38 protein-coding genes are annotated in these 43,440 nt (G+C 63.6%); 19 read left to right on the top strand and 19 right to left on the bottom strand.

What is annotated here, in order from left to right:
• Positions 1-207: 207 nt before the first annotated feature.
• Positions 208-1,794: a DUF927 domain-containing protein gene (locus FPV16_RS20920; RefSeq protein ID WP_227440289.1), complete on the top strand. Its 1,587-nt coding sequence runs from the start codon at positions 208-210 to the stop codon at positions 1,792-1,794.
• Between the two features lie 35 nt (positions 1,795-1,829).
• On the opposite strand, the gene FPV16_RS20925 is transcribed toward FPV16_RS20920, so the two are convergent.
• Both FPV16_RS20925 and FPV16_RS20930 read right to left on the bottom strand, forming a co-directional pair.
• Positions 1,830-3,110 (bottom strand): Y-family DNA polymerase, encoded by a 1,281-nt coding sequence (locus FPV16_RS20925; protein ID WP_227440290.1) that lies wholly within the window; start codon positions 3,108-3,110, stop codon positions 1,830-1,832.
• Positions 3,107-3,541, bottom strand: coding sequence for a LexA family protein (locus tag FPV16_RS20930; protein ID WP_227440291.1), 435 nt, complete (start codon positions 3,539-3,541; stop codon positions 3,107-3,109). The genes FPV16_RS20925 and FPV16_RS20930 overlap by 4 nt, the downstream gene beginning before the upstream one ends.
• 272 nt (positions 3,542-3,813) lie before the next feature.
• Here FPV16_RS20930 and FPV16_RS20935 point away from each other — a divergent pair, with 272 nt between their 5' ends.
• Positions 3,814-4,674, top strand: a complete 861-nt coding sequence (locus FPV16_RS20935) for a transglutaminase family protein (protein ID WP_227440292.1) — start codon at positions 3,814-3,816, stop codon at positions 4,672-4,674.
• A 187-nt stretch (positions 4,675-4,861) separates the two neighbouring features.
• On the opposite strand, the gene FPV16_RS20940 is transcribed toward FPV16_RS20935, so the two are convergent.
• Complete coding sequence (locus tag FPV16_RS20940) at positions 4,862-5,761, bottom strand: AraC family transcriptional regulator (protein WP_227440293.1); 900 nt, start codon at positions 5,759-5,761, stop codon at positions 4,862-4,864.
• 130 nt (positions 5,762-5,891) lie between these two features.
• Here FPV16_RS20940 and FPV16_RS20945 point away from each other — a divergent pair, with 130 nt between their 5' ends.
• The 3 genes from FPV16_RS20945 (at position 5,892) to FPV16_RS20955 (ending at position 8,116) form a co-directional block, all read left to right on the top strand.
• Entirely contained in the window at positions 5,892-6,638 is a 747-nt protein-coding gene (locus FPV16_RS20945; RefSeq protein WP_227440294.1) for an SDR family NAD(P)-dependent oxidoreductase, read from the top strand.
• Between the two features lie 22 nt (positions 6,639-6,660).
• Positions 6,661-7,065: a VOC family protein gene (locus tag FPV16_RS20950; RefSeq protein ID WP_227440295.1), complete on the top strand. Its 405-nt coding sequence runs from the start codon at positions 6,661-6,663 to the stop codon at positions 7,063-7,065.
• Positions 7,066-7,132: 67 nt separating this feature from the next.
• Positions 7,133-8,116, top strand: a complete 984-nt coding sequence (locus tag FPV16_RS20955) for a saccharopine dehydrogenase family protein (protein ID WP_227440296.1) — start codon at positions 7,133-7,135, stop codon at positions 8,114-8,116.
• Between the two features lie 17 nt (positions 8,117-8,133).
• Here FPV16_RS20955 and FPV16_RS20960 read toward each other — a convergent pair whose 3' ends face one another.
• A complete protein-coding gene (locus FPV16_RS20960; protein WP_227440297.1) occupies positions 8,134-8,733 on the bottom strand; it encodes a TetR/AcrR family transcriptional regulator in 600 nt (199 codons plus the stop codon).
• Between the two features lie 164 nt (positions 8,734-8,897).
• Between FPV16_RS20960 and FPV16_RS20965 the strand changes: the two genes are divergently transcribed.
• The 7 genes from FPV16_RS20965 to FPV16_RS20990 all read left to right on the top strand — a co-directional run bounded on the left by FPV16_RS20965 (position 8,898) and on the right by FPV16_RS20990 (position 14,702).
• Positions 8,898-9,644: an SDR family NAD(P)-dependent oxidoreductase gene (locus tag FPV16_RS20965; RefSeq protein WP_227440298.1), complete on the top strand. Its 747-nt coding sequence runs from the start codon at positions 8,898-8,900 to the stop codon at positions 9,642-9,644.
• 166 nt (positions 9,645-9,810) lie between these two features.
• Positions 9,811-10,293 (top strand): nuclear transport factor 2 family protein, encoded by a 483-nt coding sequence (locus tag FPV16_RS20970; RefSeq protein ID WP_227440299.1) that lies wholly within the window; start codon positions 9,811-9,813, stop codon positions 10,291-10,293.
• 7 nt (positions 10,294-10,300) lie between these two features.
• Complete coding sequence (locus FPV16_RS20975) at positions 10,301-11,029, top strand: SDR family NAD(P)-dependent oxidoreductase (RefSeq protein WP_227440300.1); 729 nt, start codon at positions 10,301-10,303, stop codon at positions 11,027-11,029.
• 205 nt (positions 11,030-11,234) lie between these two features.
• A complete protein-coding gene (locus tag FPV16_RS20980; protein WP_264483966.1) occupies positions 11,235-11,660 on the top strand; it encodes a VOC family protein in 426 nt (141 codons plus the stop codon).
• Between the two features lie 550 nt (positions 11,661-12,210).
• Positions 12,211-12,579: a hypothetical protein gene (locus tag FPV16_RS20985; protein WP_227440301.1), complete on the top strand. Its 369-nt coding sequence runs from the start codon at positions 12,211-12,213 to the stop codon at positions 12,577-12,579.
• A 124-nt stretch (positions 12,580-12,703) separates the two neighbouring features.
• The gene (locus tag FPV16_RS26170) at positions 12,704-12,838 is read left to right on the top strand and encodes a hypothetical protein (protein WP_264483967.1); all 135 of its coding nucleotides are present in this window, start codon (positions 12,704-12,706) and stop codon (positions 12,836-12,838) included.
• Positions 12,839-13,253: 415 nt separating this feature from the next.
• Positions 13,254-14,702 carry a hypothetical protein gene (locus tag FPV16_RS20990; RefSeq protein ID WP_227440302.1) on the top strand — a complete coding sequence of 483 codons (1,449 nt, stop codon included), beginning with the start codon at positions 13,254-13,256 and terminating at the stop codon, positions 14,700-14,702.
• Here FPV16_RS20990 and FPV16_RS20995 read toward each other — a convergent pair.
• The 4 genes from FPV16_RS20995 to FPV16_RS21010 form a co-directional block, all read right to left on the bottom strand.
• A complete protein-coding gene (locus tag FPV16_RS20995; RefSeq protein WP_227440303.1) occupies positions 14,689-16,221 on the bottom strand; it encodes a hypothetical protein in 1,533 nt (510 codons plus the stop codon). The genes FPV16_RS20990 and FPV16_RS20995 overlap by 14 nt on opposite strands.
• Before the next feature lie 331 nt (positions 16,222-16,552).
• Positions 16,553-18,088 carry an HNH endonuclease gene (locus FPV16_RS21000; RefSeq protein WP_227440304.1) on the bottom strand — a complete coding sequence of 512 codons (1,536 nt, stop codon included), beginning with the start codon at positions 18,086-18,088 and terminating at the stop codon, positions 16,553-16,555.
• Positions 18,089-18,862: 774 nt separating this feature from the next.
• A complete protein-coding gene (locus FPV16_RS21005; RefSeq protein ID WP_227440305.1) occupies positions 18,863-19,408 on the bottom strand; it encodes a recombinase family protein in 546 nt (181 codons plus the stop codon).
• Between the two features lie 279 nt (positions 19,409-19,687).
• A complete protein-coding gene (locus FPV16_RS21010) occupies positions 19,688-20,986 on the bottom strand; it encodes a GIY-YIG nuclease family protein (protein ID WP_227440306.1) in 1,299 nt (432 codons plus the stop codon).
• A gap of 274 nt (positions 20,987-21,260) precedes the next feature.
• Here FPV16_RS21010 and FPV16_RS21015 point away from each other — a divergent pair, with 274 nt between their 5' ends.
• The 6 genes from FPV16_RS21015 (at position 21,261) to FPV16_RS21040 (ending at position 29,600) form a co-directional block, all read left to right on the top strand.
• Positions 21,261-22,637 carry a DNA cytosine methyltransferase gene (locus tag FPV16_RS21015; protein WP_227440325.1) on the top strand — a complete coding sequence of 459 codons (1,377 nt, stop codon included), beginning with the start codon at positions 21,261-21,263 and terminating at the stop codon, positions 22,635-22,637.
• The gene (locus tag FPV16_RS21020) at positions 22,630-24,183 is read left to right on the top strand and encodes an ATP-binding protein (protein ID WP_227440307.1); all 1,554 of its coding nucleotides are present in this window, start codon (positions 22,630-22,632) and stop codon (positions 24,181-24,183) included. The genes FPV16_RS21015 and FPV16_RS21020 overlap by 8 nt, the downstream gene beginning before the upstream one ends.
• A gap of 237 nt (positions 24,184-24,420) precedes the next feature.
• A complete protein-coding gene (locus FPV16_RS21025) occupies positions 24,421-26,526 on the top strand; it encodes a Z1 domain-containing protein (RefSeq protein ID WP_227440308.1) in 2,106 nt (701 codons plus the stop codon).
• 101 nt (positions 26,527-26,627) lie between these two features.
• Positions 26,628-27,512, top strand: coding sequence for a PD-(D/E)XK motif protein (locus tag FPV16_RS21030; RefSeq protein ID WP_227440309.1), 885 nt, complete (start codon positions 26,628-26,630; stop codon positions 27,510-27,512).
• Between the two features lie 381 nt (positions 27,513-27,893).
• Positions 27,894-28,973: a molybdopterin-dependent oxidoreductase gene (locus FPV16_RS21035; RefSeq protein WP_227440310.1), complete on the top strand. Its 1,080-nt coding sequence runs from the start codon at positions 27,894-27,896 to the stop codon at positions 28,971-28,973.
• Positions 28,974-29,186: 213 nt separating this feature from the next.
• Entirely contained in the window at positions 29,187-29,600 is a 414-nt protein-coding gene (locus FPV16_RS21040) for an ester cyclase (protein WP_092046899.1), read from the top strand.
• Positions 29,601-29,711: 111 nt separating this feature from the next.
• On the opposite strand, the gene FPV16_RS21045 is transcribed toward FPV16_RS21040, so the two are convergent.
• From FPV16_RS21045 to FPV16_RS21070, 6 genes are all read right to left on the bottom strand, one after another.
• Positions 29,712-30,281, bottom strand: a complete 570-nt coding sequence (locus tag FPV16_RS21045; RefSeq protein ID WP_227440311.1) for a type 1 glutamine amidotransferase domain-containing protein — start codon at positions 30,279-30,281, stop codon at positions 29,712-29,714.
• Between the two features lie 54 nt (positions 30,282-30,335).
• Positions 30,336-31,418 (bottom strand): catalase family protein, encoded by a 1,083-nt coding sequence (locus FPV16_RS21050; RefSeq protein WP_227440312.1) that lies wholly within the window; start codon positions 31,416-31,418, stop codon positions 30,336-30,338.
• Between the two features lie 326 nt (positions 31,419-31,744).
• Entirely contained in the window at positions 31,745-32,533 is a 789-nt protein-coding gene (locus FPV16_RS21055) for an alpha/beta fold hydrolase (RefSeq protein ID WP_227440313.1), read from the bottom strand.
• A 273-nt stretch (positions 32,534-32,806) separates the two neighbouring features.
• Complete coding sequence (locus tag FPV16_RS21060; protein ID WP_227440314.1) at positions 32,807-33,730, bottom strand: molybdopterin-dependent oxidoreductase; 924 nt, start codon at positions 33,728-33,730, stop codon at positions 32,807-32,809.
• Positions 33,727-34,545 (bottom strand): cytochrome b/b6 domain-containing protein, encoded by an 819-nt coding sequence (locus tag FPV16_RS21065; protein ID WP_227440327.1) that lies wholly within the window; start codon positions 34,543-34,545, stop codon positions 33,727-33,729. The genes FPV16_RS21060 and FPV16_RS21065 overlap by 4 nt, the downstream gene beginning before the upstream one ends.
• A 139-nt stretch (positions 34,546-34,684) precedes the next feature.
• On the bottom strand, positions 34,685-34,918 hold the full coding sequence (locus tag FPV16_RS21070) for a hypothetical protein (RefSeq protein WP_227440315.1): 234 nt from the start codon (positions 34,916-34,918) through the stop codon (positions 34,685-34,687).
• A gap of 440 nt (positions 34,919-35,358) precedes the next feature.
• Between FPV16_RS21070 and FPV16_RS21075 the strand changes: the two genes are divergently transcribed.
• Positions 35,359-35,700, top strand: a complete 342-nt coding sequence (locus FPV16_RS21075; RefSeq protein ID WP_227440316.1) for a DUF3140 domain-containing protein — start codon at positions 35,359-35,361, stop codon at positions 35,698-35,700.
• Between the two features lie 119 nt (positions 35,701-35,819).
• Here FPV16_RS21075 and FPV16_RS21080 read toward each other — a convergent pair whose 3' ends face one another.
• The 5 genes from FPV16_RS21080 to FPV16_RS21100 form a co-directional block, all read right to left on the bottom strand.
• On the bottom strand, positions 35,820-36,725 hold the full coding sequence (locus tag FPV16_RS21080) for an SDR family oxidoreductase (protein ID WP_227440317.1): 906 nt from the start codon (positions 36,723-36,725) through the stop codon (positions 35,820-35,822).
• Positions 36,726-36,985: 260 nt separating this feature from the next.
• Positions 36,986-37,480: a hypothetical protein gene (locus FPV16_RS21085; protein WP_227440318.1), complete on the bottom strand. Its 495-nt coding sequence runs from the start codon at positions 37,478-37,480 to the stop codon at positions 36,986-36,988.
• A 136-nt stretch (positions 37,481-37,616) separates the two neighbouring features.
• Complete coding sequence (locus tag FPV16_RS21090) at positions 37,617-38,909, bottom strand: flavin monoamine oxidase family protein (RefSeq protein ID WP_227440319.1); 1,293 nt, start codon at positions 38,907-38,909, stop codon at positions 37,617-37,619.
• A 306-nt stretch (positions 38,910-39,215) separates the two neighbouring features.
• Positions 39,216-41,198 carry a hypothetical protein gene (locus FPV16_RS21095; protein WP_227440320.1) on the bottom strand — a complete coding sequence of 661 codons (1,983 nt, stop codon included), beginning with the start codon at positions 41,196-41,198 and terminating at the stop codon, positions 39,216-39,218.
• Positions 41,199-41,212: 14 nt separating this feature from the next.
• Entirely contained in the window at positions 41,213-43,192 is a 1,980-nt protein-coding gene (locus FPV16_RS21100) for a hypothetical protein (RefSeq protein ID WP_227440321.1), read from the bottom strand.
• Between the last annotated feature and the right edge of the window lie 248 nt (positions 43,193-43,440).

Below are 43,440 nucleotides of genomic sequence, written 5' to 3' on the forward strand. Positions count from 1 at the left end.
GTGGGAAGGGTGGGACGGTGGGAAGCTCTCGCAGCCTGACTATCGATCCTAACGTTTCAGAAAGAGGTCACGATGTCCGCGCCAGTTCGGAAGCCCAACGCCGAATCCAACCCACCGAGGCACTCCCATGGGGGGAGTGGTGCCGCATCGGCAAGAGGGTCGATCAAGCCAAGCGTTGCCCGGGCCAAGCCGTGCATCCTCGATAGGGTGACCGACCAAGAAGACGTTAGTTGGGTCCGTTACGGGACACCCACTCGAGCGCTTTGGATCAGGGTATCAGAGTTCGCCAGAACCGACGTCTTCGCACAGCTCGCCAATATCGACCCAACTCTTATCGAGCCGGCTGCGCAGCGGGCGCTGCGTAGCGAAGTCGCAAAGGTCGAGACCTACAGGTCGGCCCTTGTCGCGGGTACTTCAGGGTGGATCGAGGGCCATTTCGTATTCGGTGACGGACGCGTTTTGCAGCCACCGAACGATACCCGCGAAGTCATCGTCACCTTTCCGCCAGTCACTAAGTTTGCGGCAAGCGGAAGCTTAGCAGAGTGGCAGGCGGGGATCGGACCGATTGTGGCCCGGCAGCCCTTGGGCCTGTTCGCCCTGTCTGTTGCTTTCGTCGGACCTCTTTTGCCGTTCGTCCCACCGGACTACCTTAGTCCTCTGTTCGAATTCGTTGGCGACCCGGGCTGCGGAAAATCGACGCTTGGCATGCTCGCGTCGTCAGTTTGGGCCGGTGACCGTGATAGCACCTGCGGTGGGGGCGAAACCTGGAATCTGACGCCAGGCCGTTTTGACGAAACGAAACTGGCGCATCGGCACATGCTGTTGTTGCTCGACGAAGCCAATCTGGCCGGAGCCTCGAAACAAGCGCGAAAGCAGCTGATACAGCAATCCGTATTCGGGCTCACGAACACAGGGCAAAGGCAGCGCAGCGGCGACCCATTGAACAAGCCCCATGCGCACTTGGCTGTGCTCAGCACGAGCAACCGACGCCTGAGCGATCTGATCGAGGGTTCCGAAGCCGAGCGCGGTGCGCTTACCGAACGCATGGTGACGATCTCGATTGCTCCCGAACGTCCCTACGGTGTGCTTGATCATGTGCCACCTGGTTACAGCGGCTCGGCGGTGGCGGTTGAGGCTTTGCGCGCCGCCATCAATGAACACTGGGGCGTTGCCGGGACTGTCTTTATCGAACGAATGCAGGAGAGGATCGCCCACTACGAACAGGATTTCAGGGGGACGCTGAAGCGCGTCCTGGATGCCCACCGCGAGGCAGTGAGCGCGACCATTGAGAAGGAGCGGGTTCGAAAGTGCTTTGCCCTTGTAGCCTTGGCAGGAATGCTTGCACGCCGGTGGGGTATTATCCCGAAACCTTGGGGGTCTCCTGCAGAAGCAGTCTACGCCGTTGCACGAGAGACTACCGACCGTCAGAATTCCCGTAGCGAAAGCGCGTCAGTCGCACCCATCCAACAGATCCAGACTTATTTTGAGAAGCATCGGACGCATGTGGTCGATGTCAGCACGTTGCAGGCTCCGCTATCAAAGGTCGCCTTCGAGGCTACCGCTGGCTTCGTGCGGCAAGTCGAGGCAGCAACCGAACTGATGATCCCCGCGCTCCGCTTTCAGGAAGCGTTTTCGCAGCATGAGGCCCTGATGCGGGCGTTACGGGAGACCGGACAAGCACGAACGGAAAGTGGCCGAAAGCCCAAGCTGACGATCAAGACTCCCAGAGCAATCTGCGGTGATGGCCGCGTCTATTGCGTTAAGCTCGATATGGCTCACCCTGAACCCTCCTGACGCATCATTTTGAGGCCATAACAGCTCTTCCTGGCCTATGCGGCCCCTACGACCGGAATGTCGGCGATCCGGGTGGTGTAGCGCGGCGAGCGCATGTCGAATCGCGTGGACCAGTTTCGCTGCGCTCCGAAACCCGCCGTGCCAGGCACCACCGCCCCTCGCCCCCAACGGCGGTTGCAGGCGTCGAGAGCAGCCATCAGTGCCGAACCCCGCTCGCGGTCGAGACCGTCAAACAGCGCCCGCTGTGAGGCTGCCAGGGGCACAAGATCGACGGTGATGACGCCGGCCTTTGAGTATCGGTAGCCCGCTTTCCAGATCCTCCGCACGCCCGCCGTCGCCGCCTTAATCAGCACTAGGGTATCGGACGTTGCCTCGGGCAGGGTCACAACGGTGGAGGCAGATCGCTGCGGGTTGCCGGTGTCATGCTCAGAGGTATGGAAAAACACCGTCACGTGGTCGGTGCCGAGCCGTTCCCGACGGAGCTTTTCACCCAGTCGGGTTGCATGCGCCGCTACCGCCTGCTCCATCGTGGCGAGGTCCTCGACCCGGTTGGAAAAGCTTCGGGTGACCGCGCAGCCCTTACGGGTCGCCGCAACCGTCTCAAGACTCAGGCAGGCCCGGCCGCGCAGCTCGTGGATGATCCGTTCGCCCACCACGGTCAGCGCCCGCCGTACGGGTCGTGGATCGAGGTCGCGAACGTCGGCCACGCTGTCACAGCCCATCGCCCGCAACTTCGCCTGCGAGGCCCGACCGATCCCCCAGACCTCTTCCAAGGCAGTGCGGCACAGCCAGTGCGCCCGCTCATCGTCATCCGACAGATCGCAGACCCCGGCCAGCGCCGGGTTGGTTTTGGCGAGGTGGTTTGCGAGCTTCGCCAGCGTCTTCGTCGGGCCGATGCCCACGCAGGTCGGGATACCAGTCCAACGGTGAACGGTTGCGCGAAGATCGCGCGCGAGCTCAAGCCGGCGGCCGGGGGCGACATCGGTGAGGTCAAGGAAGCTCTCGTCGATGCTGTAGATCTCGACCCGTGGGCTGAAGCGCCGATAAACCTCGTTGGCGCGAGCGCTCATATCGCCGTAGAGGGCATAATTGCTGCTGAACACCCGCACCCGTTCGGCCCGGCACAGTTCGCGAATCTTGAACCAGGGCTCGCCCATGCGAATGCCAAGCGCCTTCGCCTCAGCCGTGCGCGCGATGGCGCAGCCATCGTTATTGCTCAGCACGATCACCGGCACGGATCGCAGCTTGACGTCGAATACCCGTTCGCAGGAGCAGTAGAAGCTGTTGCCGTCGATCAGCGCGATGGCCTGGCTCATCCCCGTTGCGCGCGCCGCCGGGGGTTGATGCTGGCCGACACAACTCCCCAGACCTCGACCACGGCACCGGGTGACAGATCGAAAGTCGGATAGCGCGGGTTGGCAAAGGCCAAGCTGACTCGGTGCCCCAGTCGCTGCCACACCTTAAAGGATCGCTCCCCATCGACATCGACCATCACCACGTCGCCGTTCTGCGGCTCGAGCGAGCGATCTACGATGGCGAGGTCGTCGTTGAAGAGACCCTTCCCAACCATGCTATCGCCCGCAACTCGCACCAGGAAGGTAGCGGGCCGATTTACGATCAGCAGCCGCTGCAGGTCGATCTCTTCCTCAATGAAATCGTCAGCTGGACTCGGGAAGCCGGCCGCAACAGGGCGGGCTAGCAGCGGCACGGGGATGGGGTAGCCGAGGCTGATGCCGTAGACCTGCACGAATGGGTTCCTTCCCGTGGGACTCGAGAAAGAACATATCAAGAACATTCTGACCCGCCAGGTCAAGCTCCTTGGTCGCTCCCCGGCCGACCGGGGCGATCAGTGGCAGGCTGCGTATGCCTCCGCTGGAACCTCGACCCCGCAGCGATACGGCTGCAGGATGCATCCAAAATAATCGAGCAGTTGAGGCTATGCTCTGACGGCGGTTTCCCGAAATGGCTTCATAAGCCTGTCTCGGAAAACGAGCCTCTCGAGTTCCGTAGGAGGGTCCCTTGGTCGAACTGCGCATCCATCACGAGACGACATATCGTTACCGCCAGCCAGTCAGTCTGGGGCCACATCGGCTGATGCTGCGACCGCGCGAGACACGTGACCTAAGGCTCGTGTCGAGTGCCGTCACCGTGACGCCGGATGCGACGATCAAATGGGCCAACGACGTTTTCGGAAACGCTGTGGCGACTGTCACCTTCGCGACGCCTTCCGATATCCTCGTCATCGATAGTGTGTCCTGCGTCGAGCTTTCCGCGGTCGCCTATCCGATCTTCGACATGGCGGCCTCGGCCATTTCGTTTCCCTTCCGGTACTCCGACGACGAGTGGACCGACCTGGGAGCACTGACGATCAGGCAATACCCCGATGGGGACGACCTGCCATCTTGGGCACAGGGGTTCGTTGCGGACTACCCCACCGACACCTTGTCGCTGCTCAAGGACATCAACGCTGGCGTTGGAAGCACAATCGCCTACCAGGCGCGGGAGGATGAGGGCACCCAATCCCCGAGCCAAACCCTATCGCTGGGCATGGGCTCGTGTCGGGATCTTGCTACGCTCTTTGTGGAAGCGGTCCGCAGCCTCGGCTTTGGCGCCCGCGTTGTATCGGGCTATCTGCACGATGCAACACGCACCCTTTTGGGCTCTGCTGATGCTGGGTCCACCCATGCCTGGGGCGAGGTATACCTGCCGGGTGCAGGCTGGGTGACTTTCGACCCGACTAATCGCAGCGTCGGAGGCGCGAACCTGATCCCGGTTGCCGTCGCACGCGACATCCGTCAGGCCATGCCTGCGACTGGCAGCTTCATTGGGGCGCCCGACGCCTTCTTGGAGATGTGTGTCGCTGTCAGCGTTGCCTCCTAAAAGCAGCGATGAAGGACGGAAGGGTCTGGCCGAACTGACACGTACGCTGTGCCTATCATCAGGCCAGAAGCGGTTGGACGAAAGCCGATTGAACGCTGTCGCATTAAAGACCGGCTGGTCTCGACCCAACCTCGCCATTCGCGTCAGCCTACGCCGCTCCCCGAAGCGGTCGTTCGTTCCAGGGTCGTCAGGAGGCGCGGCGGACACCGCCCATCTCCTCGCGGACCCTGACGAGGTCGCGGGTAGGGGGTAGACCGAAGAAGCGCGCGTACTCCCGGTTGAACTGCGTCGCGCTTTCATACCCCACATCGAACGCTGTCGCCGTTGCGCTGTCGCCGCCTGAAACCAGGCGTGCTCGGGCCTGAAGCAGGCGGATGCGTTTCTGGAACTGGATGGGACTCAAGGCCGTCGCAGCCTTGAAGTGGCGATGGAAAGCCGATGGGCTCATCGCGGCCATGTCAGCGAGCGTCTCGACCCTGAGCGCCTCGGCGAAGTGCTCGCGTATCCATTGGATGGCGATGTTGATCCGCGCCAACGTGGTGTCAGGGGTTGCGATGTCACGCAGCATCCACCCTAAGGGTCCTTGGAGGACACGATATAGGATCTCGCGCTCGTAGGCTGGGGCCAGGGCGGGGATGTCTGCCGGTCGATCCATGAGCCGCAGCATGCGCAGCCAGACATCCAGCAGCTCCGGCCTCACCGCTGCAACCGAGAAGGCAACTTCCAGCGCAGGCCTCTGAGGCGTGCGCGCAAGGTCGGCGAGGAGGTTCGCAATGAGTTTCGGGTCGAGGGTCAGGCTGACCGCCATGTAGGGTTCGCCGGACGGGGTGGCCATAACGTTGCCGGCAGCCGGAAGGTCGACCGACATGACGAAGTACGTCGCCGGATCGTAGTGCAGCGTTCGCTTGCCGACCGTCATCGTCTTGGTTCCCTGAAGGATCAGGTTGACCATCGGGTCGTAGACGGCGGCGAGATCGTGTTCGGGGACCTTACCCCGCACCATCGCCACGCGCGGGATGCCGGTCTCCGTCCTTCGGTTCTCCGCACGGGCCACCAAGGTACGAAGTTCGTGGAGTTGCTCTTCCATCGGCATACCATCGATGGATTGCCCGTCCGCGACAACCGAAAAGCAGGAATAGGCAAGATCTCGGTAGGATCGGACGAGCCGACTGCCGAAGCCCTGGGCTAGCTTCCGCTCACACCAGGAAGCGGGACCCATGAGCAAGATCGTCATCATCACCGGAGGAAGCCGCGGCATCGGGGCGAGCGCTGCCGTCCATTGCGCACGGCGTGGCATGGGCGTGATCCTCACCTACAAGGATAATCCCGAGGCGGCCGAAGCCACCGTCAGGCGGATCGAGGCCATCGGCGGCAAGGCCGTGGCGTTGCGCCTGGACGTGGCCGAGACCAACACGTTCGACGCGTTCCACGACGCGGTTCAGGGCTCCTTGCGATCCGTATGGGGGCGGACCAATTTCGACGCACTCGTCAACAACGCGGGCTTCGGCCTGTACAGCCCGATCCCCAGCGTCACCGAGGCCGAGTTCGACAGCCTCTTCGCCGTCCATCTCAAGGGACCGTTCTTCCTCACCCAGGCACTCCTGCCCATGATCGCGCATGGCGGCCAGGTCGTGAACCTGACAAGCGCCACCACCCGCGTCGCCACGACAGGCGTGGCGCCCTATGCGGCCTTTAAGGGCGGCATGGAGGTGTTGACCCGCTACATGGCTAAGGAATTCGGCCCCAGGGGCATCCGCGCAAACGCCGTCTCTCCCGGCGCAATCCGGACCGAACTCGGCGGCGGGCTCAACGGCGAGTTCGAGGCGTTGCTGGCTTCGCAGACCGCGCTCGGCCGGGTCGGGGAGCCTGATGACGTCGGCCGGGTGATCGCCGGCCTGCTTTCTGACGACAGCGCCTGGATCAACGCGCAGTCGGTCGAGGTTGCAGGCGGCTACAGCATCTGACCGAGCACGCGAGGAGTACCCGATGCTCGATCACGTCTTCTTGTCCGTCAGTGACCTCACCCGCTCGACGGCCTTCTACCTGGCGGCACTTGCCCCTCTCGGGATCACGGATCGCGCCGATTACGACGGGCAGAACGGCCCTCCGGGGCATCCCGACCTGAGGGGGTTCGGTTGCAAGGGCCGCATGTTCCTCTGGCTGCACCCTGGCACCGTCGAGGGCCGTGCGGCGCATGTCGGCCTCATTGCCGCCTCGCAGACGCAGGTCAATGACGCCTACGCCGCTGCCATTGCGGCGGGGGCTACAGACAACGGCGCGCCGGGCGCTCGTCTCTACTACGACCCCCGCTACTATGCCGGCGGCGTGCTCGATCCGGACGGCTATAGCCTGGAGTTCGTCTACAAGAGCTGGCAGCACGCCCTGCCCTGATCACCCCTTCCGTTGTAAACACCCAGCATCGTCGAGCTACGATGCTCGTAGGGACGCGTCCAAGCACATGAACAATCTGATGATCTACGGTGCGACCGGTTACACCGGCGGGCTGGTGGCGGAGCGCGCCCAAACCGCCGGCGTCGAATTCGAGATCGCGGGCCGTGACGGCCCGAGGTTGCGCGCGGCGTCCGCGCAACTCGGCGTCGCGCACCGCACGTTTCGCCTCGATGACCCCGCAGTCGTGCGGAAGCACATCACCGGCACATCGGTCCTGTTGAACTGTGCCGGTCCCTTCGCGCGGACGGCGGAGCCACTGATGCGAGCCTGCATCGAGGCCGGGGTCCACTACCTGGACATCACGGCCGAGATCAACGTCTACCGCTTGGCCGAGGGGTTGTCCGACGCAGCCGCGGCGGCAGGGGTCATGCTCCTCCCTGGTGTCGGTTGGGACGTCGTGCCAACCGATTGCCTGGCGGCCCATGTGGCGCGTCGCGTCGAAGGCCCGCAACGGCTGCGGATCGCCCTGCAGGTGGCGGGCTCGATGTCCCGCGGTTCGGCCATCAGTGCCGGCGAGATCATCGGTGCGGGCCTGTTGGCGCGTGCCGGGGGTGCTCTGGTGGCAAAGACGGACACCCGGCCGGTCTTCTTCGACTTCGGAGGGGTAGAGGTCGCGTGCGCACCGCTCTCCTTCGGGGACCTGGTCACGGCTTGGCGTTCGACGGGGATCCCGAACATCGAGATGTTCGTGCACGTCGCCGGGGACGCATTCCCGATTGGCGACCTCTCGCTCTTGCCTGACGGTCCCAGCGTGGAAGAGCGCGACGCCAATCGAGCCCGTGCCGTAGCTGAGGTCACCGGCATCGACGGTAGCGTCCGCCGCTCGGTCATCGAGACGCTGAATGGCTACTCCTACACGCCGCTGACAGCAGTCGAGGCTGCCCGGCGGGTCCTGTCCGGAGACCATAAACCCGGCTTCCAGACACCGGCCCTGATATTCGGTCCAGGCTTTGCCGAGACCATCGCGGATACGTGCATCGTCGACCTGTGAGGCCGAGGCGTCCGATCCTACTCGAACGCGTTGGATTGCTCCTGGAACTCCACCTCCAGGGCGCGGCCCGCGATGCGTGCGGTTTCGACCAGGCGCTTTTGCGACAGGCCCATGCAGGCGAACGAGGAAAGGCCTCGCAGCGTCACGAGCACGTAATCGGTGACCTGCCTTGCGCGGGTCGGGTGCTTGGACGCGATGTAGGCATAGATTGCGTCCGAGCCGGCTCGTCCCAGTGACTCCGCCGCTCGTCGCGCGGTCTCGTCGTCGGCGCGCATGCCCTCGGTGATCATGCAGCCCCTGAGGCATGGGTCGCTGCCATACTGGCGGGCGGCGGCAACGAGCAGCGCGGCCAAGGCCTCGGCCGGCGGTCGCTCGGGCGACAAAATACGCGCCAGCGGCAGCGCGCTGTTCTCTGCATGCCGCTGCATTGTACGCTCGAACAACTCCGCCTTGCTGCCATAGGCAGCGTAGAGGCTGGGCGGGTTGATCCCGAGTTCAGAGGTCAGGTCTGCAATGCTTACGGCATCGTAGCCCCGTGCGTGGAAGAGGGCTTGGGCCTTGGCGACGCCCTCCTCGCGGTCGAAGGCTGGCCGCCGCTTTCGCTGTGACACTTCCATTCGCATGCACCTCCGAGTTCCACATATAGCGACCGCTATATATTCGCAAGGCTTCAACCTTTTGCTATGTAGTGACCGCTAAACAACACTTGCGTTCGTCCACCGGCCTATGTAGCGATCACTACACGGGCGCCGTTCCGAAGTGCCGCAAAAGGGTTTGAAGCATGTCGTTTGATGGCAAGGTCGCGATGGTGACGGGTGGCTCCTCGGGTTTGGGGCTGGCAATCGCGAAGGAACTTACGAGCTTGGGCGCTCGCGTGGTGATCACGGGGCGTCGCCAGCAGCAACTCGACGACGCCGTCGCCACGCTAGGGAGCAACGCCTCAGCGCTTCGGGCGGACGTGTCCAAGCCTGATGAGATCGAGACACTCTTCTCGCGAGTGCGCGACGAGCATGGCCGCCTTGATGTCCTCGTCGCCAACGCCGGAGGCGGTGAGATCGAGTCTCTCGGCTCAATCACTGAAGCGGCCTACGACCGCATGTTCGACACGAATGTGAAGGGCGTCCTCTTCACCGTCCAGCATGCCCTGCCGCTCATGCCCCCCGGCGGCTCGGTCGTCATCGTCGGCTCGACCGCGTCCATCCAGCCCGGCCCCGGCCTGAGCGTCTACGGGGCGACCAAGGCCGCCCTGCGCGCCCTGGTGCGAAGCTGGGTGCTCGACATCAAGGGAAGCGGCATCCGCATCAACCTCCTCAGCCCCGGGCCGGTGAACACCCCTTCGCTGAAGGGGATCTTCGCAAGCCCCGAGGAGGCGGACGCCGCCCTCTCATTCCTCGCGGAGCGCAGCACGCTCGGACGCATCGGCGAGCCGGAGGAGATCGGACGTGCGGTGGCGTTCCTCGCCAGCGACGCCGCCAGCTACGTCAACGGCACGGAGCTTTTCGCCGATGGCGGCGCCTCGCAGGTCTAATCGACCGCACTCTGTCCCATCACAATCGAGCAACCGTGATCGCGCTCGCCCCCACGCGATCATCGTGAGGCGTGCCGTCGGCCCATTCCCAACCGTGCCGGCGGCACCGATGACACCGTGCGGCCATCGCGCCCCCACCTCCCAACCACGTGAGAAAGGAAGATCCATGATCACCGATGCTGCCGTCCCAAGCGCCATCGAACGGCTCGTCGCCGAAAGCGAGGTCCGTCGCCTATTGGCCACCTATGCCCAGAACCTCGACTACGGATTGGTCGATGCGAACGCCGACCTGCTGGCACATGCCAGGTTCAAGGTCGGCGACGTCATCGTGGAAGGGCGCGACGCGATTGCCCGCTTCCTGAGGACGAACCTCCAGTATCATATCGACGACACGCCGCGCACTTGGCACTCGGTCTCGAACGTCATCGTCGAGGTCGAGTCCGAGACGGCTGCCAGCTCGATTTGCTACTTCACGGTCCATCAAGAGCTGCCGGGTCTGCCGCTGCAGCCCATCGTAACCGGACGATACATCGACCGTTTCGAGTGTCACGACGGCACATGGCGCTTCGTGTTGCGCGAGGTTGAGGGCCGCTTGTTCGGCGACGTTAGCAAGCATGTGGCTGCCCCGGCCGAAGCTTCCGCAGGGTGATGCCGTCATGACGGACAAACGACAGGCGCTGGTGACCGGCGCGAACAAGGGCTTAGGGCTGGCCATTTCCAAGGGGCTCGCCCAAGCGGGTTTCTCGGTCTGGATGGGCGCCCGCGACCGCACCCGGGGCGAGGCAGCGGTTCGCGCGCTGCGGTATGAAGATCTCGACGTCCGATTCCTGCAGATTGACGTCGCGGACGATGTGAGCGTGCGACGCGCCGCGGAGACAGTCAGAGCCGAGGTTGGCGCTTTGCACGTGCTCGTTAACAACGCGGGGATCGTGCTCGATCTTCAGACCTCGCCGAGCGGATTGAGCATGGAGGATGTGAAGGCCACCTACGAGGTAAACCTCTTCGGTCCCATCCGTGTCACGCAAACCTTCGCCGCAATGCTGAAGGCGACGGGGGACGCGCGGATCGTGATGATGGGCAGCGGTGTCGGATCGCTGACGCTCATCACCGATCCGACCTCCCTGTTCTCCACCGTCAATCTCCTCGCTTATTCGTCCTCGAAGGTTGCACTCAACGCCGTGACAGTATCGTTCGCTAAGGAGTTCGAGCCGTTCGGTGTGAAGGTCAATACGGTCGAGCCCGGGCATGTCCGGACCGACCTCAACGGAAATTCGGGCTTCCTAACGCCGGAGGAAGGAGCCCTGACGGCCATCAAGATGGCTTGTATTGGCGTGGACGGCCCCACGGGCGGCTTCTTCGGAAGCCACGGCCGGCAACCCTGGTAACGTCTCCTCAAGCTACCGAAGGCTTTGGGTTTGTCCAGGATCTGCCGATTTGAGCGGTCGGAAGGTCCCATCAATCGGCAGGGTTCGCTGTTGCCAGATACCTAACGAACGATCCGACAGGTACGTCAACGGAGGAGGGATGTTCTCCGACGGGGCGGACGGCTCGGACAGAACCCGATTTAGCTTCTGACACGGAGTAAAAGCGATGATGAATGGGGATGTCGGTTCGACCGGCGGCGCAATCCTGGATCATATCGAGTTCGCGGTTGCGGACGCGGAGCGGTCGCGTCGCTTCTATGAAGCAGCGTTGGGCCCGCTTGGCATAACCGTCGTCATCAGCGTGGGACCCGAGCGGTCACGTACAGGTGGCACGCGGTACGGAATGGAGCAGGACGGATATCCCAGGATCTGGTTCCATGATGGAGAGGCGCCGGGTACGCCCATTCACCTAGCACTCGCGACGGGCGACCGGCATATCGTGAACGCCTTCCACCGCGCTGCGCTCGCGGCTGGAGGGATTGACAATGGTGGTCCCGGCATTCGCGAACAGTACCACCCCAACTACTACGCTGCCTTCGTTCGTGACCCGGATGGGAACAGCATCGAAGCAGTTTGCCAAGTGCCTGACTGAAACCACAGCAGCTCAACATGCTGCAATACTAGAGTAAGCACTATCGGAGATGCCTCCCCGAGCAGATCGTAGTCCCCGTTCCATCCCTACTGCGCCAATGGCAATTGTCCGGTGACGAGCGACCATTCTGTTGATCTTAGGCGAGGTCCGAAGTGTCGCATGCCGGAAGGAGCGTACCGGCAATGACGCATCGACGCACGGCACTCTCTGGTTATGTAGAGAGTCCGCTGCAGCGTCCCTTCGCCATAAAACAGCCAGTCTCTTTGCCACCCGTTGCGGCCACTTTACCATTCTCACTCGAGGGTTACGGGCACAACTCAGCGATAGACGCATAAGCAACAAATCAACCTAAGCTTGACATTAGGATGATAATCTTATAATGTGAGGGTCGCTGCAAGCCTTTTCGCAGCTGACCGGATGCCCTTATGCCCCTGCTGTTGCGACGCCTGCCACCGCCCGAGCCTCACCGGCAGCACGCTGGTGCATCCTCCCCCTCACACTCAACGCAAGGCGGCCTCCGGGCCGCCTTCGTCGTTTCTGGAGCCATTTGATGACCCTGAACATCACAACGAGCACACCCACTGCCGTGCCGCCCGGCCTGATCCTGTTCGGCCGCGACGAACGACACCGCCCGCACGCCTCACGCTTTGCCGCCGGTGAAAAGGCCGAGGCCGAGCGCGCCGCCGGGCTGATGGGCATGCATGTGCTCGAGATCAGCGACGACACCCACCAGAGCCTCGCCGCCGGCTTGCCACAGGGACGCCTGTTCGGGAGCGGCAAGGCCTTTGTACCGTTCGTCAAAGCCGAGGTGTTCGACCGGCTTGTGGCGGCGGCTGGCCTGCCCGATGTTGACCCGCCTGTCAGGGCGGCAGGCAAGGCCGCCAGCGCCCCTCCGAGTTCAGGGGGGCGGTACCAGTGACGCTGCGGGCGGCGGAGGCCCTAGCGGCCGTTTCAAGGCGCCCGCGGATTGGCCGGCCATCGAACGGGGCTGCCTCGTGCTGGCTTGCGCCGGCCCGCAGGAGGGGTGGTTCGAGGCGATTATCATGTACACCAAGGCCGACGACGCCTTCGAGCTTCAGTGGCGCGACTGGCCCGGCGATCCGCTGATCACCCGGCACCGCAGCGAGTTGGGTTTGCTGCCGCCCGGTGCGGTTCAGGGCGCGAAGCAAGGTTCATGAACCGCTTGGCCCCCATCAGCGTCGAGGCGGATCCCGCCTCGACTACCATCATGCCGGCTCAGGAATACTGAGCCTCCGACACCGATAGCCGTACCCGTCGGCTGCCATCGGCAAGCTTGCCTGAACGGCGTTGCGCGTGACCCCACCTACCATGCTCCGCATCCGGACAGCTTGGCCGATTGGGACGCCCACCTCGCCTGGTACGACGCTCCGGATCTGACCGGGCTCATTTAGCCTGGCGTGCCCAACGACTGGGTGCACGACCACGTTCATCGAGACGCCGGCTACAGGGCCGAGCGCACCCGCATCGACGAGATCACCGGCTTCGTGCCTGAGTTCGACGTGAAGGTCTGAGCTGGGCGCATGGGCCACGGCCGAAGTGCTATAGTCGAAGGTCTATGGACTGGCGTGGCGCATGTTTCCGCTTATCTCGAAACGCAGAGGGCACGATATGGAAGACGAGGGTAAGGCGACGGCCGTTCTCGAATGGCTCAAGGCCGAAGGCGTGGCTCAGGTCGCTGACGCACAGTCACTCGACGAGTTCCTCGACGCAAATGGAATAGACGTCCGCTCAGTCCTAGAAAATGTGCTGATCCACAGGCTGTGGCGGACTTTCCGCTTGGACAACGAAGCGGCCGTCGAGCATCTCCTCAACCTGCACCGTCCGCCTGAATACCTAACTGACAAAGGGGTCGTCCTCTCTAAGCTGGCTAGATGGATCACTGCCATTCAGCAGGACCTCGAGCCAAATGAGAACTTGCTTGCTCATCTTTCCGCACAAGCCCGCGCGCTCGGGACCACACGGGTCCGCAACGCCATAGGTGATTCGGAAAGTCTCCTTGAGGCTGTCGAAGGGGGCGCCCTGTTGCTCGACGGTGACCAAGTCCGTGCTGAATACCTCGACCCCGTGCCCCTGAGCACATTGCTTGCCAGCTTTCGGAAAGATGGTCACCGGCTTTGGAAGTTCCGCAGCGCCTTCCGTTCGCCGGTGGATGTCCTAGATCGTGCAATCGCCATGGAGTGGCGGGGTTTTAAGGACGGCGTGCTCGATGGCCTGCTGGCGCTCTTCGAGAAGTCGGATCATTCACTCACGCCCGTGGAATACCTCAGTGTCTTTCCACAGGCGCTTGGGGAGGCTTCGCACCTCGCCCGCGTCCTACGGGAATTGACGCGACGCATCCGATGCGACGACGGCTTCCAATATGGCTCCGAACGCGATGATTGGCTCGAAGCCTTGGCCGGCTTCCGCTGCTGGGCCAGCGGCGATCTGCGCCTCCTGGCCTGCATGGAGCGTCCGCTGAGGGACCGTCCGGGCGCCTATCTGGATACGGTTCTGGCAGCCGTGCGGGACGGCTGGAACCGGGACCGCGGCGCGGCTGCGTTCGGGGCCCTTTCGCTGATACGGGGCTGCCGCCTGATGTTCGCGGAAAGCCACGCCTTAGCGGACGAGGCCCGCGAAGAGAATTGTAGGCTATCGCTGGCAACCCTGGAGGGTGGTGAGGAATTACTGCGGATCGCCGACCTCTGCGCTGACCTCCCGCTCGGTCTCCGTGACGAGAGGCACGTTTGGTCGGGGCTAACGCCTCCGATCAAAGCTCACTGGCGAAAGCGGGCGTCCGCCGCGGCCGGTGGCTCGCGCGCGCTCGGGGACGCCTTGGTGGCCTACATCCTAGCGTGGACGTCACGAGACGCCTACGCCGACGTCGAACCCATCGTCTTCGAACTGCACAAACAACACGACAGGACTGACCTTCTCGTCGCTCTGACCGCATCGGGCGGACGGCTCGCTGCGACCCGGGCGGCCTACCTGCTCGACGAATTCGATGTTCATCCGCCCGCGCAGGACCATATCAGTCCCGGATGACCCGCTGGTCGCCGGCTACGGGCACGCTGAAGGTATCCACGTCGAAGCCCTCGCCCTTAATCGCCTCAGCCAACTCGAACAGGTTCAGACTTCGGCCTGGGGTGTGGTCGTAGAAAATCGCTGCGCGTGCAAGGGGCCTCTTTCGCTTCCGGGAGAGGAGTTCAACGACTTCTTTCTGCGTGTCGTAGATACCGCCAACGCCATTGTTCTCTAAGGACGCGAGCGCAAGCCCAAGAAACCCGCCGAAGTCCCAAGCCACATCTGCGGTGCCGTTGCAAGTGTCGACCATCCTGACAGTCGTGGTCGTGAGAGCCAGCGCGTCGCGCTCTACGTCCCGTGCGGAACGCACCGTCGGCAGGAAGACCGGCCGCGCCTTTTCACCCTCACGATACCGTCTCGGATAGAACAAGTAGTATCCAATTCCGGTGGACAGGAGTTCGGCCAGCTGACCGCCGCCCTTGTGCCAGACGTCCGCCTTGCCCCGCTGATTCTCGTCTTCCCATTTTGCCTGGAACAGCGCGACGCGATACTTCACGACGCCGTCGATAACGAGCCCAGTCACAACAGCGAAGTCCGCTCCCAGCCTGTCCGAGTGGTTCGACGTCGAGGCCGTGGCCACATCGAGGAACTGACCTTCGGGCAGGTGCGCGCCCTCGCCCTCCATGGCGGGGATGAGGACGTCCCTGATCGTATTCGAGAACTCGGTGATGAGCTTGATCGTAACCTCGGGCTCATCCTGACCCTGTACGGTCGACAGCGTGTTGTGGGAAGCCATCTGCGCGGCAGCGTAGACGATGGCCTGCCCCGGCGTGGCCCAGCCTCTCGCCTGGATGGCGCGGTACTGCGCCACGACGTAGGCACGGGCGGCATAGGCACCCTGGAGGGGCCATGGTGTCCCGCTCGGCAGTCCCATCATCTCCAACCAAGTCGAGCGGTCATGGTCGACGCCTGGGGCGTCGGGATCGTCGACGATCCATCCGAATTCATCGGTCCCGCTCGGCGAGGGCGCCGCGCCTGCGGCGCCGAGTCGCTGGAGACCAGCTTCCAGCACCTTCAACTCGCCAGCGGAGGGTATTTGCGCGAGATTGCCAAACCCTCTCCGCTTTGTTTCGAGAGTTCGCTTCGCGAGGCGCGTGAAGGCCCGACGGACCTCGTGGTCCGTCGGCCATGCCGCCGACTGTCGCCAGTCTTTCGATGAGTGGTCCTTCATCAAGCCGAGGTGGTGATCGCGCACCTGCCGGTCCAGAGGCCGACAGCGTCGCTTGCGCATTTTCCCGCAGGATATCCGCCGGAGCCCATGACTATCACCAAGCCTGGCCCCGTGAGCCTGAACCACGTAGCGCTGGAGGTCTGCGATGTAGAAGAGGCGCTGCAGTTCTAAAGAAGCCTGTTCCCATTCGAGTTGCCTGGTCGGCACGGCGGTGATGACGAGGACCCTCCGAGGGCGTTCCTTGACATGGGCGACCACTTCATTGCCCTGATCGGCGAGCGCAAACACCCGCTGGTCGAAGACCGGCATGTCGGGCTGGTGGTTGACGACAGGAGCCCGTTCATGCAGTTCGCGCAGGCTGCCGGGGCCTGGATTGTCCCTTCAGCTTCTATGATCCCTGGGGCAACCACTTGGAGATCGTGGCCTACCGCGACGTGCAGTTCACCAAGGCTAAGGAAGTCCTCCGCAGCATAGGCCTGGCCTAGGAATTCCTGCAAGAGCTTCGGGGGCAAGTTGCGGCCGTAGGACGGGCATTGCGACTCCGTACGTCATGATAACACGAGATTATATCCCGCGCCGTTACGTCCAGTCGCTGCAGGGCCTCCCAAACAAAATGCGCCGTCGTCCGAATGTTGGGTGGTCAGATTCGGTCAGCTACCCACCGAGGCACCTTCCCCTGCCCGTCACAGGTTTGGCACCATTGGCCGTTCCCCTCGCACAATGGGCAGGTTACCATTTTGTAGTCGCCAAGGTCGATCCGGTCGGCTTGCTCCCGGTCCATTTCGCCCTCTCCGCCACACGCGCGGCATTCCTCACCGTCCCATCTGCGACTTCCCTCACAGAGCGGGCACGGAACGGTTATGTATTTCGACAGATCAATCTGATCGGCGAAGCGGCGCTCGATTTGGCGGTCGCCATGACATTCAGGGCAATCGTCACCCCTTAAGCGGCCGCTTCCATCGCAAAGAGGGCAATCGACGTCCTCGTAGTCCCGCAAGTCGATTCGGTCGCGGAAACGTCGTTCGAGCGTGCCGTCGCCGTTACAAACTGGGCAGGTCTCCCCCTTCCAGTAACGTGCATCGTCGCAAAGTGGACAGCTTTCATCGCCCCATTCGGAGACGTCGACTTGCTCGACGAACCGAAGCTCCATCTCGCCATTTCCGTCGCATGCTGGACAGTCTTCACCCTTGAACTTCCGCGCCCCCTCGCAGAGCGGACAAGAAACTTCCCTAAAACAGTCGAGGTCAAGAGAGCGGAGTTGAGCTTTCGTCATCTCACCATCCCCGCCGCAGGCAGGACAGTCGACATGCTTGTGGCGACCAGATCCGCTGCAAAGCGGGCAGTCCTGATACCCGGCCTGGCGGGCGAACTCCTCCCTGATATTGCTGATAAAATTGAGCGTGGCGCCAACGTTTTCTGCTGAGGTCGAGCGTTTCGCCAGAACTTCGAACTCCGGCTTCATCGCCTGGAAGGCCTCGTAATCTGGATCTTCCCTCGAGGTCGGCGCCATCTGTCCGACCCGCTGGATAGTTTTCTCCGCAAGTATTCGAACGGCCTCGACCTGATCCGGCGCCTTCGCCACGGCAAGCTGAGCTTTCAGGTTGTCGCAAACCTTCAGGATCGTGAACAGGCGACCTGTGACATCTCCCTGCAATTGCCACAGAGTCCGGCGAAAATGGGTTAGGCAGTGCTTGTAACTGGCGACGAATTCCTTCGCGTCATTGCTGGGGCCGAAACCACCATGATCGAATTTGGTGTGATGGTTCGCGCAAAGCCAAATGAGGTTTTCGGGGTGGTTGCTCTTTGTCTTTGCGACTGAATCGATGTGAGCTGCCTCACACGAGTTGCTATTCTTCAAACAGATGGCGCACTCGCCGCTCGCCTCCTCGCGGATTTCGGCTTTGATACCAGTGGGAAGAGGCGGACGTTTCCCAGGCTGGGCGGGCCAGGGTAGCCTTAGCCAATTATCGAAGTCGACCAGATCTCCACGCTTAACGAAGATACGGTCGCCATCCTTGCGGACGGGCAGTTTTCGGCTGATCCCCTGCTTAGGAGCGTAGCTAGACAACCACCTAATGAGGGTGGGCGACATCGTAACGAGTTCAGCAGCCTCATAGACGTTGAGTTCGTCGTGTGGATTGGGCGCCGCGAAGGAGTTCGACGTTTTCACGGCCATGGCAAAGAGACACACATTTCCTGGACGCCTAGGCCCATTCGGCAGGGAAGACTTTTATAGCGCTCAGCATCGCGGCTCTCCATGGCCAGCCAAGCCTGCAATAGCACACGAAATCGCTCCTCGATCCCGTTCCGTCAAGATCACCTTGGGTGTGTTGCGGTGTGGTGCCGATGCTGACGGTGCAGGAGATCGAGTTCGCAGCTGCGAAGCTGCAGTAGGCGAACAGGTGGGAGATGGAGGAGGTGAAGCGGCTGCGCAGGCTCCTGCGCGTGTCCGGCCGCAAAGTCGGGCGGATACCGTCGTGCGAGAGGCGCGCCGAGGCCCGTGAGGCCTGGGGCGGGATTGCGGGGACATCAGATTTCGACCCGCGTTCGTTTGAGCCGGCGGCGTCACTGCTCGCGTCGCAATGAGAGCGGCCAAGGCCATCGCGACGTCGGGCAAGGACTCGCTGACGGCACCCGATATTCTCGCCGCACTCGGGGGGCCTGAAGGGGTGCCTACCGGAAACCGCAGACGAAAGAGGCCGAGGCGCCTCATCTCGACTACCTCCACCGCGCGCGTTCGCAAGGTCGGCGCCCCTACGCGTTACTCCGGCCGCCCGAGGCGCCCCGGGGAAAATGCACCACAATCAAGCAGGAAAGTTGGTTGAAGGTGGGAGACTGCCGAGCGCAGTTCGCAGTGCCAGCATTCGCTATTAGGATTTTCAAATCTGAAACTCGACTAACAGGAATTCACCCATGAGGGACATAGGGATAGCCTGTTACACCCTGCCAGTTAGAGTTCCCTTAGGACGCGATACACCTGCATGCGGGAGCAGCCCAAGGCAGCGGCAATCGTTGCGGCCCCATCGCCCGCCGACGACATTGCCCTAATCCGGTCGTAGTCAAAGCGTCGCTTGCCGCCGGCATACACGCCACTGCCCTTCGCGCGCTCGATGCCTTCGCGCTGGCGCTCTTTGATGAACCGCCGTTCCATTTGGGCGACCATGCCGAGCACCGTCAGAACCACGTGGCCCATTTCGCCTCGGGTCGAGACGTGCGGGTCGAGCACGGTGACGTGGGCGCCGCGCTGCTCGGCCTCGTGAATGAGGTTCAGGACGTCCCGGGTATCGCGGCCGAGCCGGTCGAGGCGAGTGACCACGAGTTCGTCGCCCGGCCGTAGAAACTCGAGCACAGTCGCCAGTTCGGCTCGACCGTCACGGCTGCCGCCTGAGACTTTCTCCGAACGAATGATACCACAGCCTTCGGCCTTCAGCCGGGCGACCTGCCCGTCGAGGTCCTGATCGAGGGTGCTGACGCGAGCGTAACCGATGCGGGCCATCGTGTGTAACCTCAAGCTTTAGGCCCGAAGCTACGTTGTCACAAATAGCCGGTGTCAACCTAGATGTTACGACGACCAACGTAGGCTATGTTACGTCACAGCAGGGTACACCTTGAGGCTACAGGGGCAAGCGCACACTTGTCGCCTCTCATCGCATTATCAAGCGTAACTCGAGGGAGTTGCAAAACAGAAACTTGAATCTTGTTGCTGTCTCAGAGATTTAATGATGATTCATCGCTTCATAAACGGTACGAGGCCGAGATCGCTTCGCACCGCCTATTAAGCCTGAATATGAAAGGCTGATGGTCCCGCATACGCGGCTAGCAGGGTGTCAAGCTCTTTAACAGGGATGACCGCAAACTCCTTGCCGATACTGCATTTACGACTATCGAGATCTTGGAGTAGCTGCTGCTCAGCAGCATGCGCATCATTAGCGTCTTTGAATGGCTGCGCATGGCGCAGCTTCCATCTTACTTCAGCGGCGGGAGGAAAGCCGCAGTTGAGTTCCTCTTCGCGTCGCCTCGGGTCGCTTGATCGGCCAATCTTAATGACTGCTCGTTGCGAGATAGTAGGCTTAAGCCTTGGGAACAAAGCATCGACGTTTCCAACAAGTTGCATGAGATAAAGTTTAGTCTCGCCGTCAATACGGTGGACCTGGGTGCTGCCGAACCATGGGTTCGGGCCACGCGAGATAGAGGCGGCAAAGCTAGCCTCGCCGCCGGTATTCTGCTGCTCTGGCTTCCAGTTAGGCTCACCCCAAACCCCGACAGCCCGGACTGGCAGGTTCATTACTCTCGCTGATTCGTCAGGTGTGAGTATACGGTAGCCGGCTCCAACTGCACGAGCGACGTTGCGAGAGTAACTTTGAGGAAGAATTGCGCTGGCCTTAATTTCACGGCCCATGACCCACGCACGCTTGATGGGCAGCGCGAATTGCCACCGCTCTGCGCCGTGCTGAGCAACCTTCTCCTTATAATGCGCTGGGCTCATTCGCTCAGGCTCAAGCACCGGTTCGGGCGCGAGTTCAACAATGCCGAGCAACCGCCCGACATCATTTTTATCGCTGATTTTGCCCTTCTGGCCTACAATCAGCATGAAATCGCCGGCCTCAAAATCCGCAACGAGGCGGTCCCGCGTCTTAACATTCGTGAAGCCGACGTAGCCCTCCTGGGCCGGGTCGAAGCCCCACATCCCCGTGATAAACACGCGCGGGATGCTGCGCTTTGCAATGGCCGGCGGCTGCTCGCCATCCTTTTGTTGGGCAATGCCTTCAAGCAGGCCTGCGATAATTCTTGTCCCCCGGACACCGACATGGCGCGCAGGGGAGTAGCCTGAGAGGTATGGCTTCCCCTGAAGTTCGAGCACCGCCGAGATATTCCTCATGCGATATTCAATGGATGCTTCCGTCCTACGGAAAAGAGCCCCCTCTAACAGTCGGCGCCGGATTGCGGCTCGCTCGACTGATTGGCCTGTGTCTTGCGCTTTCAGCATCTCGCTGTAGGCAGCCACCGCCGCCGCAAACTCCTCGTCGCTCCAGCTCTCTGTACGAGAGATCGACATAGCACCCTGAGCCTGCATTTCGGCCTCTTAATCTGGAATGGTGCCTTTGGCCTTACCCATGAGTCGACGCCTGCCACCGTGGCAGAGTTTTCAAGGCTGATGCCGTTGCGAAAATGCAGCGATGCACGCCTAGCGCACAAGTTGTTGGTCGATTTGGGCTCGTACCCCCTGGAAGTGAGCGCAGCATAGCTTCAAATGACTTTTGGTGCACAGTTTTTGACAGGCGTGAGCAGTGATCCGGCAGCGCGTTTCAGCCAAGAGTAATCGGACCTTGTCAAGCGCAAATCCCGTGATGCATTTAGACCCGACGGATCGTACTGACGGCGAGGAGCTCCTGCCGCGCGAGCCGCTACGCTTCATTGATCTCTTCGCTGGCCTCGGCGGCTTCCACCAGGCTCTTGCCTCACTAGGCCACGAGTGCGTCTTCGCCTGCGAGGCGGACGAGCCTCTCGCAGCGCTCTACGAGAAGAACTTCGGGATCCGCCCCCACGGTGATATCCGCAGTGTTCGGCCTGAAGATGTGCCCGCGCATGATGTGCTATGCGCCGGATTCCCTTGCCAGAACTTCTCGAAGGCAGGCGACCAACTCGGTTTGAGCTGCCCGCAGTACGGTGACCTCGTCGGGTACATCGTCGCCATTTTGCGCCATCATCGCCCGCGACTCCTCATTATGGAGAATGTGCCGAACCTCATGCGCCACCGCGGGGGCGAGACCTGGCGCCAAATTCGCGACCAACTCGTCGATTCAGGCTACGACGTGTCGGAGGACCGGCTCTCGCCAGACATGTTCGGCGTGCCGCAGACCCGAGAGCGGTGCTTCATCGTTGGGCGCCTCGAAACCTTAGGTGGCTTTTTGTGGCCACATGGCGAGGCTCCAAGGGACCTATCCATCCGAAGTGTCCTAGATACAGAGCCCCAGGAGGCTCGCTACCTCGATATGTCCTTCGTCGCCTACCTTGAGACCTGGCAGGCCCTTATCACGGCGCTGCCCGCCGACGAGCCGCTTCCGAGTTGGCCGATGTGGGCGATGGAATGGGGTGCAACCTACCCCTACGAGAACGACACTCCGTACTCGATGGGATTCAAAGGCCTAGGCAAGCATTGCGGCTCGCTTGGACACAGCCTCGCCTGGATGTTAGCGGATGAAGTTGCGGCGGCGCTTCCATCCTACGCCCGCGAGGAGGTAAGCCACTTCCCAGGATGGAAGGTTGAGTTTATCCGGAAAAACCGAGCTTTTTATCAAAGAAACAAGCGACTTATTGATGCTTGGATGCCGCGCATCGCGTGCTTCGCCTCGAGCTTCCAGAAGCTTGAGTGGAACTGCAAGAATGAGGAGCGAGACATCTGGAGCAAGGTGATCCAGTTCCGTGCTTCCGGGATCCGTGTGAAGTCCACCCGCCGGGCACCGTCGCTCGTTGCCATGACGACCAGTCAAGTGCCTGTCGTCGCCTGGGAGCGGCGCTTCATGACCGAGCGGGAATGTAGCCGCCTTCAAAGTATGGGCGAACTCAAGCATCTCCCCGGGACTAAGAGCGCGGCCTTCAAGGCGCTTGGCAACGCGGTGAACGTGACCGTAGTGTGCGAGATCGCCAACTCGTTGGTGAGTGCTGACCTTGACATGCTGAAGGTTGCCGCGGCTGCGTCAATTGGGTCGTTAGCCCATGCCTGAATATGGTACGGGCGTTCGTCAGGTGAGCATTCGTCCTGGGACTAAAATCCTTGGCTCGCTGCGGTATCTCAACTATAAGGCTTGGTTCGCCCTGGCCGAGTTCGTTGACAACGCGCTGCAGAGCTTCTTGGCGAATCGTGAGCGCTTGGCAGCGGCTACTTCTGGCCAGCGGCTCGTTGTTAGGATCGACGTTCAATCAGGCATGCCTGGCCGCATCTCCATTCGCGACAACGCTGCAGGGATCGGTGCGGCAGACTTCCAGCGCGCCTTTCGGCCGGCGGAGGTCCCCCCAGACGCAACAGGTCTGAGTGAGTTCGGCATGGGCATGAAGAGCGCCGCATGTTGGTTCGCATCACGCTGGCATGTTCGGACAAGTGCGTTGGGAGAGCCGGTGCAGCGCACGGTACGGTTCGACATTGAGCGGATCGTCGCCGATGATATTGAGGAAGTTTCTGTCGAGGAGGTCCCCGCGGAGGCAGGCAGCCACTTTACCGAGATCATCCTGGAGGACCTGCATGTGGCATTGGCCGGCAGGACGCTCGGTAAGGTGCGCGACCACCTCAGAGACATCTACAGGTGCTTTCTAAGGGACGGGACTTTGACGCTGGAGGTCGGCGGTGTTGCTCTTGCCTACGTGGAGCCTGAGGTGCTCCATGCACCCTATTACCGCGCGCCCGCCGACCCACCGATCCTGTGGCGGAAGGACATCGACCTAGATTTTGGCGGCGGTCAAACAGTTCGTGGCTTTGCCGCGCTGCGTCGTGAGGGGAAGGGCGCCGAGGCTGGCTTCGCCCTGTTCCGGAGAAATAGGCTGATCCAGGGCAGCGGCGACGAGGGGTGGAAGCACGCAGATGTCTTCGGCAGTCCGAACAGCTACAGCCACCAGCGACTGTTCGGAGAGCTCCATCTTGACGGCTTCGAGGTCAGTCACACGAAAGATGGGTTCCGATGGGCCGATGAGGCCGATTTTGCCCAACTCCTTGCCGGTAAGATCGACGAAGGTTTGCTGCCAATGTTGAGGCAGGCGGAAGGCCACAGGCAGAACGCGCCTCGTTCAACCATGCAGCGTAGTGCAATGAGCGCTATCTCGGCGACGGCGAACGACATGCGCAGCCACTTAGCCGCGGCAATGCCACCCGCCGCGGACCGCGCCGCAACCACTGAGCTTCTTGTATCCGCATTGGCCCCGTCGCCGCCTGCGTTGTTAGCGGATTCCGAATTCTCGTTCGAGTTTCGCGGCGCGCAGTGGACGGTTGCCGTACGAATCTCTGATGACGATGGTGCGGGTGATTGGCTGGAAGTCCGCGATGCTGAGTTGATCCGGCATGGCTTAGGTGGGCGGCACTTGGAGATATGGGTGTCAAGCGCGCATCCTTTCATGACGCGGTTTGCCCAACGAGAGCCGGAAGTGGTGCAGGCACTCGTCCGCGTCGCAGCCTCGCTGGGCATAGCCGAGGCGCTGCTCAGGAACCTTAGAAGAGACGATCCTTCAGCGGTTCGGCGAACAGCCAACGAACTTCTCCGTGACGTGTTTTCCTCCCTCTAGGGACGGTCAATGACTGACGCCAGCCCAATAACTTCTGTGACGATCAATGCAGCAACCCAGCCTCTTGCGGAGGATATGCGATGGGACCCAGATCCCAGTGGGCCGGAGTTAACTAGCCTTCTAGCTCACAAGCTTCCTGACAACCCGGAGGCGCAGGCTAACGTCTCAGGGGCAACTAGGGCAATTTTGGGGAGGGGGATTCCGCCTGGGCGAGAGGGCGCCGACACCGGGCTGGTTGTGGGCTATGTCCAGAGCGGCAAGACGCTGTCCTTCACAGCAGCCATTGCGATGGCGAGGGACAACGGCTTTCAGCTTATCATCGTGCTCGCCGGATCTTCGACACAACTTGCGAAGCAGTCTCAAGACCGCATTCGTGAGGATCTAAGAATTGGCCTGGGGCGGCGGCGATCCTGGGCACCGTATCACAACCCTAAGCCAGCCGACGCACCAGGAATCGTTGGCCTGTTCGACAAGTGGCGTGATCCTTTCGTCCCTGCGCGGCAAAGACAGACTATTATCATCACGGTAATGAAGCAGCATACGCATCTACGTAACTTAACGCGCCTGGTGCAAAGGCTAGATCTGGCCGGGGTGACTGCACTCGTCATCGACGACGAAGCCGACCAAGTCAGCCTGAACACACGAGCTAAGCAGTTTCAGCAAGCGAGAAAGAGCACAACTTATGCTCGGCTTATGGAGCTTCGAGGAGCATTGCCATCCCACACGTACTTGCAATACACAGCAACACCGCAGGCGCCGCTGCTTATCAGCATCATTGATAGCCTCTCGGCTCGTTGGGTTGATGTGCTTCAGCCCGGCATGGGGTACACGGGTGGGATCACATTCTTCGGCCCAGGACAGAGACGAGCGGCTGGTGCCCCACTCCCGGCGCGGCCCTTGCAGCATGAGCGCATTCTCCGCGTTATCCCCGTGTCTGAGATCCCAGCGGCTGCCGGGCCTATAGACGCTATCCCACCAACTCTCGAGGCTGCTCTACGCCTTTTCATGGTTGGCGTCGCAGCGGCCTACGTTCACGGCGATACAGATGGCGACAACAGGTCGATGCTGGTGCATCCATCTCGGGAAACTGCCGACCACCTGACGTACCGGAACTGGATCAACGACCTCTTCCAGGAATGGCGGTCGGTATTCAGCAAAAGCGATAGTGATCCCCGTGGGGCGGCCGATCTAGCTGAAACCTTCCGTGATGCCTACGACGACCTCGCCGACACAGTCGGCCCTGGGATGCCCCCGTTCGACGACGTTAAGTTGCGCTTTCGGGTGGCCTTCAATGACACCGAGATTAAAGAGGTAAACCGCCGGACGGGACAGGCGGTCATAATTGACTGGAGCCAGCGCTATCCATGGATCTTGATAGGAGGCCAAGCCATGGACCGTGGCTTCACGGTTGAGGGCCTGACCGTTACCTATATGCCGCGCGGGCTTGGGGGGGGCAATGCGGACTCGCTTCAGCAGCGCGCTAGGTTCTTTGGCTACAAACAGCGTTACTTGGGCTATTGTCGCGTCTTCCTCGAGCAGGGCGTTAGCTTTGCGTTCGGGGACTATGTCGAGCATGAGGAATTTATGCGAGACGAGCTGATCCGTATCAGGGACGAGCAAGAGCCTCTTCAAGACTGGCCCCGTAAGTTCGTCTTAGACCCTACCTTGAAGCCCTGCCGCGACAACGTCCTTCAGGACCCTTACACGCGCAGTCTCGCTGACCCGACGGGCTGGGTCGCGACACAGGCCTTCCTCGGTGGGGGGGGATTCGAGGCTCACAACCGCGAGGTAGTGGAAGCCTTCGTCGGCTCCCATGAGTTCTATGATGATGATGGGGATCCCCGCCGAACCACCATCCAAAAGCACAGGGTCACCGAACCGCTGCCGCTGCGGGAAGTCATGAACGAACTCACGTCCACTTTCCGCCTACGAGACCCCAGCGAACTCGACAAGTGGACAGGTTTACATGCCCAACTCGCGCATATGCTTGAGGAGGACAGCGACACTATGGCAATCGTCGTGCTGATGAGTCCCGGAGAACGGCGTGAACGTGGGATCAACCCTGCGAGCCGGGTCAAGCAATTCTTCCAAGGTGAGGCTCCTGTAAAGCCTTTGTCAGCCCGAGGCTCCATCTACCCTGGTGATCGCGAGATCGCTGATGATCGATATGTGACCATACAGGTATATCGTCTCAATCTGACCCGAGGCATCAAGGAGGATAAGCGGGTGGTTGCGGAGGACATCCCATTCCTTGCAATCAGACTGCCATCTTCAGGCGCCGTTCGGTCGCTTGTTCTCCAGGCTCAGGCTGCACAAGCAGCCCCTACTGGCGCAAGCTCTTGAGTGAGGGGACGCTGCGTAGCCTCTACGCCCGATTGGCTGCGCAGGGGATCACGCAAGGCGCGACCTACTCGGCGCTGCCCATTCCAGGTAGCGGTGGACATATGGCTGTGCTTTCACAGTCTCGCTGTCCGGGCCTGCTATTGCAAACCAGTGCAGTCGGGCCTCGCCCCAAGGATATACGGCTGACCGGCTTGACCGCTGCATTTGATGTCTCTTGCTCGGTGGTAGTCGAGGCGGGCGAGCCGCAGCAGAGGCGCGCGAGCATCCTCGAATGCACAGCCGATCCGGATGCCCTGCCATTATTCGCTGAGTCAGCAAGAAGCTTCTTGCAACTGCTTGGACCGACACCTTCCATGATGGCCACTGCTCAAGCGGTCATTCGTCTGGCTGCTATTTTCTCGTCGCTCGCCCGATCCACAAGTGAAAGCGTGACGGGGTTGATTGGTGAGTTGATGCTGTTGCTGCTCGCCAAGGATCCAGTGGGGGCTATCTGTTCATGGAGGGTATCGCCCGCTGACATCTTCGACTTCAGCGCTAATGATGCTCGCGTGGAGGTGAAGGCAACGTCGAAGCAGTTAAGGCTCCACTCTTTCTCCTGGGAGCAGTGCCATCCGCCCGCTGGAGCCGCCCTCGTGGCTTCGATGAGGGTTGTGCCTGCCGGTGGCGGCTTGACCGTACGGGAGCTTATGAACCGTGTGGAAGATCGTCTAGAAGGAGCCCCCCTTGCAGCCATTAGGTTGCGCGAGACGGTCGCTGCCACGATGGGGGCTGGGCTTACACATGCGCTTGATGCAACATTTGACGAACAGATCTGTCGTGCCAGCCTACAGTGGTTCAATCTACGCGAGATACCAGCGATCCGCGGCGACTTGCCCAGCGGGGTGGCAGGTCTGAGATTCATATCGGACGTCTCGCTTACTCCAACAGTGTCCGCCTCGCTACTTGCAGGAACAGCTTTGGAATCGCTCACGCCGTTCCAATTCTGATGCCGCACGGTCGTAGCTTGCGCTAGCTAGTAGGATATGCGGCAACGAAACGGCAACGATTGAGCCCGAATAAGCGCGTACTTTCGAGCCATAAAGGGCAGATTTAGTCCAATCCTTATAGGAATGTGCACTCCGGCGACGCGCTCATAACGGTCCGTGCAAACCATTCATCCCCTGGGCGGGACTCGGCTTTTTTCCGGCAGGGCACGAGAAACGGCACGGAATAGGTCGGTCCTGGCAGGTATTTGCGACGCTTGGTGAAGGCTCGACCAAACAGAGCGATGATGCCGTGCCGCCGCCGGTCTGGCCCCTGCATCGCCGGTTGAGCCTTGCCGCCGCCGACGCGTTCACTCCCGTAACCCCACTGGGACGGGAGCCCCGATGTCGAGTCTGACCGAGCGCAAGGCACACCTGACCGTCCACGGCGACCAACCCTACAACGCCGAACCGCCCCTCGACCGATTGCGGGCCTCCTACCGGACGCCGGCGAAGGATTTCTACGTCCGCTCGCACGGCAACCTGCCGGACCTCGACGAGGCAGCCTGGCACTTAACTATCGATGGCGGCACCAGCACCGCGCTTGAGTTGTCGCTATCCGATCTGCGAATCCGCTTCCCGGAAGCCACGGTCACGGCCACGATGCAGTGCGCTGGCAATCGCCGCGCCGACATGCGGGCGGTCGCACCGGTCTCGGGCGACCCGTGGGATGCCGGAGCCATCGGCACCGCCGAATGGACCGGGGTGCGTCTCGGCGACGTCCTGCGCGAGGCGGGGGTCGCCGAGCATGTGGGCCACCATGTCGCCTTCGAGAGCTACGACATGGTGGAAGGCCGTCCCTACGGCGCCTCGATCCCGCTCGCCAAAGCCATGGCCCCCGAGACCCTGCTGGCCTACGCCATGAACGGTGAAGCCTTGCTCCCCGAGCATGGCTTTCCGGTTCGCGCGGTGGTGCCGGGCTTCGCCGGCGTACGCAGCCCAAAATGGCTCCGGCGCCTAAGCGTCCAGGACCACCCCTCGGACAACCCGATTCAGGCCGGCGACTACAAGCTGTATCCGGCGGACGTGACCGCCGAGGCCGCCGATCCGGCCAAGGGGTACACCATCGATACGATGCCGCTGAACGCCGCGATCTGCGAGCCCGGGGCTGGGGCAACCCTCAAGTCAGGGGGTAATAGGGTCCGCGGCTACGCGGTGAGCGGGGATCGGGCCGTCGTACGCGTCGACGTCTCCGGGAACGGCGGCCGGTCCTGGGTACAGGCCGAGCTCGAACACGAGGCGGACGCTCCGTTCGCCTGGACGTTCTGGAGCACAAACCTCGACTTGCCTACGGGCGAGCATGAACTCGCCGTGCGCGCCTGGGACGAAGCGGGCCAAACGCAGCCGGCAACGTCGAACGAGATCTGGAACCACAAGGGCTACCTATGCGCCTGCTGGCATCGGGTACGGGTGAACGTCGTCTAGGGACAGGCGACCTGGCCTATCGCCTACCTCCGCCCTCGTGGACGACGTCCCACACAGCGGCCGACCCGGCATCCCGCCACGATCCGACGTGACGCCCGGCGGTCATTCCGACCCTGTCGTGCGCGGCACAGGCAACGTCCGACCTTGGCGGGAGTTTCCCGTGCGTCGAGATACCCGGCGCCGTGTCGCCGCCCCCAAACTGCAAGGAACTCCATGTCCCGTGAGACCAGCGTCCAAGCCACCGAGAAATTCGGCGAGCTCGTTAACGGCGGCCGGTTCGAAGCCTTCCCCGAGGTCGTCGCCCCGGATTGCCACGATCACGACCCGGCGCCGGGCCAGCACATGGGTCCCGAGGGATACCAGATGTTTTTCACGCAGCTTCGCTCCGCCTTTCCCGACATGCAGGTCGAGGTGAAGAAGCTCGTCGCCGAGGGGGACAGCGTCGCCTTCGCCTACACGCTCACCGGCACTCACCAGGGCGACTTCAACGGCCACAAGCCGACCGGGAAGGCCATCAAGGTCCGCGGCATGCAGATCGGCCGCTTCGTCGACGGCAAGATGGTCGAGCGGTGGGGTTCCTCCGACGAACTCGGCATCCTCAAGCAGATCGGCGCCATCGAGGGATAATGGAAGCCTCCGCGAGGACGTCCCAGCCAAGGGACGTCGTCAAGGCCTGACCCGGGGCGGCCCCTGGACCGCCCCGGACGCTTAAGAACCAACCGCTAGCTGCCCGACTCCTCAGGCGCTCCGGGCCTGGTCGGGATGGCGGCCCTCCGCGAACTCCTCGACAATCTTGGCGCAGAAGGCTGGCAGATCCTTTGGGGTACGGCTGGTGACCAGCCCCTTGTCGCAGACGACCTCCTCGTCGACCCAGGTGCCGCCGGCGTTCTCGATGTCGCGGCGAACCGTGGGGTAGGAGGTCAGCGTCCGGCCCTTCACGACGTCCGCCTCGATCAGCGTCCAGGGACCGTGGCAGATGACTCCGACCGGCTTACCCGCGGCGAAGAAGTCCCGGACGAACGCCACGACGTCCTTGCTCGCCCGGAGCTTGTCGGCGCCGACGCAACCGCCGGGGATGACGAGCCCGTCGTAGTCCGCGGCCGATGCCCCATCGATGGTCCTGTCCACCTTGTAGCGACCGGCGGGATCGAGGTCGTTGTTGACCGTCTCGGCCTCGCCGGCCTCCAGACCGATGACCGTCACGGTCGCCCCGGCCTGCTTCACCGCCTCATGCGGCTTGGCGAACTCCGGCTCCTCGGTGCCGCGCGGTGCGATCAGGATCGCGATCTTCTTGCCTTGCAAGCTCATGTCATCATCCTTCTGAATGTCGTCATTCAACGGAGGCGCCGTTCGCGCCGTTCCTCACGCCGGGATGCGGTCGATGCCGGCGGAATCCTCGGCCGCCACGCCGTTCTCGCGGTGGCGGAAGTCGCTCAGCGCCCGGTAGACCAGGAGGCGCGCCCGCATCACCGAACCGAGCGGCTGGTGCGCCGCGAGGCTGTGCGCCGGGCGGAAGGTCATCACCTCGTCGAAGTAGCGCACCCGATCCGGCGAGTAGGCGTCCTGACGCGGCAGGCGCAGCGTCGCCACCGTGCGGTAGGGGCTGACCGAGACCGGCCAGTCGACCGAGGCGTCCTCGATGGGCTGCCGCTCGGCATCCGCCCAAAGCTGCGCCTTCAGCTCGAACACCACCTCGTTCTCCCGGAAGAACGCGACGGTGGCGTGCCGGAAGCCGTCCTCGTCTTGGTGCGGGTCGAGACGCCACTCGGACAGGGCACGCTGGCTGTCCGTCGACGGCACGGCCCCGAGCTTGGCCACGTAGTCACCGTAGCGGACAGGTGCCTGGCTGAAGTAGCTGTCGGCCAGCGGGTGGCTGTAGGGATGGCCGAAGAAGTCGGCCAGCGCGCTCTCCGTCCCGAACGCATGCAGCGCCCGGTTGAGGTTGCGCATCGTTGACGAGACGGCGCTCTTCACCCCCTCCGGCAAGCCGGTCGACTTGCCGATGACGGTGCCGTCCCGCAGAAAGCCGGCCGCCGTTCCCGATGGGAAGGTGGTGCCCGTCGCAAGGACGAAATCCTGGGTGTCGACAGCGTGGCCGGGCAGCATCTCGCCGGGCACGTCGAACACCTTGATGGACATGCCGCGGTGGGTCGACACGCGGTCGCCCAAGGTCTCGCCTGGCCCCTGCGCGAAACGCACCGCCACGGGATGGGTGCCAGGGGTGGCGAACAACCCCTGGGCCAGTTCGAGCGGCAAGCCAGTTGCAATCGTCAATTCGCCAGTAACGCAAGCCGAACTCTTGGCGTGGCTGGCGCGCACGGCATGGTGCTCGCGTGCCTCGACCGTCTCCGATTGCTGCGTCATTCCCTTGATGATGCCGTCAATCGTCTTCTGCTCGTCCGAATCGGGCTTCTCGATCTCGGGTGCGTATCGAAGGTAAGTCATGCTTTTCCTCACGGGGATCGGGGAGTGGAAGCGGGCCGCGGCAGGAAAGAGCGCAGCGGATTCGGGGATCGACGTATTGGATTGGAAACGGAATATCGTTCCGAAAACCGAGGGGGCCGGGGGCCGTTCCCGACCCAGGACGGCTTCGCGCCCGTCGTAAGCCTGCCTGAGTTCGGCGGCGCTATAAGTCGGCTTTCAAGCGCTGCATCGTTTTCGCGGCAATGGAAGAACGGACCATGGACCGGCTCCAGAGCGGAGGCGGCAAGCTCGGCCGAGATGCGACGACCCGTGGACGACCCGTGGGCTCGGGTGTGCGACAAGCCATTTCAAGGCGCATCCTTCCCAACCGTTTCAAGGATCACGCGCGCCGTCTCGGCAGGCTGATCCCAATGCGGGAAGTGGCCGCAGCGCTCGAACCAGTACAGACGGGCCGACGGGAATGCTGCCCGGGCGCGTGCAGCCTGGCGCGGCAGCAGCAGGTGGTCTTGGCGGCCCCAGCCTATGGTGACAAGGCCGGGGGTCTTCGCCGAGCCCTGCTGCAAGGGCCCGCGTGCCAGCTCACGCAGCATCGAATCGAAAACCGGTGTGGCCGCCAGGCTCTGCAGCTCCTCTACGACAAGCTGCGGTGGCAGCAGCCACGGACGGGCTGACAGTTGGGCCAGCAGCAGCGTACGGGTGACGGCGTGGCGCGACAGGCCGGGATGGAAGGGCCGCAGCAATCGCACCAGGCGTATTGATGCTGCGAGCGTCCAGTGTAACCAGCGTGTTTCCCACCCGCGCCAGAAACCGCCGGGATCAAGCGCCACGCAGTGCCGACCGATGCCCCGCCGCGTCAGCTCCAGGACCAGCCGGCCCCCCACCGAACTGCCGACAAGGTCCGCTGTCGTCAGGCCTTGAGACTGCACGAAGGCGGCAAGGGCGTCCGCATAGGCCTCAACCGTCTGCCGGCCCGCGAGTGGGGCCGATCTGCCATGTCCCGGCAGGTCGACCAAGATCAGTTCGCGCGAGCCGCGTAATGCGGACAAGAGCGGATCCCAGGTACGGAGATTGGCCCCTAGCCCGTGGACCATCAGTAGCGGCCGCCCCGTGCCGAGGCGTTCGGAATGTAGGAACATGACGGCATTGTCCTTAATGTTCGCGCTGCAGTCCGAACATTGGTCCGTCGCAGATTTCGTCAGGCCGGGCGTGCCAGTCAGGTCCGTGGGCGCTCGTATCGGACACTTCGAGGTTGCGTCGCTGGTCTGACAGCCAGCTACACCGCGCGGGGCCGACCCTACTCCGCAGTCTTGCAAGCGCCGGACGTCACCGGGAAGATCCTGCCAAAGTTCACCACGAGAGAGCTGGGCCTTCAATGCTCGCAGAGACGTGGACGTAACCTCCGCGCCAACTCAGATGCCGGCGTACCAGGCGTAGCCCTGGTCCTCCCAGTAGCCGCCCTTGCCCCCGCCGATGTGGGCGAAGCTCTCGACCACCTCGATTCGCATCACGTACTTCGCCTGCTTGTAGCCGAGGTTGCGTTCCACCCGCAGGCGAAGCGGGGCGCCGTTCGAGATAGGTAATGCCTGGCCGTTCATGTCGTAAGCGAGGATCGTCTGCGGGTGGAACGCGTCGACCAAGTCGATGCTCTCGTAGTACCTGACAGGTGATCCGCCGCTGGCCGCGGTGTCCTCCGACGCCTGCTGTCCGCCGGAGTCCTTCCTGCTCTCGCCGCTGCCCGATTGCTTGGTCATGCTCGGATTGGCGTTGCCGGCGGGTACCTCGTCGGTCCCCTCACCATCTCCTCCGCCTTCGAGCGAATTGCCCTGATCCATGGTGTCGGCGCAGTGGAACACCACGTAGCGCGCCTCTGGCTTGAGCTTGGCCCGGGACAAAAGGTCGGCGAGCGGCACCCCAGTCCACTTGCCGATAGCGCTCCAGCCCTCGACACAATCGTGCCGGGTGATCTGGGTGCGGGCGGGAAGCTTGCGGAGCTCGCCCAGGGACAGCTTGAAGGGCGCCTCCACGAGCCCGTCGACCACCAGGTGGTATTTGGCGAACTTGGCCTTCGCGAGGGCCTTGTAGTCCCTGTCCGGCGGATCCTCGGTGCCGTTCGGCTTGAACCAAGGCGAGATGTCGGCCTCGGCGTATTCCGGTGCCGGCGTCGCCTCGCCCAGGAGCAGGCGCTGGACGAACATGTTGGCGTCCTCGCCGGTCTTCAGCGTTCGCCGGAACCACTCCGTGTTGCCCAGGCGGTCGCAGCCTCCGAGCATGGCCGCCGCGGCCGTGGCGGAAGCCCCCACCAGGAGGGCGCGTCGGTTGGGTGAGCGGCTCATGCCCGGGGCTCTCCGGCAGGGACGGCCGGCTCGACCTTGCGCTCGATCACGAACCAGCCGGTGAGCATGCCGCGCATGTTGTTCCGGAAGCCCGACAGCAGGACCAGGGCGACGTGCACGACCACGAACAGGACCAGCAGGCTCGCCACGACGAAGTGGACCGTGCGGGCAGACTGGCGTCCATCGAAGAGCGTCAGAAGGAAGGGAAAGGCCGCGTTCATCGCCGGCGACATCGCGAGCCCAGCCAGCACCTGCACCGGCAGGAGCACGAACAGCACGATGAGGTAGGTGAGCTTCTGGATGACGTTGTAGCGCTTGGCCTCGTCTCCTTGGGGGAAGCGCAGCGTCAGGTGCTCCCAAATCGAGGCCCCGAAATGCCGGATCTGGTCACGGGACGGGATCACACGGAATCGCAACTGCCCGCTGACCAGACCATAGAGCAGGTAGGCGATGCCGTTCAGGACGAAGGCCCAGGCGAAGAAGAAATGCCAGGAACGGCCGCCGGTGAGGTCCTGGTCGCTCGGCAGGGTGGCCCAGGCCGGGAAGCCGCGGTCGGCCGCCTCGCCGTCGGCGCCCGGCGACGAGCCGAGCCAGCCGGTGGTGTCGAAGGTGTGCCCGAGGACGTTCGTGACGCCTTTCGGCGGATCGTCCTCGCTGGAGGACATCGCCATCAGCGGGGTGTCGAAGGTCGAGACCTTGCCCCAGTACAGGGCCGGATGGGCGTTGAAGATCTGCAGGCCGCTCATCAGCAGCACCAGGAGGCAGACCGCGTTGACCCAGTGCGTGACGCGGATGACGACGGGGTGCCGGAACATCCAACGGCGGCGCTCGACCTCGCCGGTCTCGGGAGCGGATCTGGTGAGGTAGGTTCGAGCCAAACGGTCGTCCTCGAACTCATGGCCACCGGGGCGGAGGCCCCGCATCGGGACCTCCGGAAGCGCAAGGCGCCTGGGATCACATCCCGCGGTTCATCATCCGCTTCTTCATCATGCGGCGCTTCATCATCTGCTTCCGCATCATGCGCTTCTTCATCATCATCCGGTCGCCCTGCATCATGCGGACCTGGGTGACGCCGCTCTCGGTCTGCATGCCGTTAGCGGACATCGGCGCGGCGCTTGCCGAACCTGAAGCGAGGGCGATGCCGCCAAGGGCGGTCAGTGCGGTCAGCGCAAGGGTGAACGTCTTCATGCAATATCTCCTGTACAGGTGAACATCTTATCCAACCCACGGGACAACGGCATGATTGTATCGTTGTTCCTTAAGAAACGGGGAGATTATTTTCTATACTATGATGGATAGGCAGTAGGTATCGCGCACTCAAATCAAGGCCTGTGGCCTGGGCGCGATTCCGTTCTCGCGCATCGTTACGGGACCGGACTGCCGAAAGTTTCAGGTCCGACACCCCATGCGTGCGCGACGGCGGAATTCGATGTGCTCAACTCCTGATGAACGGTGCGGTCATCCAAGCAGAGGACTGTCCATAGGGCTCCCTGCCCCGACCCTACGGCTTGGAGACTCCAGCTGTCGTCTACGACCGGGACCCGACTCGACGTCCGGTGCGTTCATGCCTGGCACCGACCTAGTTGCGGGGCGGTCGCAACCATCGTCCGTCGATCAGGAGTTCACGAATGGCCAAGGAGGACCGCGAGGCGACCTACAGGGAGTTCAAGGAGGTCGTGAACATGACGGCCTCGGCGTTGGAGAAGCACCTGAAGGGCGACGACAGCCGGTCCGTCGGCCAGAAGAAGGACGGCGGCGAGGCGACCGGCCACCAGGAAGGCCGTCGAATCGTCGAGATCCTGAACGCTAAGAAGGCCGACCTGTCGGATGACGACTACGACCACATGCGCAAGGTCGTCGGTTACGTCCATCGGCACCTCAAGCAGGGTGGCCCGAAGGACAAGGATGAGGTGAAGGACTCGCCCTGGCGGCTGTCGCTGATGAATTGGGGGCACGACCCCTTGAAGTGAACGGGAGCGGGGAGCGATGGCTCGTCCCCGACGGCAACCCCCTGGGTCGGTCTCTGCCGCCCAGGGTAGCGCGTCGTTCATTCCAGATGGATCACCTAATCCGTCGGGCGTGACGTGACCTATGCGGTGCCGTTGCCGCCGGTGGCGCCGTAGACCTCGCCGGTCACGAAACTCGCCTCCTGGGAAGCTAGGAAAACATAGATTGGCGCGAGCTCCACCGGCTGCCCCGGTCGACCCAACGGCACCTCCGACCCGAACTTCTCGACCGCCTCCTGCGGCTGGCCGCCTGACGGCTGCAGCGCGGTCCAGAACGGTCCCGGCGCCACCGCGTTCACCCGGATGCCCTTCTCGATGGACTGCTTGGCCAGCGCCTTCGTGAACGCGATGATGCCGGCCTTCGTGGTCGCGTAGTCGACCAGGATCTTGGGCGGGTTGTAGGCCACCACGGATGCCGTGTTGATGATCGACGCACCCGCCGGGAGCAGCGGCATCGCCACCTTGGTGATCCAGAACATCGCGTAGAGATTGGTCTTCAGCGTCCGGTCGAACTGCTCGTCCGTGATGTCGCCGATATCCGTCTGGTTGGTCTGCTTGCCGGCGTTGTTCACCAGGATGTCGAGGCCGCCGAGTTCGACCACGGCCTTGTGCACCAGGGTCTCGCAGAACGCCTTGTCGGTGATGTCACCGGGCAGCAGGATCGCCTTGCGACCCTCGGCCTCGATCAGCTTGGCCACCTCGCGCGCGTCCGGCATCTCGGCCTCGACGAAGCTCAGGGCGACATCCGCCCCTTCTCGGGCGAAGGCGATGGCTGCGGCCCGACCGACGCCGCTGTCGGCGCCGGTCACCAGGGCCCTGCGGCCGGCGAGGCGACCGTGGCCGACATAGCTCGTCTCGCCGTGGTCGGGCTTCGGGTCCATCGCTCCGGCGAGGCCCGGTGCCTCCTGCGGCTGACGCTTGAACGGTGGCTGCGGATACTGGGTGCGGGGGTCCTGCATCGCCACGCGATGGTTCCGTGCGTCTGTCATCAATATATCCTGGGGAGGGTGATCCATGCCGGGCCATGGCCGCGGCCGGCGCGAACTTTATCGGGCTCGGTCGCTGTCTAAATCCCATTCAAACGAGGCGCGTTCCCGTCCACGACCGCGGGCAATGGTCACCCCGGCGTTTCCGACCGTCGGCGCCCCGGCCGAGATCACTCCCGCTCACAACCCCGTCGCCCGCGCCGACCCCGGATCACCGGGAAGGAACAGCTCGACCCTGCATCGGAAAGCGAGCCCCGGGGCCCCTAGGTACGACAAGCGCCGGAGACCGCACCGGTCGTCCGGGGTTGGCGCTCGGCCGAGGACACCACCAGGACGGCCAGGCCGACGGCGGCGGCATCCTCGGCGAGGCCCTTGGCGCGTCCGGGGGTGGTGCGGGAGTCGGGACCGCGGGCGGCCCGGCCGAGGAGCGTCCCGGCGATTGCGCCCGCCATGCCTGCCAAAGCCCCGACCTGGGGCGACGCACGGCGACCGGCCAACGCCCATCCGCCGACCGCTCCGACGGCAAGCCGGAAGGCGAAGGACGGCGGGATGCGACGGTCGGGGGCGAACGGCATCTTGTCCCCCGCCATCTCGGCGACCGCCGCCGCCGTCGCGAGCGTGCGGGCACCGGAGCCGCCTGGGATGAGGGTTCCGCGTGTCCGGCCCTCCGAGGCGGCCCAGGCCAAGGCGGCGCACGCCGTCATGTTGCGCATTCCGGCCACGAAGCCGAGACCGAACGAGGTTGCATAGCCCTGCATCGCGGATGCCCTTCCGTGCGGGACATGCCCCGCGTGGGGCAAGGCGGCGGCCCTTGCTGGTGTTCCGGCCACGAAAGCGATGGCGGCGTCGGCGGTTGCCCTGCCGGTCGAGGCGTTACGCCATCGGGATGGATCGCTACCGAGCCGCTCGTGCTTCCGCGGCGGCCATTGATCCTCGCAGCCCGAGGCCGCGCCTCTCCCGAAGCGCCGCGAACGCCTCGTCGGCGGCCCGTCGCCCGCTGTCGTGGGCCCCGTGGGCGGTCGTGAAGTCGTGGGGGTGCGTCGCCTCGCCGGCGAAGAAGAGCCTGTCCTCGAAGGGCTGAGCCAGCCGTGCCCGCGCCTGGGATCGGCCCGGCAGGGCACAGCTGTAGGCCCCGCCGATGGATGCCATCCGGCTCCAGGCGGTCACCGCGAGCGGTCGGATCGCCGACGCCACGTCGCTCCCGAACAGGGACACCAACTCGGCCGAGACGAAGGCGAAGCCCGCGGCCGGGCCGTCCTCCTCCACGATCCGGGCACCTTCGCCCCCGAGGAAAGCTTCGATCACCGGCCATCCGTTCGGGCGGATGGAATAGGCGGCGGACCGCGGGTCGTGGAGGTTGCCGTAGGCATGCACGTCGGATTCGAACGCGGCGTCGCGGCCGATCTCCATGAAGATCTTTTCGTTGCGACCGAGAGGCAAGGCGGCGGCCGCCTCGCGCCAAGGGTCCGTCCCGGAGGGAAGGCGGATCGCGTCGCCGGCCAGGACCGCGGTCGAGACCGTGAGGATGGCGGCGCCGGCGCGAACGGTGCCCGCGCGCGTGGTGACCGCGACGCCGTCCGCCGTCAGGTCGATCCGCTGGGCGGGAGTGGCGAGACGCAGCGTCGTCGAGGAGGGCAGGCTGGCGGCGACCAGCGTGCCGTATCCGAGCGGCAGGTGCCAGTTCCGGCCCGTCGAGGCATCGTCGTAGGCTAGGTAGTCCGTGGCGGAGATCCTCTCGGGCGCGACGCCGCTCATGAAGCCGGCGATGGCCCGGACGTAGGCGTTCCAGGTGCCGCCGGGCTCAAGGGCGTCGCTACCCCGGTCGCTGCCAGCCGCCACCGTGCGGAGCCGCTCCTCCCAGTCGCCGAACGCCCTCTGCGCCGCCTCCTCGTTGTCCTCGTCCTGGACGTTGCCGGGATGCGCCTTCGCCCACGGCGGATCGCCTCGGTCCACCGGGAAGCCGGACGCCTCGGCGATGCCCACCCACGCGTTGCGGTCGCCCGAGTGGAGCCACTCGCAGCCGAGATCGAGCGGGTAGCCCCCGAGGTCCTGCGTGTGGGCGCGGCCGCCGAGACGCGGCGACGCCTCAAGCAGCAAGGTCGACGAGCCTTGGGCCGTGAGCCGCCGCGCGGCGCCGATGCCGGCGGCGCCTCCCCCTACGATGACAACGTCGAACGTGGTGTCCATGGGGCCAAGTTGAGGTCGGCTGAGACGACATCCAAGATTCGTGCGGTTGGTGCGCCGCGGCGAACGAAACACGGGAGCTGATGGAAGCGTGCCCACACGGCCCTAGGAAGACCTTCAGGGATAGCTAACAGCTTCCCAAAGCCTGGGTCGTCACAATCGACCACGTACTCCTGGCGGCTTGGCAACGGACTTTGCTGATGCTCGGTCAGATCGACCGCGAGCGGGGTGCGGTGCTCATGGTCGCGATGAGAGGGACCATCGAGAATGGACTCGATGTTTTCCCCGATCCACCTGTCATGGCTCAGATCACTGCATGGGAGCAGGCGCCACCACACCTGGCTTGGCCCGAGGTGACGTCAGCGCGGCTTTGGTGACGTCCGAGGGGGTCTGTCGCCGGCCCTGCACACGGAAGAGTACGACTGCGCTCTCCACGGAGCTATCGGCCACCGTCCGGTGATGCACGTCGATCTGGTCGCGAATGTCGGCCTGGGCTCCGGCGCGGTCGTACAGGTCGAGGACCATGAGCATGGAGAGAGCGACGTTCGTTCCCTGGTACGAGATGGCCTGCGGACCGTACCTGTCGACGAGCTCGCCCGAGGTGAGCTTCGGGAAGGACCGCTTCAGTTCGGATGTCGTCTTCAACCACTTGTAGGTGAATAGGACGTCGACGCGGCCACCCCCGAGGTCGCGGGCTTCAGGTCGGCAGATATCGGCGAGCCTTGAGCCCATGAGGTAGTTGACGAGATCGTGCTGGAGGTCGGCCTCCAGCGGCGGATTGGCCTTATCCCTGTTGAAGAGATAGGCGACCCCTGGGAACGTGGCCGTGCTCAGGTTGTACCTCGACACCACGAAACGCGTGACGTCCAGGAGAAGGACGTCGAAGAACTGCCGGGCATCAGGCTTCTCCCTGTAGTCGACGTTGGACATTAAGGCGGTGGTGGCCCGTGCCAGGACCTCGTCGACCGTGCGCGAGACGCTCTCGTCGAGCAAGGACACGGCGTCCGCCTCGATACGGGCCGAGACGGTCTCGCGTATCGGTTCGGGCAGGCGCTCAAGGATGGCGGCGGTCGGTGAGCTCCCGGCCGCCGCCCCGGAAGGGCGGTGGCCGACAATGGCCTCGCGGGCCTCCCCCACGAGGTCCCAGAGGGACTTGGCGTCCGGCAGGGAGGCGGACCCGGAATTCTCCGCGATCCAGTGATCCAGGATGTCGAGGGAGCGCAGTTCCCCCTGCATGGCACCGACGATCCGTGGCCGTACGACCTGCTCCAGTCCCCCGTCCGCGCCGCGTCGAAACATGCTGCGGCTTGCGGCGTAGATGGAGAGCAATTCGTCCTCCATGACCGCGGCGACCTTCAGCCAGGCCGAACGGGAGACCTTGTCCACGAGCGATCCGAGGCGGAGCGCCAGCGAGGTCCAATGGACGCGTTCGAGGTCCTTCGAGGCAAGCCAGGACGATGTCTCTGGATGCCGGTCGCCATCCGTAAGGTATGCGGTGTACTCGAAGGCGGATTGTGTCACCGACGCGATCCTGTTGGGGAGGTCGTCGCTGGTTAGGCCCTCGTGGAAGGCGAGCAACATGTCCAGGCAGGTTCGGTAGAGGCGGGCGTCGAGACGCACCTCCGTCGCTTCCTCGGCGCGCGCGAACCAGTCCCGCGCCGCCCCGAAGGCGCCGAGCGCGGCCTCCGGCGTGGTGGCGTCGAGCCCGGCCCTCAGGGCGTCGAGGCCAAGCTCGACCGCAGCCTCGTCCTCGGCATCCTGGACGTCCGTGAGCTCTGTCAGCTTGTTGCGGAGGTCGTCGTCCGCCGGTTCGTGGGCGAGCACTGCCCCGGTGATCCTGGCCGCATGCCTGAGGTAGATGCCCTCGTCGGAAGGGTCGAGTTCGAGGAGGACGGCCTGTAGCCGCCGGAGCAGTGGCCGTTCCGACTGGGCCAGGATCATCGCCGCCTTCAGCGCCTGGGAGCGGGTGCCGTAGTCGACCGATCTGTCGATTGCCCGTCCGAGGAACGCCTGGCCGAGCCGTGACCGTTGCGGCGCCGCGACCTGGCCGCCGCGGCCGAACCACGACGCGATCTCCATCATGGCAAGGATGTCGGCATTTTGGACCAGGACGATCAGGGCCGCCGCGGTCGCGTCGGCGCGCGGATGCATGGCCAACGAGACGAAGAGCCGTGCACCCTCAACCTCCGTCGAATGCCCCGCAGCCGCCGCTGCAAGCTCGTCGGACGAGACGTCGCCGAGGTCGGTGGGGTCGCACTCGTCCAGAAGGCGCTGGATCAGTTCGGACGACACCAGGGCTCCCGGGTTCAGAAAAGGAATCGGTCCCCTTCAGCGTGGGTCACGTGATCGCATGGGACAACATCCAGGAGTGTCGACTCCGCGCGGGCGCCGACGATGATCTGGATGTCCCCCGCGCTCTCGATAGCCCCGTGCACGCGGGACAGCAACGCGGCGAAGTCGGCTGGTGCCATTTCCTGCGCGCCGGGGCTGTCGAGGACCAGCAAGCCCGGGTGCCGACCGTACATGCGTTGCCGTGACACTTCGATCACGGCGAGCGCCGCCGCGATCCGGACGCGCAGGTTCTCACCTGGGGAAAGCTTCCCGAAGCTCGTCAGGGCATGACCCTGCATGATGCGCATCGCACCCCCCGTACCCAAGTCCATGCTCTCGATGTTCTGGACCCCGAAGGAGCGGGAGAGTTCGGTGATCTCCCGCGAGACGTCGGCGAGGATCTCCCGTGCCAGGCCGTCGTAGAGATCCTTGGTGACTTCCTCGGCGACCTTGAGCACGGTCTCGTCGTGTTGGCCGATGTCGTCGGCGGCCTGCTCCTCGACCTTCTCCTCCTGCTCGGCGGCGATCAGGGCCATGAGTTGCTCGCGCTGGGCCTCGAACCCCCGGATCTCCAATTCCAGGTCGGCCGTGTCGTCCTTCCTCAACTCGGCTTCGAGGGCACGTACGGCGGCGATGGCCTTTCCCAGATCTTGCTCCGCCCCGCGCTGCGATGCCTGCGCGCCCTCGGATTGCAGACGAAGCTCGGCGACGGCGGCCGCAACGTCGTCCGCGTCATGCTGCAGTTCCTCAAGGCGCAGACCGTCCTCGTCCTCGGCCGGGGTCTCGCGGGTGCCGCACAGTGCGCAGGTCGATCCCTCTCCGGCCCGGGCGTGCCGGTCATGGTCAATGCCAGCGTCGCACGAGGGGCAGCAGACCGGGCGCAACGTACGCAGGACCACCCCGGCCGCCCGGTCGTCCTTGAGCTGCTGCAGCGCCCGTCGCGTATCGGCGAGTGTGGTGGTCGCACCCTGCAACTGACGCTCAAGCCTGAACGCGTCCTGCCGTTTCGCCTCTACCTGCTCGCGCAGGCCGAGGAGACGACCGTCCTCATGCAGCATCATGGCACGAAGGTCGGCGCGCACCATCCCGGGGCGGACCCGTCCACGTGCGGACTCCAATGAGGATTCCACCTTTTCGAGCCGGGCCTGGAGCCTCTCCCTCAAGCCGCCGGACGTCGATGGACGCTCGACCTTCGTCGCCTTGAGCCGCTTGAGCGCCGTCGACGCGGCCGTGTAGGTGCTGACCCACGGCAGGCCCATGAACATCTGGAGCAGGCGAAGCGGGATGGCGTCGATCAGCAACTCGCCGAATACCGCCTTGCCCGGCCCCTCGACGAACAGCGCGGAGGCGATCACCGGCCAGCCGTGCGTGTGACTGCCGTCCTTCTCGTTGTGGGCATGGAACCGCGCAAAGCCGAACTCGGCCAGCATCGCGTCCTCGACCGCGCGCTCAAGGGGCTTGCCGACAGTGCCTTCGAACAGCGGAAGCCATGCCTCGTCCTGCTCACGGCAGAACGTCCCGACCGCATCCTTGTCGGTATTGCCCGCTTCCTTGGTGACGAGGAGGCGATGACCGATGCCGTTGGCTTCGAAGATCACTTTCGCACGGCTGAGCCATCGCCAGACATCCGGCTTGATGCGGTCGTGGATGTTCCCTCGGATGCCGCCCTGTATCACGTTCAGGAGCGTCGACTTCCCACGGGAATTCTGGTCGGAGACGATGGCCCAGAGGCCCGGTCCGAATGTGAACGTCTTGGCGAACGGACCGTCGGCGGAAGTGCCCTCCTTCACCCCTTCGAGTGTGACGGACCGGATGCGGAGGCTTTTCCTGCGCGGGAGCGTGGATTGCGGCTCGACGCCGTGTCGGTCCAGGATCTCCTGAACGGTCGGGATCGGCAGCGACGCCTTGCCGGCGATGGACTCGACCCATTCCGCTGCGGTGGCTTGCGTGGTCATGGTCGTCCCCTGATCGCCTTAAGTCGGTCGAGGACACGCTCCTTGATGGAGGGTATCTCCGTCCCATGGCGGGCATCGCGGTATTCGGGATGGAGGTACTGGTCCCCCTTCAGGTCGGACCTGACCTGACCGGTATTTTGGACCGAGCCGATTGAGAGGCTACTGCATGGTGGCGACCATGGGTAGCCGGAAGGCCAGATCCGGGAAGGTGACAGGCGCGGGCGGCCGGTAGCCCAAGGACGAATGCG

It is taken from the genome of Methylobacterium sp. W2 (genome assembly GCF_020662345.1).
Lineage (GTDB): Bacteria > Pseudomonadota > Alphaproteobacteria > Rhizobiales > Beijerinckiaceae > Methylobacterium.

What these genes read in the sequence shown, in the direction of transcription:
- FPV16_RS20925 (WP_227440290.1), bottom strand. Translation starts at nt 3,110, where the DNA reads ATGAGCCAGGCCATCGCGCTGATCGACGGCAACAGCTTCTACTGCTCC.
- FPV16_RS20940 (WP_227440293.1), bottom strand. Translation starts at nt 5,761, where the DNA reads ATGGAAGAGCAACTCCACGAACTTCGTACCTTGGTGGCCCGTGCGGAG.
- FPV16_RS20945 (WP_227440294.1), top strand. Translation starts at nt 5,892, where the DNA reads ATGAGCAAGATCGTCATCATCACCGGAGGAAGCCGCGGCATCGGGGCG.
- FPV16_RS20950 (WP_227440295.1), top strand. Translation starts at nt 6,661, where the DNA reads ATGCTCGATCACGTCTTCTTGTCCGTCAGTGACCTCACCCGCTCGACG.
- FPV16_RS20955 (WP_227440296.1), top strand. Translation starts at nt 7,133, where the DNA reads ATGAACAATCTGATGATCTACGGTGCGACCGGTTACACCGGCGGGCTG.
- FPV16_RS20960 (WP_227440297.1), bottom strand. Translation starts at nt 8,733, where the DNA reads ATGGAAGTGTCACAGCGAAAGCGGCGGCCAGCCTTCGACCGCGAGGAG.
- FPV16_RS20965 (WP_227440298.1), top strand. Translation starts at nt 8,898, where the DNA reads ATGTCGTTTGATGGCAAGGTCGCGATGGTGACGGGTGGCTCCTCGGGT.
- FPV16_RS20970 (WP_227440299.1), top strand. Translation starts at nt 9,811, where the DNA reads ATGATCACCGATGCTGCCGTCCCAAGCGCCATCGAACGGCTCGTCGCC.
- FPV16_RS20975 (WP_227440300.1), top strand. Translation starts at nt 10,301, where the DNA reads ATGACGGACAAACGACAGGCGCTGGTGACCGGCGCGAACAAGGGCTTA.
- FPV16_RS20980 (WP_264483966.1), top strand. Translation starts at nt 11,235, where the DNA reads ATGATGAATGGGGATGTCGGTTCGACCGGCGGCGCAATCCTGGATCAT.
- FPV16_RS20985 (WP_227440301.1), top strand. Translation starts at nt 12,211, where the DNA reads ATGACCCTGAACATCACAACGAGCACACCCACTGCCGTGCCGCCCGGC.
- FPV16_RS26170 (WP_264483967.1), top strand. Translation starts at nt 12,704, where the DNA reads ATGTACACCAAGGCCGACGACGCCTTCGAGCTTCAGTGGCGCGACTGG.
- FPV16_RS20990 (WP_227440302.1), top strand. Translation starts at nt 13,254, where the DNA reads ATGTTTCCGCTTATCTCGAAACGCAGAGGGCACGATATGGAAGACGAG.
- FPV16_RS20995 (WP_227440303.1), bottom strand. Translation starts at nt 16,221, where the DNA reads ATGCCGGTCTTCGACCAGCGGGTGTTTGCGCTCGCCGATCAGGGCAAT.
- FPV16_RS21000 (WP_227440304.1), bottom strand. Translation starts at nt 18,088, where the DNA reads ATGGCCGTGAAAACGTCGAACTCCTTCGCGGCGCCCAATCCACACGAC.
- FPV16_RS21005 (WP_227440305.1), bottom strand. Translation starts at nt 19,408, where the DNA reads ATGGCCCGCATCGGTTACGCTCGCGTCAGCACCCTCGATCAGGACCTC.
- FPV16_RS21010 (WP_227440306.1), bottom strand. Translation starts at nt 20,986, where the DNA reads ATGCAGGCTCAGGGTGCTATGTCGATCTCTCGTACAGAGAGCTGGAGC.
- FPV16_RS21015 (WP_227440325.1), top strand. Translation starts at nt 21,261, where the DNA reads ATGCATTTAGACCCGACGGATCGTACTGACGGCGAGGAGCTCCTGCCG.
- FPV16_RS21020 (WP_227440307.1), top strand. Translation starts at nt 22,630, where the DNA reads ATGCCTGAATATGGTACGGGCGTTCGTCAGGTGAGCATTCGTCCTGGG.
- FPV16_RS21030 (WP_227440309.1), top strand. Translation starts at nt 26,628, where the DNA reads ATGGCTGTGCTTTCACAGTCTCGCTGTCCGGGCCTGCTATTGCAAACC.
- FPV16_RS21035 (WP_227440310.1), top strand. Translation starts at nt 27,894, where the DNA reads ATGTCGAGTCTGACCGAGCGCAAGGCACACCTGACCGTCCACGGCGAC.
- FPV16_RS21040 (WP_092046899.1), top strand. Translation starts at nt 29,187, where the DNA reads ATGTCCCGTGAGACCAGCGTCCAAGCCACCGAGAAATTCGGCGAGCTC.
- FPV16_RS21045 (WP_227440311.1), bottom strand. Translation starts at nt 30,281, where the DNA reads ATGAGCTTGCAAGGCAAGAAGATCGCGATCCTGATCGCACCGCGCGGC.
- FPV16_RS21050 (WP_227440312.1), bottom strand. Translation starts at nt 31,418, where the DNA reads ATGACTTACCTTCGATACGCACCCGAGATCGAGAAGCCCGATTCGGAC.
- FPV16_RS21055 (WP_227440313.1), bottom strand. Translation starts at nt 32,533, where the DNA reads ATGTTCCTACATTCCGAACGCCTCGGCACGGGGCGGCCGCTACTGATG.
- FPV16_RS21060 (WP_227440314.1), bottom strand. Translation starts at nt 33,730, where the DNA reads ATGAGCCGCTCACCCAACCGACGCGCCCTCCTGGTGGGGGCTTCCGCC.
- FPV16_RS21065 (WP_227440327.1), bottom strand. Translation starts at nt 34,545, where the DNA reads ATGTTCCGGCACCCCGTCGTCATCCGCGTCACGCACTGGGTCAACGCG.
- FPV16_RS21070 (WP_227440315.1), bottom strand. Translation starts at nt 34,918, where the DNA reads ATGAAGACGTTCACCCTTGCGCTGACCGCACTGACCGCCCTTGGCGGC.
- FPV16_RS21075 (WP_227440316.1), top strand. Translation starts at nt 35,359, where the DNA reads ATGGCCAAGGAGGACCGCGAGGCGACCTACAGGGAGTTCAAGGAGGTC.
- FPV16_RS21080 (WP_227440317.1), bottom strand. Translation starts at nt 36,725, where the DNA reads ATGACAGACGCACGGAACCATCGCGTGGCGATGCAGGACCCCCGCACC.
- FPV16_RS21085 (WP_227440318.1), bottom strand. Translation starts at nt 37,480, where the DNA reads ATGCAGGGCTATGCAACCTCGTTCGGTCTCGGCTTCGTGGCCGGAATG.
- FPV16_RS21090 (WP_227440319.1), bottom strand. Translation starts at nt 38,909, where the DNA reads ATGGACACCACGTTCGACGTTGTCATCGTAGGGGGAGGCGCCGCCGGC.
- FPV16_RS21100 (WP_227440321.1), bottom strand. Translation starts at nt 43,192, where the DNA reads ATGACCACGCAAGCCACCGCAGCGGAATGGGTCGAGTCCATCGCCGGC.